The sequence below is a fragment of the Actinoplanes sp. NBRC 101535 genome, assembly GCF_030269225.1.
GTDB lineage: Bacteria > Actinomycetota > Actinomycetes > Mycobacteriales > Micromonosporaceae > Actinoplanes > Actinoplanes rectilineatus.
On record NZ_BSSY01000006.1, the window covers coordinates 111,279 to 168,108 of the forward strand.

The 56,830-nt window shown below is 69.7% G+C and carries 53 protein-coding genes, 2 tRNA genes and 5 pseudogenes (1 of these 60 running past the window's edge); 43 read left to right on the top strand and 17 right to left on the bottom strand.

All coding sequences use genetic code 11. The annotated features are described in order from the left end of the window. Positions 1-33: 33 nt before the first annotated feature. The 3 genes from QSK32_RS18295 (at position 34) to QSK32_RS18305 (ending at position 2,885) form a co-directional block, all read left to right on the top strand. On the top strand, positions 34-957 hold the full coding sequence (locus QSK32_RS18295) for a DMT family transporter (protein WP_285472607.1): 924 nt from the start codon (positions 34-36) through the stop codon (positions 955-957). Between the two features lie 206 nt (positions 958-1,163). Continuing rightward, entirely contained in the window at positions 1,164-1,814 is a 651-nt protein-coding gene (locus tag QSK32_RS18300; protein ID WP_285472608.1) for a hypothetical protein, read from the top strand. Positions 1,815-1,949: 135 nt separating this feature from the next. After that, on the top strand, positions 1,950-2,885 hold the full coding sequence (locus QSK32_RS18305; RefSeq protein WP_045740096.1) for an SDR family NAD(P)-dependent oxidoreductase: 936 nt from the start codon (positions 1,950-1,952) through the stop codon (positions 2,883-2,885). A gap of 565 nt (positions 2,886-3,450) precedes the next feature. Here QSK32_RS18305 and QSK32_RS18310 read toward each other — a convergent pair. The 3 genes and pseudogenes from QSK32_RS18310 to trxA form a co-directional block, all read right to left on the bottom strand. Next, positions 3,451-3,879, bottom strand: a complete 429-nt coding sequence (locus QSK32_RS18310) for a CoA-binding protein (protein ID WP_285472609.1) — start codon at positions 3,877-3,879, stop codon at positions 3,451-3,453. Positions 3,880-5,091: 1,212 nt separating this feature from the next. Beyond that, positions 5,092-7,416 carry an intein-containing Rv2578c family radical SAM protein gene (locus QSK32_RS18315; RefSeq protein WP_285472610.1) on the bottom strand — a complete coding sequence of 775 codons (2,325 nt, stop codon included), beginning with the start codon at positions 7,414-7,416 and terminating at the stop codon, positions 5,092-5,094. A 368-nt stretch (positions 7,417-7,784) separates the two neighbouring features. Beyond that, positions 7,785-8,132: pseudogene (trxA, locus tag QSK32_RS18320) on the bottom strand (thioredoxin); the annotation flags it as partial. A gap of 463 nt (positions 8,133-8,595) precedes the next feature. Between trxA and QSK32_RS18325 the strand changes: the two are divergent. From QSK32_RS18325 to QSK32_RS18355, 7 genes are all read left to right on the top strand, one after another. Then, entirely contained in the window at positions 8,596-9,240 is a 645-nt protein-coding gene (locus QSK32_RS18325) for a TrmH family RNA methyltransferase (protein ID WP_285472611.1), read from the top strand. Between the two features lie 78 nt (positions 9,241-9,318). Continuing rightward, positions 9,319-9,981, top strand: a complete 663-nt coding sequence (locus QSK32_RS18330) for a DUF6758 family protein (RefSeq protein WP_353050977.1) — start codon at positions 9,319-9,321, stop codon at positions 9,979-9,981. 131 nt (positions 9,982-10,112) lie between these two features. Continuing rightward, positions 10,113-10,271 (top strand): hypothetical protein, encoded by a 159-nt coding sequence (locus QSK32_RS18335; RefSeq protein WP_014447648.1) that lies wholly within the window; start codon positions 10,113-10,115, stop codon positions 10,269-10,271. 9 nt (positions 10,272-10,280) lie between these two features. Continuing rightward, on the top strand, positions 10,281-11,117 hold the full coding sequence (locus QSK32_RS18340) for a PH domain-containing protein (protein ID WP_045740093.1): 837 nt from the start codon (positions 10,281-10,283) through the stop codon (positions 11,115-11,117). Between the two features lies 1 nt (position 11,118). Then, positions 11,119-11,976: a PHP domain-containing protein gene (locus tag QSK32_RS18345; RefSeq protein ID WP_211275270.1), complete on the top strand. Its 858-nt coding sequence runs from the start codon at positions 11,119-11,121 to the stop codon at positions 11,974-11,976. Positions 11,977-12,027: 51 nt separating this feature from the next. Further along, positions 12,028-12,645 (top strand): MarC family protein, encoded by a 618-nt coding sequence (locus QSK32_RS18350; protein WP_045740091.1) that lies wholly within the window; start codon positions 12,028-12,030, stop codon positions 12,643-12,645. 96 nt (positions 12,646-12,741) lie between these two features. Continuing rightward, complete coding sequence (locus QSK32_RS18355) at positions 12,742-13,578, top strand: RecB family exonuclease (protein ID WP_285472736.1); 837 nt, start codon at positions 12,742-12,744, stop codon at positions 13,576-13,578. 55 nt (positions 13,579-13,633) lie between these two features. Here the strand turns inward: QSK32_RS18355 and QSK32_RS18360 are convergent, their stop codons facing one another. Further along, positions 13,634-14,068: a Fur family transcriptional regulator gene (locus QSK32_RS18360; RefSeq protein WP_045740089.1), complete on the bottom strand. Its 435-nt coding sequence runs from the start codon at positions 14,066-14,068 to the stop codon at positions 13,634-13,636. Between the two features lie 209 nt (positions 14,069-14,277). Between QSK32_RS18360 and QSK32_RS18365 the strand changes: the two genes are divergently transcribed. Beyond that, positions 14,278-14,727 carry a hypothetical protein gene (locus QSK32_RS18365; RefSeq protein WP_245673795.1) on the top strand — a complete coding sequence of 150 codons (450 nt, stop codon included), beginning with the start codon at positions 14,278-14,280 and terminating at the stop codon, positions 14,725-14,727. 147 nt (positions 14,728-14,874) lie between these two features. Here QSK32_RS18365 and QSK32_RS18370 read toward each other — a convergent pair whose 3' ends face one another. Continuing rightward, on the bottom strand, positions 14,875-15,207 hold the full coding sequence (locus tag QSK32_RS18370; protein WP_045740216.1) for a hypothetical protein: 333 nt from the start codon (positions 15,205-15,207) through the stop codon (positions 14,875-14,877). A gap of 64 nt (positions 15,208-15,271) precedes the next feature. Between QSK32_RS18370 and QSK32_RS18375 the strand changes: the two genes are divergently transcribed. Further along, the gene (locus QSK32_RS18375) at positions 15,272-15,451 is read left to right on the top strand and encodes a hypothetical protein (protein WP_045740087.1); all 180 of its coding nucleotides are present in this window, start codon (positions 15,272-15,274) and stop codon (positions 15,449-15,451) included. A gap of 70 nt (positions 15,452-15,521) precedes the next feature. On the opposite strand, the gene QSK32_RS18380 is transcribed toward QSK32_RS18375, so the two are convergent. After that, the gene (locus QSK32_RS18380) at positions 15,522-16,010 is read right to left on the bottom strand and encodes a hypothetical protein (protein WP_285472612.1); all 489 of its coding nucleotides are present in this window, start codon (positions 16,008-16,010) and stop codon (positions 15,522-15,524) included. A 675-nt stretch (positions 16,011-16,685) separates the two neighbouring features. Between QSK32_RS18380 and QSK32_RS18385 the strand changes: the two genes are divergently transcribed. Then, positions 16,686-16,874: a hypothetical protein gene (locus tag QSK32_RS18385; RefSeq protein ID WP_285472749.1), complete on the top strand. Its 189-nt coding sequence runs from the start codon at positions 16,686-16,688 to the stop codon at positions 16,872-16,874. Between the two features lie 62 nt (positions 16,875-16,936). Here QSK32_RS18385 and QSK32_RS18390 read toward each other — a convergent pair. From QSK32_RS18390 to QSK32_RS45735, 4 pseudogenes are all read right to left on the bottom strand, one after another. Next, positions 16,937-17,029, bottom strand: a pseudogene (locus QSK32_RS18390) (FmdB family zinc ribbon protein); the annotation flags it as partial. A gap of 107 nt (positions 17,030-17,136) precedes the next feature. Further along, a pseudogene (locus tag QSK32_RS45725) lies at positions 17,137-17,265 on the bottom strand (5-formyltetrahydrofolate cyclo-ligase); the annotation flags it as partial. Between the two features lie 210 nt (positions 17,266-17,475). Next, positions 17,476-17,646 (bottom strand): annotated as a pseudogene (locus QSK32_RS45730) (5-formyltetrahydrofolate cyclo-ligase); the annotation flags it as partial. Positions 17,647-17,817: 171 nt separating this feature from the next. Beyond that, positions 17,818-18,120: pseudogene (locus tag QSK32_RS45735) on the bottom strand (5-formyltetrahydrofolate cyclo-ligase); the annotation flags it as partial. A gap of 39 nt (positions 18,121-18,159) precedes the next feature. Here QSK32_RS45735 and QSK32_RS18400 point away from each other — a divergent pair. The 8 genes from QSK32_RS18400 (at position 18,160) to QSK32_RS18435 (ending at position 25,092) form a co-directional block, all read left to right on the top strand. Next, entirely contained in the window at positions 18,160-20,217 is a 2,058-nt protein-coding gene (locus QSK32_RS18400; protein WP_083448749.1) for a diguanylate cyclase, read from the top strand. A gap of 48 nt (positions 20,218-20,265) precedes the next feature. Continuing rightward, positions 20,266-21,162: a UTP--glucose-1-phosphate uridylyltransferase gene (locus tag QSK32_RS18405; protein ID WP_045740084.1), complete on the top strand. Its 897-nt coding sequence runs from the start codon at positions 20,266-20,268 to the stop codon at positions 21,160-21,162. Then, on the top strand, positions 21,159-22,466 hold the full coding sequence (locus QSK32_RS18410) for a molybdopterin molybdotransferase MoeA (RefSeq protein WP_045740083.1): 1,308 nt from the start codon (positions 21,159-21,161) through the stop codon (positions 22,464-22,466). Before QSK32_RS18405 ends, QSK32_RS18410 begins: the two co-directional genes overlap by 4 nt. Then, complete coding sequence (locus QSK32_RS18415; protein WP_045740082.1) at positions 22,467-23,102, top strand: GNAT family N-acetyltransferase; 636 nt, start codon at positions 22,467-22,469, stop codon at positions 23,100-23,102. Positions 23,103-23,228: 126 nt separating this feature from the next. Next, complete coding sequence (gene sepX, locus QSK32_RS18420; RefSeq protein ID WP_285472614.1) at positions 23,229-23,981, top strand: divisome protein SepX/GlpR; 753 nt, start codon at positions 23,229-23,231, stop codon at positions 23,979-23,981. A 185-nt stretch (positions 23,982-24,166) separates the two neighbouring features. After that, a tRNA-Ala gene (locus QSK32_RS18425) sits at positions 24,167-24,240 on the top strand. A 250-nt stretch (positions 24,241-24,490) separates the two neighbouring features. Beyond that, the gene (locus tag QSK32_RS18430) at positions 24,491-24,760 is read left to right on the top strand and encodes a toxin HicA (protein WP_285472615.1); all 270 of its coding nucleotides are present in this window, start codon (positions 24,491-24,493) and stop codon (positions 24,758-24,760) included. Then, complete coding sequence (locus tag QSK32_RS18435; protein WP_045740080.1) at positions 24,757-25,092, top strand: type II toxin-antitoxin system HicB family antitoxin; 336 nt, start codon at positions 24,757-24,759, stop codon at positions 25,090-25,092. The genes QSK32_RS18430 and QSK32_RS18435 overlap by 4 nt, the downstream gene beginning before the upstream one ends. 54 nt (positions 25,093-25,146) lie before the next feature. Here QSK32_RS18435 and QSK32_RS18440 read toward each other — a convergent pair whose 3' ends face one another. Beyond that, positions 25,147-25,662 (bottom strand): DUF2199 domain-containing protein, encoded by a 516-nt coding sequence (locus tag QSK32_RS18440; RefSeq protein ID WP_285472616.1) that lies wholly within the window; start codon positions 25,660-25,662, stop codon positions 25,147-25,149. 160 nt (positions 25,663-25,822) lie between these two features. Between QSK32_RS18440 and QSK32_RS18445 the strand changes: the two genes are divergently transcribed. Continuing rightward, the gene (locus QSK32_RS18445; RefSeq protein ID WP_285472617.1) at positions 25,823-27,070 is read left to right on the top strand and encodes a GAF domain-containing sensor histidine kinase; all 1,248 of its coding nucleotides are present in this window, start codon (positions 25,823-25,825) and stop codon (positions 27,068-27,070) included. 59 nt (positions 27,071-27,129) lie between these two features. Here the strand turns inward: QSK32_RS18445 and QSK32_RS18450 are convergent, their stop codons facing one another. From QSK32_RS18450 to QSK32_RS18460, 3 genes are all read right to left on the bottom strand, one after another. Then, positions 27,130-29,559 carry a bifunctional polysaccharide deacetylase/glycosyltransferase family 2 protein gene (locus QSK32_RS18450; protein WP_285472618.1) on the bottom strand — a complete coding sequence of 810 codons (2,430 nt, stop codon included), beginning with the start codon at positions 29,557-29,559 and terminating at the stop codon, positions 27,130-27,132. Continuing rightward, positions 29,556-30,131 carry a hypothetical protein gene (locus QSK32_RS18455; protein ID WP_285472619.1) on the bottom strand — a complete coding sequence of 192 codons (576 nt, stop codon included), beginning with the start codon at positions 30,129-30,131 and terminating at the stop codon, positions 29,556-29,558. Before QSK32_RS18455 ends, QSK32_RS18450 begins: the two co-directional genes overlap by 4 nt. A gap of 521 nt (positions 30,132-30,652) precedes the next feature. Further along, entirely contained in the window at positions 30,653-32,236 is a 1,584-nt protein-coding gene (locus tag QSK32_RS18460) for a dolichyl-phosphate-mannose--protein mannosyltransferase (protein ID WP_285472620.1), read from the bottom strand. Positions 32,237-32,311: 75 nt separating this feature from the next. On the opposite strand from QSK32_RS18460, the gene rsmI reads away from it, so the two are divergent. Next, positions 32,312-33,169, top strand: a complete 858-nt coding sequence (rsmI, locus tag QSK32_RS18465; protein WP_285472621.1) for a 16S rRNA (cytidine(1402)-2'-O)-methyltransferase — start codon at positions 32,312-32,314, stop codon at positions 33,167-33,169. Here rsmI and QSK32_RS18470 read toward each other — a convergent pair. Next, a complete protein-coding gene (locus tag QSK32_RS18470; RefSeq protein ID WP_157410707.1) occupies positions 33,166-34,140 on the bottom strand; it encodes a hypothetical protein in 975 nt (324 codons plus the stop codon). The genes rsmI and QSK32_RS18470 overlap by 4 nt on opposite strands. Positions 34,141-34,272: 132 nt before the next feature. Between QSK32_RS18470 and metG the strand changes: the two genes are divergently transcribed. From metG to QSK32_RS18490, 4 genes are all read left to right on the top strand, one after another. Beyond that, positions 34,273-36,075, top strand: a complete 1,803-nt coding sequence (metG, locus tag QSK32_RS18475; RefSeq protein ID WP_285472622.1) for a methionine--tRNA ligase — start codon at positions 34,273-34,275, stop codon at positions 36,073-36,075. A 247-nt stretch (positions 36,076-36,322) separates the two neighbouring features. Beyond that, positions 36,323-37,516: a hypothetical protein gene (locus QSK32_RS18480; protein ID WP_285472623.1), complete on the top strand. Its 1,194-nt coding sequence runs from the start codon at positions 36,323-36,325 to the stop codon at positions 37,514-37,516. Positions 37,517-37,758: 242 nt separating this feature from the next. Beyond that, the gene (locus QSK32_RS18485) at positions 37,759-38,649 is read left to right on the top strand and encodes a hypothetical protein (RefSeq protein ID WP_285472624.1); all 891 of its coding nucleotides are present in this window, start codon (positions 37,759-37,761) and stop codon (positions 38,647-38,649) included. A gap of 83 nt (positions 38,650-38,732) precedes the next feature. Beyond that, positions 38,733-39,029, top strand: a complete 297-nt coding sequence (locus QSK32_RS18490; protein WP_285472625.1) for a hypothetical protein — start codon at positions 38,733-38,735, stop codon at positions 39,027-39,029. A gap of 64 nt (positions 39,030-39,093) precedes the next feature. Here the strand turns inward: QSK32_RS18490 and QSK32_RS18495 are convergent, their stop codons facing one another. After that, positions 39,094-40,140, bottom strand: a complete 1,047-nt coding sequence (locus QSK32_RS18495) for a hypothetical protein (protein WP_285472626.1) — start codon at positions 40,138-40,140, stop codon at positions 39,094-39,096. A gap of 70 nt (positions 40,141-40,210) precedes the next feature. On the opposite strand from QSK32_RS18495, the gene QSK32_RS18500 reads away from it, so the two are divergent. From QSK32_RS18500 to QSK32_RS18525, 6 genes are all read left to right on the top strand, one after another. Then, the gene (locus QSK32_RS18500) at positions 40,211-41,119 is read left to right on the top strand and encodes a TatD family hydrolase (RefSeq protein ID WP_425394609.1); all 909 of its coding nucleotides are present in this window, start codon (positions 40,211-40,213) and stop codon (positions 41,117-41,119) included. A gap of 102 nt (positions 41,120-41,221) precedes the next feature. Further along, positions 41,222-42,109: a 16S rRNA (adenine(1518)-N(6)/adenine(1519)-N(6))-dimethyltransferase RsmA gene (gene rsmA, locus QSK32_RS18505; protein WP_285472627.1), complete on the top strand. Its 888-nt coding sequence runs from the start codon at positions 41,222-41,224 to the stop codon at positions 42,107-42,109. Then, entirely contained in the window at positions 42,106-42,681 is a 576-nt protein-coding gene (locus QSK32_RS18510; protein ID WP_211275266.1) for a Uma2 family endonuclease, read from the top strand. Before rsmA ends, QSK32_RS18510 begins: the two co-directional genes overlap by 4 nt. After that, positions 42,678-43,625, top strand: coding sequence for a 4-(cytidine 5'-diphospho)-2-C-methyl-D-erythritol kinase (locus QSK32_RS18515; RefSeq protein WP_045740066.1), 948 nt, complete (start codon positions 42,678-42,680; stop codon positions 43,623-43,625). Before QSK32_RS18510 ends, QSK32_RS18515 begins: the two co-directional genes overlap by 4 nt. 8 nt (positions 43,626-43,633) lie before the next feature. Beyond that, complete coding sequence (locus QSK32_RS18520) at positions 43,634-45,433, top strand: ABC-F family ATP-binding cassette domain-containing protein (protein ID WP_045740209.1); 1,800 nt, start codon at positions 43,634-43,636, stop codon at positions 45,431-45,433. A 78-nt stretch (positions 45,434-45,511) separates the two neighbouring features. Further along, complete coding sequence (locus QSK32_RS18525) at positions 45,512-45,970, top strand: DUF4383 domain-containing protein (RefSeq protein WP_045740065.1); 459 nt, start codon at positions 45,512-45,514, stop codon at positions 45,968-45,970. A 40-nt stretch (positions 45,971-46,010) separates the two neighbouring features. Here QSK32_RS18525 and QSK32_RS18530 read toward each other — a convergent pair whose 3' ends face one another. Continuing rightward, entirely contained in the window at positions 46,011-46,613 is a 603-nt protein-coding gene (locus QSK32_RS18530; protein WP_045740208.1) for a TetR/AcrR family transcriptional regulator, read from the bottom strand. Between the two features lie 130 nt (positions 46,614-46,743). Between QSK32_RS18530 and QSK32_RS18535 the strand changes: the two genes are divergently transcribed. The 10 genes from QSK32_RS18535 to cysN form a co-directional block, all read left to right on the top strand. Then, positions 46,744-47,634 carry a helix-turn-helix domain-containing protein gene (locus QSK32_RS18535; RefSeq protein WP_285472628.1) on the top strand — a complete coding sequence of 297 codons (891 nt, stop codon included), beginning with the start codon at positions 46,744-46,746 and terminating at the stop codon, positions 47,632-47,634. Between the two features lie 17 nt (positions 47,635-47,651). Continuing rightward, positions 47,652-47,726 (top strand) — tRNA-Gln (locus QSK32_RS18540). Positions 47,727-47,815: 89 nt separating this feature from the next. Continuing rightward, positions 47,816-49,267: a bifunctional UDP-N-acetylglucosamine diphosphorylase/glucosamine-1-phosphate N-acetyltransferase GlmU gene (gene glmU / locus QSK32_RS18545; RefSeq protein WP_045740063.1), complete on the top strand. Its 1,452-nt coding sequence runs from the start codon at positions 47,816-47,818 to the stop codon at positions 49,265-49,267. A 115-nt stretch (positions 49,268-49,382) separates the two neighbouring features. After that, entirely contained in the window at positions 49,383-50,363 is a 981-nt protein-coding gene (locus tag QSK32_RS18550; protein ID WP_045740062.1) for a ribose-phosphate diphosphokinase, read from the top strand. A 382-nt stretch (positions 50,364-50,745) separates the two neighbouring features. Beyond that, positions 50,746-51,351, top strand: coding sequence for a 50S ribosomal protein L25/general stress protein Ctc (locus tag QSK32_RS18555; protein ID WP_045740061.1), 606 nt, complete (start codon positions 50,746-50,748; stop codon positions 51,349-51,351). A 72-nt stretch (positions 51,352-51,423) separates the two neighbouring features. Beyond that, positions 51,424-52,035, top strand: a complete 612-nt coding sequence (pth, locus tag QSK32_RS18560; RefSeq protein WP_211275265.1) for an aminoacyl-tRNA hydrolase — start codon at positions 51,424-51,426, stop codon at positions 52,033-52,035. A 107-nt stretch (positions 52,036-52,142) separates the two neighbouring features. Next, positions 52,143-53,741, top strand: coding sequence for a sugar transferase (locus QSK32_RS18565; protein ID WP_083448746.1), 1,599 nt, complete (start codon positions 52,143-52,145; stop codon positions 53,739-53,741). Between the two features lie 18 nt (positions 53,742-53,759). Further along, on the top strand, positions 53,760-54,656 hold the full coding sequence (locus QSK32_RS18570) for a 3'(2'),5'-bisphosphate nucleotidase CysQ (RefSeq protein WP_083448745.1): 897 nt from the start codon (positions 53,760-53,762) through the stop codon (positions 54,654-54,656). 77 nt (positions 54,657-54,733) lie between these two features. Beyond that, the gene (gene cysD / locus QSK32_RS18575) at positions 54,734-55,645 is read left to right on the top strand and encodes a sulfate adenylyltransferase subunit CysD (protein WP_045740059.1); all 912 of its coding nucleotides are present in this window, start codon (positions 54,734-54,736) and stop codon (positions 55,643-55,645) included. Next, on the top strand, positions 55,645-56,830 hold the 5' portion of the coding sequence (gene cysN / locus QSK32_RS18580) for a sulfate adenylyltransferase subunit CysN (RefSeq protein ID WP_045740058.1). It continues 113 nt past the right edge of the window; 1,186 of the gene's 1,299 nt are visible here — the first part of the coding sequence; its start codon is at positions 55,645-55,647; its stop codon lies beyond the right edge, outside the window. Before cysD ends, cysN begins: the two co-directional genes overlap by 1 nt.

The window sequence follows — 56,830 nt, forward strand, 5'->3', positions numbered from 1 at the left end:
CCTGGTCACGCACGCAAGAAGCGACTGCCGGGGATGAATACGCGCTCACCTCGTCAACCGGCCACCGTCCTCGCCTTGACCGTGGCCGTCCTCGCCGTCTCCTCCTCCGGCCCACTGATCGCGTTCGCCGCCGCTCCGGCGCTGGCCGTGGCGTTCTGGCGCAACGCCATCGCGACCGCCGTGCTGACCCCCGTCGCAGCGGTCGCCCGGCGGGCCGAGATCCGGGGCATCCTCTTCGGGCCGTACCGTCGAGCAGGCCTGTTCTGCCTGCTCGCGGGCGTGACCCTGGCCGCGCACTTCGCCACCTGGATGCCGAGCGTGCAACTCGGCTCGGTCGCCACCGCCACCGCCCTGGTCGCCACCCAACCGGTCTGGCAGGGACTGATCGCGGCGGCGCAGGGCCGCCGTCCCAGCGTCCACGGCTGGATCGGCATCGGCCTCGCGGTGGCCGGCGCCGCCTGGGCCACCGGCGCCGACATCGCCGTCTCCGGACAGGCCGTGCTCGCCGACGTGCTGGCACTGTTCGGCGCGATCTTCGCCGCCGTCTACACCGCCCTCGGCGAACGGGCCCGTACGACGTTGAGCACCACCACGTACACCTGGATCTGTTATGGCACCTGCGCGGTGATCCTGCTGCCGGTCTGCCTGATCGCCGGCGCCGACCTGGGCGGTTACGACAACGGCACCTGGCTCGCGATCCTGGCCGTCGTCGTCGGCGCCCAACTGCTCGGGCACTCGATGTTCAACTACGCGCTGCAGCGCACCTCGGCCACCACGGTCAGCGTGCTGATCCTGCTCGAAGTGCCCGGCGCGGCCCTGCTCGCCTGGTTGTGGCTCGGCCAGCAACCACGCCCGGAGGCGTTGCCCGGCCTGGCGCTGCTGCTCGCCGGGGTCGCCGTGGTCATCCTTATGGCTCGTCCGCGAGCATTCCTCCGATCCGGACGTCGCCGTGGCTGAAAGTCACCATATGAGCCACTTGGTGTGACTTCCGTTCGTTGCACCGGCTGTCGGTTTCGGCGGTCGGCCCGGCGGCCGGTGCGGCTGTCGGCCCGGCTTTTGGCTCGGCTCGACCTTTGGCTCGGCTCGGCTTTGGCACGGTCCGGCTCGGCTTTGGCGCGGCTCTTGCGCGGCTTTGGACGGCTCTCGCTCGGAGGGGAATGGCGATGCACCGCGATCAGGCGGCCCGGATGCTGGCCGCCGTGACACTGACGCTGAGCGCGACCGGATGCACCGGGATCGGCAGCGCAGGCCGGCCCGACCAGGGCGGACCGCTCGGCGGATGGCGAACCGCCGGCTGCGAATTCCGGCGCGCGCCGCAGTACACCGTCGTCGGCGGCATCCGGCTGCCGACCACCCCGGCACGGCTCGGCGCCACCGTCGACCGGATCGACAAAGGCGGACGCGAGCGGTTCGGCGCCAGCTTCGCGGGCGTCGAGGTCGACGAGATGCGAGTACGGGCGATCCTGTACCGGGTTCCGTCGGCGGGCTTCGACGACTTCGTCCGGACCAACGCCGAAGACTCGTGCATCGTGGTCCGGGACGCGGCCCACGGCGTCGGCGAACTGGGCCACTGGAACGACCGGGTGGTCGCCGACCTGGCGTACTGGTCCGACCGCGGCGTACGGATAGTCACCGTGGGCAGCCGCAACGACGGCGCCGGAGTGGAGATCGGCACCCACGACCTCGCCCGGGCCCGCCGCGAACTCCCCGCCCGGTACGGCCGGTCCGCGCCCCTGGTCTTCGTCGCCGAGAATCCCGACGGACATGCCACCCCGGCCGGGGACCGCGCGGCAATCCCCGAAACCGGTGGCTGACGACGAGAATGAGAGTGAGAGAAAACCGGCGTCCTCCCCATGGTTGACGGAGGGCTCCTCCGTCGCCGGTAACGTCGGGTACGCCACAGTGAAGTGATGTTTGCCCCGGCTTCCGGGAGAAGGCAGGATCGCCGCATGGTCTTCGACGCCCGTTCGGCCGGGGGCAGTCCGTCCCGCCGTGACGCCACCCGCCCGGCCGACGGCCGGCCACCCCGATCCGGCGCGCCCGGCTCGGAGCAGGACCGACCCGCCGACATCGACGTCCCGGTCAACGCCGAAGGCCAGGTCGAAGAGGTCGGCGAAGCCCCGGTCACCCTCCGGCTGGACGGCAAGGTCGCCCTGGTCACCGGCGCCGGCAGCCCCGACGGCATCGGCTACGCGACCGCCCGGCGCCTGCGCGACCTGGGCGCCCGCGTCGCCATCGTCTCGACCACCCGGCGCATCCACGAGCGCGCCGCCGAACTCAACGTGACCGGATTCGTCGCCGACCTCACCGACGAATCCGAGGTGGGCGCCCTCGCCGACGCCATCGCCGACCAGCTCGGCGACGTCGAAGTCCTGGTCAACAACGCCGGCCTGGCGAGCCGGGCCAGCCCTGAGGTGCTCCGCCCGGTCGCCCAGCTCACCCTGGACGAGTGGAAGGCCGAGATCGACCGCAATCTGAGCACCGCGTTCCTGTGCAGCCGGGCCTTCGTCAGCGGCATGTCGGAACGGGGCTGGGGCCGCATCGTCAACCTGGCCGCCACGGCGGGCCCGGTCAACGCGCTGCCGACCGAAGCGGCGTACGCGGCGGCGAAAGCCGGAGTGGTCGGCCTGACCAGGGCGCTGGCGATGGAACTGGTGGCCGACGGGGTGAACGTGAACTGCGTGGCCCCCGGCACGATCTACACCGCGGCGTCCACGGTCACCGAGATCAAGCAGGGCCTCGGCACGCCGATCGGTCGGCCCGGCACCCCCGACGAGGTGGCGGCGGCGGTGGCGTTCCTGTGCTCGCCGGCTGCCTCGTACATCACCGGCCAGATGCTGGTGGTGGACGGCGGCAACAGCGTCCGCGAGGCCCAGTTCCGCTGATCCTCCGCCGGCCGGCCGCGACACCGCGTCCGTCGAGGCTCGCATACACGCTGGTCGTGGCTCGCATACGCGCTGGTCGTGGCTCGCATACGCGCTGGTCGAGTGGCCCACAGCGTCGCGTCCGTTGCGTCCGTCGCTTCGGTGTGTTCGTCATGTTCGTTGCGTTGGTCGCGGCGGTCCAGGTGACTTCGGATGCCGAGCGAACCCGAAGTCACCACGCCATCGAAGGGGAAGTGGTGGCGTGGTGACTTCGGGCCTCAGGCGGGCCGACGTGCGCCTGAGCCGCCCGTGCAGGATGGCCTTCGATCGCGGACCGACACGACCGGGCATCCGCGACCCGAGGGCAACTCGTCCGAACGACGCTGGTCGGTCGAGCTGCCCGAGTCCGGTGTCCCACCGAGATCGCCTCGGCCGTGTTCCACTCTTCGGTGCTGGTGCTGGTGCTGGTGCTGGTGCTGGTGCTGGTGCTGGTGCTGGTGCTGGTGCTGGTGCTGGTGCTGGTGCGTGCGGTCTGCCGGCCTGTTCCGGTCAACCACTACGTACAGGCCAACCGACCCTGGTCCGGTCAGCCGACCCGGTCGGGGCCGCCGCTGAGTTTGCTGAGCCGGCCCACGGCGCGTTCGACCGCGAGGCAGCGGTCCTCGACGTAGTCCATGCCGGCCTCCTCAGCGATCCGCCGTGCCTCGGCCGAGACGATGCCACTCTGCAGCCACACCGCCGGAGCCTTGATCACGGCAGCCTGGCGAACGATCTCCACCGCATCGTGTGCGGGCCGGAACACGTCGACCAGATCCACCGGCTCATCGATGTCAGCAAGCGTCGGCACGGTCTTCACGCCGAACACCTCATCCACGAACGGGTTGACCGGAATGATCCGCCACCCGTGCTGCAGCATCTGCAAAGGCACCGTGTGCGATGGCTTGTAGGGATCTCGAGAAGCCCCCACCACCGCGATGACCTTCGCCCCCGCCAGGATCTGCTGCGCGCTCCGCATGGCCACACTGTATCCGCGAATCCCCGATGCAACTTGCTTGATCATTTCGACCCCGAACCCGAGCGTCTTCGGCAGTCCCGGCCCGACACGATCCGGCCCGACACGATCCGGCCCGACACGATCCGGCCCGACACGATCCGGCCCGGCTCGGCCTGACCCGGCTCGGCCTGACCTGACGCGGCCTGACCTGACCCGTCGGACCCGCCCGGACCCGATGCGACCCGGCCCGGAACGTATCGCCGGGGTCTACCCGATGTCCGAGCCGGAGTCGGACTCTCCGACCCGGCCCGGAACGTGCCGTCGCGGCCTACCCGGAGTTGGCGCTACTCCGTCGATCAATGAAGACCCGACCCGTGGATCTCGATTCCGTGGATGTCGATCTCATGAGTCGGCCCCGCAGTCACCGCTGGCCACAGGCGGCCGGAAGACGGTAGAGCCGTGCGAAAGCCGCGGTGACGCGGCCGGATGAAAATTGATGAACGAATCAGCGAGTGGGCAGGACAGGTTGGGTGGCTTACCCGGCCCGTCGCCTACCGTGAAAATGTTCATGGTGATCGCTCCCCCGTGAGCGGCCCTCATAACAAGGTGGCCTGTTTGACCTGGTCGAACTGGCAGCGGTGGCGGGCTCTCCAGCCCGCTCCCTCACTCCTCAAGCTGTTTTCGATCAGGCGTTCCGATTCCTAACAAAGCACTCCAGTTCTGAACAAAAAGCTGACTCTTTCGCAAACGGTCTGGCCTTTCGTCGAGGAGGGCGGGTAGTTCTCCACCGCAGCCGCAGCCGCAGCCGCAGCCGCAGCCGCAGCCGCAGCCGCAGCCGCAGCCGCATCTGGGCATGGCGGGACCGGCCGATGTGCGCCGACGGCGCTACGACCACTTGGTGACAACAGAGAAGATCTAGTTACGGCGACGACGCTTCAGTGACGGCGATGATTCAGTGACAGCGGACAAGGTTTAGTTACGGCGAAGAAAGTGCGGTGTCCGCTGGCGGCGGCACGACCGTCCGTCGATGACGGCACTTGCCCGCTCGCCGCCCAGGGATGGCGCGAGCGTATGGCTGGCCGTTTCACGTTTCAGCTGGTGTGGCCTCACCTGCTGGCATCGAGCATGGCCGTCACCCACTTGCCGCCGCCACCTGTTTTCGATCCCGTTGGTCCGGGTCTGCCGCAGCACGAGGGCTCCCGCAACCCCACCGAGCGACCACCCGCGGAAGCCTCACAGCAGGGTGAGCTGATCGGGATGCTCCGCCTGATGGCGTTGACCGGCCGGCCGAAGCTCAGCAGCTCGACGCAGCCGAGACTCGCTGGAGCTGGAGCTGGAGCTGGAGCCGGAGCCGGAGCCGGAGCCAAGGCCGGTACCGGGGTCGTGGTTGGACGCAGTGGCAGGGCCAAGGTCAGGATCGGAGGCGGAACCGGGGCCGGCAGCGGGAACGGAACCGCCGGCGTCGGCGCGGCCAGGAACGGCGGCGGAGCTGGGCTTGGCCGCCGACGCGCTGGCTGCTGACGTGCTGGCCGCCGACCCGCTGGCCGCCGACGTGCTGGCTGCTGACGTGCTGGCCACTGACCCGCTGACTGGGGTGGACTCCGCGGCGAAGCTGAAACCGAAAGCCACGTCCGCAGCCTCCTCGCGGGCGGCCACCCGACGAGCGGCCGCCGCGTCCGGCCGGTGGAGGCCGTGGCGGCGGGCGGCCATGCGTACCCGAGCGTTGATCTCGTCCTGCCGCGTGCGGGGGAGGTAGGAGCCGTTGCCGAAGAGTTCGCGGTAGCGGGGGCGCAGGTGCGGGTGTTCGCGGGCCAGCCAGGACGCATACCACTCGCGGGCGCCGGGACGCAGGTGCAGGGGGAGTGGCGTCACGCTGGTGGCGCCGGCGGCTGCGATGGCGGCGACGGTGGCGTCGATGGACTCGTCGGTGTCGGTCAGGCCGGGGAGGATCGGGGCCATCAGGACGCTGACCGGGAAGCCGGCGTCGGTCAGGCGGCGAACCGCGTCGAGGCGGCGGCGAGGGCTGGGGGTGCCGGGTTCGACGGAGCGCCAGATCGCCTCGTCGAGGAAGCCGACGGAGAACGACAGGGCGACCCGGGTGACCTCGGCGGCCTGACGGAGCAGGTCGAGGTCGCGCAGGATCAGCGTGCCCTTGGTGAGGATCGAGAACGGGTTGGCGTGGTCGCGCAGGGCGGCCAGGATCTCCGGCATCAGGCGGTAGCGACCCTCGGCCCGCTGGTAGACGTCGACGTTGGTGCCCATCGCGATCGGGGCGCCGGTCCAGCGGGGCGCGGCGAGCTCGCGGCGGATCAGATCGCCAGCGTTGACCTTGACGATGACGCGGGTGTCGAAGTCGTGGCCGGCGTCGAGGTCGAGGTAGGTGTGGGTGTTGCGGGCGAAGCAGTTGTGGCTGACCACGCCGTCGGCGATGAAGTCGCCGGTGCCGGTGGAGATGTCGAACAGCGGGAGGGTGAGGCCGAGGTCCTCGATGTCGGCCACGGCGAGCCGGCGGTCGGTGCGCACGCCGACGCCGGAGGCGTCCAGACGGGCCTGTGCGGCGCCGGTGAGGTGGCGGAAGCGCAACGCCGCCTCCAGGTGCCTCTCGGTCTCCACACGACCGGCTGACGGCTCCTGAACGGGACCGTGCCGGTGGCCGGGACGGGCACGGACCGGGCTGCGGGCGATCAGGCCCAGACGGGTCAGGGACTCGGTGACGCGGGCCAGGTAGAACCGGTCGCCGCTCTCGAAGACGACGGCGAGCCGGTCGGTGCGTCCGACGGCACCGAACGCACCGGCGAGGAACCCCCGATGCCAGTCGGTCGTCGGTGCGCCGGGCCAGCGCAGCGCCTCGGTGAGCGAGATGTCGCCGAGGTAGCCGTCGGCGCGGATCCACGCGTCGCCCTCGTGGCTCGAGCCGTCGCTCGCGGCGTCGCCCCGGACCAGGCCGCAGAGGAATCCGGCCTGGTAGTCGGGGGACTCCTTGGGCGGCTCGGCGAAGCGGCCGACGCCTAACATCAGGTCGCCGACGGCGAGGGCGGGCCGGCCTGTCTCGGTGGGGCTGACGTGCCGCCAGCCGCGGTCGGTGAGGAAGCGGTGGTCGCCGCTGGCGACGAGGCGGGTGCCGTCGGCCAGGGTCACCCGGAAGGCCGGTTTGCTGGTGGACCAGTGGTCGAGCACGGTGGTCGGGACGTAGCGCCGGTGCGGGCCGGCGCCCATCGTGCCCATCACCGCGTCGCCCGGCCGCAGCTGCGCGAGCGGTCGGGTGGATCCGTCGGCGAGCAGGATCGGGGTGTCGCCGGCCAGGCAGTAGGTGCAGGCGTGGGAGCAGCCGCGGTAGGGATTGACGGTCCACTCGAACGGCACGCGGGAGGCGCCGGGAACGCGGTTGATCAAAGACTTGGCGCGGACCTCGTAGAACGTCATGCCCGCGAAATCCGGCGTGTCGAAGGTGCGGACGGTCGCCCCGGGCAGCGCCAGCGGCAGGGGTGGTGCCGCCGGCGCCGCCCCCGCCGGGAGCGAGCCGTCACCGGAGGAAACCGACAGGTGGGACCAGCGCATGACAGTCATTCGAACACATGTTCGAGTCTGCTGTCCATGCGGATCCCCGAGTCGTGGAGCCGCAGAATCAGAAGATCCCTCGGCGGGTACGAAAGAGGCCCGCGAACCGGAGAATCCGGTCCACGGGCCTCCCGTGATCGTCGGGGTCAGCCGGCCACGGTGGCCGGTTCCTCCCGCGCCTCGGCCGGAGCCTTGCTCTCGGCGGCCGGAGCCTTGGCCGGGGCGTCCGCCGGGGTTCCGGCGGCCGGGCTCTCGGCCTCGGAGGTCGCAGCCTCGGCTGCCGGAGCCTTGGGCGCCGGGGCCTTGGCTGCCGGGGCCTTGGCGTCCGCGGGAGCCTTGGCCGGAGCCGCGGCGCCCTTCTGCCGGGCCGCCGCGTGCGCGCGCACCTCGTCCATGTCGAGCTCCTGAACCTTCTCGATCAGGCTCTCGAGCGACGACTCGGGGATCGCGCCCGGCTGGGCGTAGACCACGACACCGTCGCGGACGGCCATGATCGTCGGGATGGAGCGGATGGCGAACTTGGCCGCCAGCTCCGCCTCGGCCTCGGTGTCGACCTTCCCGAAGGTGATCTCCGGGTGCTTCTCCGAGGAGCGTTCGTAGGTGGGTGCGAAGCGGACGCAGGGCCCGCACCAGCTGGCCCAGAAGTCGACCAGGACGATGCCGTCCTTGCCGGTGACCTCGTCGAAGTTCGCTGTGGTCAGCGCAACCGTCGCCATGATGCCTCCGTCTGCGGGAATCGCTTTCGTCCAGTGGAACCCCCGTCACCCACTCTGCATTCCCGCTCCGGCCGCGCCCAAGCGTGTCCTGGAGCACCTCGTGCGGGGAGGTTGGGGGCGACCCATGGTAACTGAAAGTAGGCATGCGGTGTCTGATTGCTGACACCCTGGGGCCGCGTGTTCGGTCCGCCATTGTGGGATGTAGGCGATTTGTCCAGCCTATGTGTGCGCTGTGGGAGCGAGCCCATCTCAGGCGACTTCATGTAAACTAAGTTTACAGTGACCTGCGTCACACCTGAAAGTCCTTCACATGGATACGGACGGTGAGGCAAACTCTTTCCCAACAGAGCGTGGGCGGCGGGTGCCGGGGAGGGCCCCGCCGCTCATTGCGTCTCCCCTTCGTCAGGGTCGACTCACGACCACCGCTGATCACTCGCGGGCCGGATGAGTAGCCTATCGCCCCATGACTACGGGCGAGGACCAGATCACCGACAGCGTTGCCGAGGTCGGCGTGGGCCCGTGGACCGGTGAACTCCCGGTCGGTGACCACTGGGATCCCGACCTGCTCGAGCAGGGTGACCGCCGCAACGTGGTGGACCGCTACCGGTACTGGCGGCGCGAGGCGGTGGTCGCGGATCTCGACTCCCGGCGGCACGGCTTCCACGTGGCGATCGAGAACTGGCAGCACGACTTCAACATCGGCACCGTGGTCCGCAACGCCAACGCCTTCCTCGCCGCGGAGGTGCACATCGTGGGCCGGCGGCGCTGGAACCGGCGGGGCGCGATGGTCACCGATCGCTACCAGCACGTGCGGCACCACGCCACGATCGAGGAGTTCGTGGACTGGGCGCGGGGTGCGGATCTGGAGATCATCGGCATCGACAACCTGCCTGGATCGCGGCCGATGGAGACCACCACGCTGCCCGAGCGCTGCGTGCTGCTCTTCGGGCAGGAGGGCCCCGGGCTCTCGGATCCCGCGCGTACGGCCTGCTCGCAGCTCTTCTCGATCGCCCAGTACGGCTCCACGAGGTCGATCAATGCCGGGGTCGCCAGCGGCATCGCCATGCATGCATGGATCAGGGCACACGCGGGTCCCCCGCCCGGCTGATCAGTAAAGGTCCGGGTTCTGCCGATTCGCTTGACGGCGGCTCGCCCGACCCGCACGGTATGGGGTGTGGTTGTCCCGGTGAGTTGCCCCAGATGTGCTGCTCAGGTTCGCAAGCCGGACCTGATGCACAGCGCCTGGCGATGCGACGACTGCGGTGACGTGCCGCCGTTCCACGTCGCCGATCACATCAGTGCGGAGATCATCGGAACGGTCCTGCGGGAGACCTCGTCGAGTGCGGCGCGGATGCCCGTCTGGTGCCTGTGGCCGTTGCCGCCGGGCTGGATGGTCACCGGCATCGGCTGGTCCGGCGACGACCGTTTCGGGGTGAGCGCCACGGCGGTCGCGTGCAGTGGCCCGGAGCCGTTCGGCGGTGGTCCCGCGGATCTCGTTCTGATCGCCGAGCAGCCCGGTGTCGGGCTGGGTACGCGCTTCGCCGGCATCTCGGGGATCGATCCCGGACATCTGATCACCGAGGCGCTCAGTGCCGAGAGTGCTCACTCGGGTCCACATGCCAAGATCAAGGCTGCTGGGCATCCCACTCCACTGTGGTGCGTCAAGTCCCCTGAGGACCGCAGCGCGTACGTGAGTGAGGCCAAAGGAATGTGGCTCTATGCGGTAGCGTGGCCGGCAAGCGCGGGCTACCTTCTCGCGGAACACGTCGTCCTGCACGACCTGTCCGAGGGAGTGCCGCCCGAGCTGGTGTTCGGAGCTCCGTCGCCATATCTGCACGGTCGTGTCTGACCCTTCCGGGGGTGACCTGCCGCTATGGACATCGGCTTTCTGGGCACTTTGTTCACACGAAGCGACGGAGCTGATACCGTCAGTACTGCCGCGGCGCTGAACGTCACCCGCACCGGAGGAGAAGGCCCGCCATGATCAAGAAGGTCCTCACCTGGCTTGGTATTGCATTCTTGATCTTCTTCATCGCCTTCAACCCGAGATCCGCCGCGGCGGTCTTCGAGTCTCTCGGAGGCACGATCGCCGACATCGCGCGCGGCTTCGGCACTTTCTTCACCGACCTCGTCGCATAGCATCACCACATGGATCCTGGTGAGCCGCGCCAACCGAGAGGCGAGGGCGCCCGGCGCCCTCGGGACGACGATGACTTCGGTTATCAAGACCCGGCATTCAACAACGATCCTCAGTACGCGACCGGTCGCGCTGACCCTTACGGGACAGATCCCTACGCGGACGAGGCCGCCTACGCCGCTCGCGGCCGCAGGCGCACGGCCGAGGATCTCTACGACGAGCCGGAAGAGTACGAGCCGCCCAGCTTCACCGAGGAGGAGCTGGAAGGCCTCGACCGCGGTGGCGGCCCCCGGCGGTTCCTCCCTCTGGAGGACGAACCGACCACACTGGTCGCCCGCTACCTCTTCCCCACCGAGCGCTACCGCGGTGAGTGGAAACGGCACTGGATCCATCTGACCGGCCCGCTCGGCATCGCCGCCGGTGCCACCCTGGTCCTCGGCTATCTCGCCGGGTTCCTGACCCGGCAGAACGTCGACGGTCTGGTCACCGTCGCGGTGCTGATCTGGCTCGGCGTGATCAGCTGGGTCGCGTGGAAGGTCTTCGACTGGTATTTCGACCGGTTCATCCTGACCAACAAGCGAGTGATGGTCGTCAACGGCATCGTCACGCGCAAGGTGGCCATGATGCCGCTCGGCCGGGTCACCGACATGAAGTACACCCAGTCCGCGCTCGGCCGCATGCTCAGCTACGGCACGTTCGTGCTGGAGTCGGCCGGTCAGGACCAGGCTCTGCGCGAGGTCAAGCACCTGCCCAACCCCAACGAGCTCTACCTCCGCGTCGTCGAGGAGATGTATGAGCCGCAGGCGGTCGAGGCACGACTCGGTAAGGAAGACGACGACGACGCCTGACCTGTCGGCCCGGATCGACCTGCACTGTCACTCGACGGCCAGCGACGGCACGCTGACCCCTGCCCAGTTGGTGCGGGCGGGGGCCGCGGCCGGTCTCACCGTGATGGCGATCACCGACCACGACACCACCGGCGGCTGGGCCGAGGCCGAAGCGGCACGGCCGACCGGGTTGACGCTGGTGCGCGGTGCCGAGCTGTCCTGCATCTGGCACGGCGCACCGGGATGGCCGATCGCCCTGCACCTGCTGGCCTACCTCTTCGACCCGGCCGAGCCGGTGTTGGCCGGGAAACTCGCACGACTGCGCGAGAATCGGGCCCGCCGCGGCGAACGGATCGTCGACAATCTCCGGGCCGACGGCGTGCCGATCTCGTGGGACGAGGTGGCGGGGTACGCGGCCGGCGGATCCGTCGGACGGCCGCACATCGCGCAGGCGCTGATCAGGGCGGGACTGGTCGCCACCACCGCGGAGGCGTTCGCGTCCGAGTGGTTGGGGGCCCGTTATCTCGTACCCAAGGAAGATCTTGATGTGTTCGATGCTCTTCGCGGGATCCGGGCGGCGGGCGGCGTCGCCGTGTTCGCCCACCCCCGGGCGAGCAAACGGGGCCGGGTGGTGTCCGACGAGCTGATCGAGGCACTGGCCGACGAGGGACTGTTCGGCCTGGAAGCCGACCACGAGGACCATTCACCCGCGGAACGCGCCCAGATCCGGGCCCTGGCGGAACGGCTCGGCCTGGCCGTCACCGGATCTTCCGACTTTCACGGTACGCACAAGACCGTCGCGTTGGGGGCCTTCCTCACCGCCCCCGAGACGTTCGAGAAGCTCGTGTCGGCGGCGACCGGAGTGCCCGTCCTGGGGTGACGATCGCCGCACCGGCCTGCGTCCAGGAGAACCTGGCCCTACCTTGATCGGGTGAATGTCAAGCTGTTCGGCGAGTTCTTTGTGACGCTGTTGGTGATCGTCGATCCGCCCGGCATGGTCCCCGTCTTCCTGGCCCTCACCGGAAACCTGCCGGCGAAGGCCCGCAACAAGGCCGGTACCCAGGCCGTCCTGCTGGCCCTCGGTGTGATCGTCGGGTTCGCGGTCGCCGGCCAAACCCTCCTCGACTACCTGCACGTCCAGCTCCCGGCCCTGCAGGCAGCCGGCGGTCTGCTGCTGGTCCTGGTCGCGTTGCAGCTGCTCACCGGCAAGACCGACGAGCCCGTCGACCAGATCGGCACCAGCAACGTCGCCCTGGTCCCGATCGGCACCCCGCTGCTCGCCGGGCCCGGCGCGATCGTCGCGACCATGCTGTACGTGCAGCGCGCCCAGAGCATCGACGAATACCTGGTCCTGGCGGCCGGGATCGTCGCCGTGATGGCCACCGTCTGGCTGGTCCTGAGGTTCTCCGGCGTGATCGTGCGGCTGCTGCGCCCGGCCGGCATCGAGGTGCTCACCCGGATCGCCGGCCTGCTCCTCGCCGCCATCGCGGTGCAGCTCATGGCGGATGCCATCTTCGCTTTCGTCGAGTTGTACGCGCCCCGCTTCTGAGGTCTTGTCGGGGGGTGCTGGCAGGATTGTCGTGTGCCCCCCAACCGTTCCACCGCCAACCGCCGGGCCATCCCCGAGCAGCTGGGTTTCGCCGGCATGCCGGAGCGGCTCTTCGTCTGCACGCCGAGCAAGCTCGGCGCCTACACGGACTGCCCGCGGCGCTATCGATATTCCTACATCGATCGGCCCACCCCACCCAAGGGCCCACCGTGGGCGCACAACTCGCTCGGCGCGAGTGTCCACACCACCCTGAAGAACTGGTATGCGCTGCCCACCGAGCGCCGCGGCACGGAGGTGCTGCCCGGGCTGCTCAAATCCACGTGGGTACGCGAGGGATACCGCGACGTCGAGCAGGAGCGGGTGGCGTACCGCAAAGCGTTGGACTGGCTGGAGACGTATGTGGCGGGCCTCGACCCGTCGGACGAGCCGCTCGGCGTCGAACGGGTGGTGGCGACGAAGACGTCGATCCTGGCGCTGAACGGGCGGGCCGACCGGATCGACGGGCGGACCGGTCCGGAGGGGCCGGAGGCGGTCATCGTCGACTACAAGACCGGGCGGGCCGGGCTGAGTGACGACGACGCCCGTGGATCGATGGCGCTCGCCCTCTATGCGTATGCCGCGTCCCGGGTCTTCCGGCGTCCCTGCCGTCGCGTCGAACTGCACCACCTGCCGACCGGGACGGTCGCCGCGCACGAGCACACCGACGAGTCGCTGGCCCGTCAGCTGCGCCGGGCGGAGGAGACGGCCACCGACATCATGGCGGCGGAGAAGGCGGTGGCGGCGGGCGCGGATCCGGACGACGAGTTCCCCACCAATCCGGGCACTCTCTGCGGCTGGTGCGATTTCCGCAAGGTGTGTCCGGCGGGGGCGGACGCCGTGGCCAAGGATCCGTGGGCGTCGGTGGAGAGGCTGACCGAGCCCGGGGCGTCCTGACCGGGCTCGGTTTCGGCGACGGTTGTTGTCGCGTCTGTGCTCGGGAGCGGGGCGGTCAGCCCGCGCTCTCCTCGTCGCGGCGGGTGCGGCAGACCGGGCACAGACCCCAGAAGGTCACCTCGGCCTCGTCGACCTCGAAACCGTGCGCGCTGCCCGGCGTCAGGCAGGGTGCTTCGCCGACGGCGCAGTCCACGTCGGCGATCCTGCCGCAGCCTCGGCAGACGATGTGGTGGTGGTTGTCGCCGACCCGGGCCTCGTAACGGGCCGGGGAGCCGGCGGGTTCGATCCGGCGGGCCAGTCCGGCTCGGGAGAACGCGCCGAGCACGTCGTAGATCGCCTGAGTGGAGACGGAGTCGAGGCGGGCCCGCACCTGCCGGGTGATGTCGTCGACCTCCAGGTGCCCGCCGGCGGTGAGGATCTCCAGCACCGCGAGGCGTGGGCGGGTGACCCGCAGACCGTGCTTGCGGAGCAGCTCTTCACCGGTGGACATCGGTCCATGACAACACGTTGTGGCCGATTCACCAATACGGGTCGTCGTCACACCGGCGACCGTCGTGTGGGGCGGTCGGACGCGCCCGCCTTCGCGACAGCCCGGTAACGGATGGGCGCCAAGGATGTTTGCCTCGTCAGACAACTCATAAGCTTGCGCTCACCCTGATCGAGGAGGAAATGGTGTTGGACCAGGTCAACGGTTTACCGGTGCACATTCTCGTGCTCCACGCGGCAGTGATCTTCGTGCCGCTGCTGGGTCTCGGCGCCGTGCTGTACGCGTTCGTCGGCCCCTGGCGGCCGAAGACCGGCTGGGCGGTGGGGCTGCTGGCGATAGCCGCCCCGGTGTCCGCGCTGATCACGATGCGTTCCGGCACCGCGTTCTACGAGCGGCTGATCGCCGAGGAACGGGTCTCGCCCGCGGGCAAGGTGATCCTCGACGAGCACATGAGTTACGGCCAGACCACGTTCCTGCTGTCCCTCGCGCTCGGCGTGCTCAGCCTGATCCTGGTCGTGCTGACCACCCGCAAGCCGGGAGCACTGCCCAAGGTGGCGGACCTGGCGTTCGGCGTGGTGCTGCTGGTTCTTGCGGGGTTCTCCGCGTACTACATCTTCCTCACCGGAGACTCCGGCGCGACGGCGGTGTGGGGCTCCTACTGATCAGTCCAGGCTCCTGCTGATCGGTTCGGTCCGGGGAAGGACCCGGCGCGGCCCGCGCGGCATCGGCCCGCGCCGAACGGCGTGATCAGAGCAGAGCAGAGCGACCTGATCAGAACAGAGCGGGCTGATCAGAACAGAGCGGGCTGATCAGAACAGGACGCGCGCGCAGAGCAGGCACATCAGGACGACGGCGACCGCACCCGTGACCAGCCCGACCCCGAAGGTCACGGTGCGCGCCGAGCCCTCGGCCTCGTCGAGGGCGTCGATGTCCTGCGACGGCATCGGGCGTGGCGGCGGCGGATGAGCGATCGTTGCCGGCCGCCACGCCGGGGTCGGATTGTCGGTCCGTGGCGGACCCGCGTAGCCGGCGGGCTCCGGCGTGGTCGGCTCGACCGGCTCCGGGCGGCCTAGCGAGGCGGCGTCCGGAGAGGGCCGCTGCCAGAACGAGTCGTCGGCCGGTTCGCTGGTGGGGGAACTCACGTTCACCGACGGTACAGCCGGAGGGGGATGATGGCCGCCGGGCCGTCCGCTTACCCTCGTAGTCGTGGACATCCTGGACGAGCCGGATCGCGACAACGACGGCGAACGCGAAGTCGACTTCGATTCCGATGAGGCTCCGGTGCTCCCCGAGCAGACTCGTGACGACACCGAGCGGGGCTGGGGCGAGCGCGACTACTCCAATGACGACCGGTTGCTCGACGACCGTCCGCCGCACTGGGGCTGAACCCGCGACGCTCGACCGCTCGATCACGGTGCGCTCCGCCGGGCCCCGATCAGGGGGTGCCGGATATCCCTCATGCGCTGGGTTTGATCAGGACGGCGAAACCTCGGCCCGGCGACGAGAGCGCCGTGCGGGCACGCTCGGGATCGAGGGCCAGCAGGAGGCCGCCGAGCACCGGATCGTCCGCTCCGGTGACGTCCAGGACCAGGACGGACTCGGCGATCGGCGTGTTCGCGCCGCCGTCGGTGTCGGACAGGCGGAGCAGATCGACGCGGTGGCCGGGGCGCACGACACTCAAGGCGGTCGGGTCGGCCAGGCGGATCGGAACGCCGACGTGGCCCTCGGGGATGACCGGCGCGGGATCCGGCCTCGTGCCCGTGGCTTCGGAGCCTGTCAGGACGGCGCCGGAACCGGTCGAGTCGTCCCCGGAGCCGGTCGACGTGCCCCCTGCGCCGTTCGAGGCAGCCGAGGCGCCCCCGGAATCGGTCGGGGCGTTCCCCGAATCGGTCGAGATGGCCCCGGCTTCGGTCGAAGTGCCATCGGCGTTGTCGGAGCCGGTCAAGGAGGTCCTGGAGCCCGTTGAGGTGCCTTCAGGGCCGATGTCGCCGGAGGCTGCCGGGGACGGGGCGTCCGGGGCTGTAGACGCACACGTGGCGGGCTGGGACCAGGCGACGGCGGCTGCGGTGCTCAACAGGACGGCAGCGGCGCCGAGACGCAGCAGAGAACCTCGGCTCGGAGCGCGCCAGCGAACCGGGTCCAGCCGTTCGTCGGAGCCCTTGGCGGAACGGGGCATGGCGACCACCTCCTGCACGGCCGGTACCGCGCCGGACAGCGCGGGGACGGGCTCAGACGCTAGGAGAAGTCGCGGCGCCGGCGCTCCGGCCCTGTGGACAGCCACGCAATGTGGATAACCGCCAGCCGGGCTCGCGGAGTGGTGGGATGGACGGGCACGGCAGCGCGAGCGCCGGTCCGTGAAGCGGTGGGATGGACGGGCACGACAGCGCGAGCGCCGGTCCGTGAAGTGGACCGGCGCTCTGGCTGAAGCATGAAACTCAAGGGCTGAACCTCAGAACAGAACTCGGAACCCCGGGCTCGAAGCGGAACTCAGAGCCCGGGCTCAGAGAGCGGAACCCTGGAGCCTCGGCTCGGGGCATGGCACTCAGAGGGGCAGGTTCAGGGTGCGAGGTTCAGAGCGCGAGGATCAGAGCGCGAGGCTCAGGACGCTGCGGCCGCGCTTGTGCTGCTCGACGAAGAAGACGACGAGGGCGAGGAGGACGACGAAGAGGTCGAGGACGACGACGTCGAAGTCGACGAGGACGAGCTCGAGGACGAATCGTCGGCCTTCTTGGGGGTCGAGGACTCCGAGGTCGATCCGCTGGACGGCTTCTCGGCGCTGACGCTGCCCGCGCGGGAGTCGTTGCGGTAGAAACCCGAACCCTTGAAGACGATGCCGACCGAGTTGAAGACCTTGCGGAGCTTGCCCTGGCAGTTCGGGCACTCGGTCAGAGCCGGGTCGGAGAACGACTGCACGGCTTCGAGCTGCTCACCACACTCGGTGCAGGCGTACTGATAGGTAGGCACGGCTCCTCCGGATCATTCGGCTGCTGGCACTCGCCAAGTCCGAGTGCCAATGTTGCGCCATCGGAGGTCAATTCGTCCACTCGGACGCGGGGTTGAGGCAGAACCGGTCACGGAGCGGGGCGTTCAGCGAAGCCCCGAGTGGGCGTGATCACACCGTGGACCGGGCGGTCGTGCGGTTCGGCGGGGACCTCGTCGACATCCTCGCCGTCGTGCAGGAGCGCCACGACGAGCGGGGTTCGGTGTGCCCGGACGGATCGCGGACTCCAGGACGGTTGGCCGGGCTGCGAGGCCCACAACGGGCGGTCGCAATGCGGCCCGGGCGGTGTCGGGTGCGGCCCGTGCGGTGTCGGGTGCGGTTCAGGTGGTGTCGGGTGCGGCTCGGGTGCGGTGGAGTGCGGCTCGGGCGCGGTGGAGAGCGGCTCGGATGACTCGGATGGCCCGGGTGGGGTAGCCAGGCGGGCCAGGACCCGGTCGTAGGAGCCGCCGCCGCGGCCCATCCGGATTCCGTTGCGGCCTACTGCGAGGGCGGGGAGCAGGACCAGGTCTGCCGAGCGGATGGCGTCCGGGCCCAGGCGAGGGCCTGTGGGCTCGAGGAGTCCTCGCGGGCCGGCCGCCAATCCGGGATTCCGCGTCGATGCGAGACCTTCCACCGGCCCGGGGCCTTCCAGCACCTGCCCGGGACCTTCCAGCACCTGCCCGGGACCTTCCACCACCGGCCAGGGGCCTTCCACCTGCCCGGGACCCTCTGGCGGCTCGGGGCCGTCCGGTCGGGCGCGGGGTGCGGTGAACTCCGCCCAGTCGAGGTCGTTGTCCGGGAGCAGCACGGGCAGGAGCAGGCGGCCGCCCGGCGGGAGAGCCCGCGCCAGCACGGTGGGGAGGTCGGGGCCGCCCGGTTCGGCGCCGAGGGGGACGTAGGCGGCGATCGTGGACGGGGCTTCGGCGCGTACGAGGGAAAGGATGTGGTTCCGCAGTGCCGCAGTGGCGTGCGCCCGGTCTGTGGGGGAGAGTGCACGACGGGCCGTGAGCAGGCGAGCGCGGAGCGTGATCTTGTTTTGTGGTGATTTTTCCGCGTCATCGGTCAAATGCGACATGCAACACCCCCTTTCGAAAAGCGGCAAACGGTGCACACTATGTCAGCATCGCTCCAAAGAGGGCCACTCCCGGGAGGATGTGTGACACTACGTGGCCGGCTCACCAGTGCGTTTTTGGTGGTCGTGCTAGGTCCGGTCCTGCTCGGATCCATCTTCGTCGCCCTCACCGTCGGCGCTGTGAGCCGGGAACGAACGGACGAGCGGCTCGACCACGCCGCGAGCACCGTCGGCGCCGCGCTGAGTTCAGTGTGCCGTCAGTTGCAGGCCGCGGCCGACGCCGTCGCGGTGGTTCCGCCCGGCGACCGTACGGCGGTCAAGGAGCAGTTGATCGTGCGCGGGCTCGCTACGGCCATTCAGGTGTCCGCTCCTGATCAGACGCTGAGCGCCCCGTCGGACAGTGTGGCCCGGGCCGCCGCGGTGCCGGAGAACGCGTACGAGGCGGGTTGGCAGGACTGTGCGGCACCGGAGACGGCGCCCGGCGCGGAGGTCACGGCGCTTTCCGCGGCCGCGTACACCGATGATGTCACCGTTGTGGCCGCCCAGCGTGTGGATCCCGCCCTGCTGGACCGGCTGGGTGAGGTCAGTGGGGTCAGCGTCGCCCTGGGCGCCGGCGTCGTGCCGCCGGAGGGCTCGGCCGGCCGGGGGCTCGCCGCCGAGCCGGGACGCCCGCTGCCGCTCACGCTGACCGTGCCGACCGGGGAACCGACCCTGAAGTACGCCGTCCTGCCCCTGATCGTGCTGGTCACCGCTGCTCTCGCGGTGCTCGCCGCCCGCTGGCTGGCGCATTCCACCACCCGGCCGCTCGGTGATCTGGCGTGGGCGGCCGACCGGGTGGCCAACGGCGACCTGGACACCCGCGTGCCGATCCCGCGGCCGGACGAGCTGGGCCGGCTCGCCGGGACGTTCAACCGGATGACCCGGGAGCTGCAGTCCTACGTGCAGGCGCTGACCGCCAGCCGGGACCAGTTGCGCCGGCATCTGGCGATCCTCGGCGACACCCTGTCCAGCACCCACGACCTGGACCGCATCCTGCCGGTGATCCTGCGGACCGCGATGACCGCGACCGGCGCCCGCGCCGGACTGATCCTGCTGGCCGATCCGGGGGACGGGCGGCTGGCCGCGCGCTGCGGTGCCGGGCTGACCGGAGAGTGGGACGTGGGCGGCACCGAACTGACCCAGCGCCGCCTGGTGCCGGGCCGGGGTGTGCTGGGGACCGTCGCGGCCACCGGGGCGCCGATGCGTGGACCGGGCGGCCCGGCCGGGGACGAACCGGCCTGTGAGTCGTATCTCGCCGTGCCGATCTGCGCGCCGCCCAGCTCCGACCCGCTGCTCGCCGAGATCGAGCCGGAACCGGGCGTGCTGGGGGTGCTGGCGCTCTACGACCGGCTGGGCGGACCGGACTTCGACGACGCCGACATGCGGACGCTGCGCACCTTCGCGGGGCAGGCGGGCGTCGCGGTCAACAACGTCCGGGTGCACGAGGAGGCCCAGCGGCTGTCGTTGACCGACCCGTTGACCGGTCTGTGGAACTACCGCTATCTGCGCGAGGTGCTGCGCCGCGAGGTGGAGCGGGCGAACCGGTTCGGGCGGATGCTGACCGTGCTGGTGCTGGACCTGGACCACTTCAAGGAGGTGAACGACACGTACGGCCACGCGGCCGGTGACCTGGTGCTGGGCGAGTTCGCGCGGCGGATCCGGGTCGGTCTGCGGGAGGTCGACGTGGCGTTCCGCCAGGGTGGCGAGGAGTTCGTGGTGCTGTTGCCGGAGACCGACGCGTACGGCGGGGTGATCGTGGCCGAGCGTCTGGGCGCGGCGGTCCGGGACTGGCCGGTGCCGGTCGATCCGCGCCGTCCCGATCTGGACGACCGGATCTCGATCACCGTCTCGATCGGCGTCGCGGTCTTCCCGGAGCACGGCAGCACCGCCCAGGAGGTCCTGGAGGTCGCCGACGAGGCGCTGTACGCGGCGAAGAACTCCGGCCGCGACACCTATCGTCTGGCGGAACGGGTTTCCCCAGGTGTGCCGGAGGGGCAATTCGATCCGGCCACGACCACGTCCGGTGGGCCACAGCCTCCGCGGCAGGCCCGCGGCCGATAGTCTCGGCGACATGTCCGGGCACGATCGGAGCAAAGGTGCGGTGACTGAATGACGACGAACAAGCGTGCGGTCAAGGCGGTGATCCCGGCTGCCGGCCTCGCGACGCGGTTCCTGCCGGCCACCAAGGCCGTGCCCAAGGAACTGCTGCCGGTCGTCGACCGGCCGGTGCTGCAGTACATCGTCGAGGAGGCGGCCGCGGCCGGCATCACCGACGTCCTGCTGGTCACCGGTCGCGGCAAGACCTCGATGGTCGACCACTTCGACCGCCGCCCCGACGTGGAGCAGCGGCTGGAGGAGAAGGGCGACAAGGAGCGCCTGGCGGCGGTACGCCGGACCAGTGAACTGGCCGACATCTACACCGTGCGGCAGGGCGAGCCGCTCGGTCTCGGTCACGCGGTCGGCACGGCGGCCTCACATGTTGGGCCCGACAACCCGTTCGCGGTCCTCCTGGGTGATGAATTCGTGGAGGAGGACAAGCCGCTCCTCCCCGACATGCTGGATCTCCAGGCGGAGACCGGTGGCATCGTCCTGGCCCTGATGGAGGTGGCGCCGTCGGAGACCTCACGCTACGGCATCGCATCCATCGAAAAAACCGACAAGACGGATATCGTGAAGATTACCGGACTTGTTGAGAAGCCCAAGCCGGAGGACTCGCCGTCCAACCTGGCGGTCCTGGGGCGCTACGTCCTGCCGGGGAAGATCTTCGCGACGATCGACGACACCAAGCCCGGCGCCGGCGGCGAGATCCAGCTGACCGATGCCATGGCGACACTCCTCGACGAGGGCGTCCCGGTGCACGGCATCGTCTACCGCGGCCACCGGTACGACACCGGCATGCCGCTGGGATACCTGCAGGCCGTCGTCCAGCTCGCGGTCCAGCGCCCCGACCTGGGGAGTGAGTTCCGTGCCTGGCTCACCGACTTCGTCGGTGGCCAGAAGGGATGACCGCCACGGCCGACCCCGAGGCGGCCGCCAACGAGCTGAAGCCTCTCGCCGAATACCTGGGCAGCGTGCTGCGCAGGTTGCGAGCGCTGCCTCCGCTCGACCTCGACCTCACCCAGGCGCACGGGAACGTGCTGGCGGCCGACGTGATCGCGCCGCACCCGTTCCCGGCGTTCGACCAGGCCGCGATCGACGGGTACGCGGCCCGATGGGAAGACCTGGCGGGGGCCGGGCGCATCGGGTCGCATCCCTCGTTCGGCCAGTTCGACAGCGGCCGCTCGGTGCGGCTCAACGTGGTCGGCGACCTGGGCGCCGCCAGCTGGCGCCCGGTACGCCTCACCCCCGGCACCTGCTTCTCGGTGGCAGCCGGGGCGCCCCTGCCGCTCGGCGCGGACGTGGTCGTCCCGGTGCACTGGACCGACCAGGGCATGGCCGCCGTGGAGATCCTGCACGCCCCGAAACGGGGTTCCGGCGTCCGCCGGGCCGGCGAGGAACTCGCCGTCGGCCAGGTGCTCGCCGGCCCCGGGACCTACGTCTCCCCGCCGATGGTCGCCACCTTCGCCGCGGCCGGCATCGGGCACGTGCTGGTCCGGCCCAGTCCCCGGGTGGTCGTGGTGGCCACCGGCGACGAACTCGTCGACGTGGGCCGGCCCAGCCAGCCCGGCCAGGTCGTCGACGCCAACTCGCACGCGCTGACCGCCGCTGCGGTGGAGGCGGGCGCGATGGCGTACCGGATCGGCATCTGCGACGACGATCCGGAGGGACTGCGCGGCCTGCTCGAGGACCAGACCCTGCGCGCCGACCTGATCATCACGACCGGAGGCAGCGGCACCGGACCGGGTGACATGCTGCGCCGGGTGCTGTCCCGTCCCGGATCGGGCCGCGGATCGGTGGAGTTCACCGACGTGGCGATCTCCCCGGGCACCTGTTTCGGTTTCGGCACGGCCGGCGGCGAGGAGGTGCCGGTGGTCTGCCTGCCCGGTGAGCCCGGCGCCGCCCTGATCGGGTTCGAGGTGCTGGCCCGCCCGGTGATCCAGCTCCTGGCGGGGGCCGAACCGGTGTTCCGTCCCGGCGTCAAGGCGCACCTGCTGGAGACCGTCTCGTCACCCGGCGGGCTGCGCGAGTTCCGCCCGGCGCACGTCGCGGAACGGCGAGGCGGTGGTTACACTGTGCAGCCACTCGCCGGTGGGCCGTACACTCTGTCCGGTTTGGCCGAAGCCAACGGTCTGCTGGTCCTCGGTGAACGGGTGACCACGGCAGCCGCCGGCTCGACCGTGGACGTGTTGCTCCTCGACCGGAGGCGATGAATGCTCGGGGCCACCCCCGGATGGCCCGCCGTCCTGGCGGATGGGCCGGTGCTGCTGAGGCCTTACCGACGTGGTGACGCCCGGGCCTGGTCCGAGGTGCGGATCGCCAACCAGGCGTGGCTCGCGCCCTGGGAGTCGTCGCCGCCCGGCCCGTGGGCGGAGATGAATTCGGCACGCGCGTTCGGCTACGTCTATCGGGACATGAAGCGGGCGGCGAACCGCGGCGACAGCATGCCGTTCGCGGTCTGCCTGCTCGACGGGGAACGGGAACGCCTGGTCGGGCACGTCAATCTGGGCAACATCGTGCGGCGGGCGTTCGCGTCGGCGTACGCGGGCTACTGGGTGGATCATCGGGTGGCCGGGCGGGGCGTGATCCCGACCGCGCTGGCGCTCGCGGTGGACCACGCGTTCGGTCCGGGCGGCCTGCACCGGATCGAGGTCAACATCCGGCCGGAGAACGGTCCGAGCCGCCGGGTGGTGGAGAAACTGGGATTCCGCGAGGAGGCCTACCACCAGCGTTACATGCACATCGACGGCGGCTGGCGCGATCATCTCGGCTATGCGATGACCAGTGAGGAGATCGCCGCCGAGGGCGGTCTGCTGTCCCGGTGGCGCCGGATCCGCACGTCTAAATGATCTTGATCGCGGGACCGTTGTCGGCGCGGCGCACGAAATTCCGCAGCTACCGCCCGTAACCTCGCAGGAGTTTGGAACTTCCGGCCCGCGACGCACGCCGCCGGGCTGCCGTGACTGACGGGAGGAGTGAGGGTGCCGACCTCGGTGCTCCTCGCCGTCCTCGCCGCTGCCGGGTTGCTCGCCCTCGCCCCGGCGCTGGTGCGCCGGTACGACGCCACCGAGCGACTGGCCGCGGAGCGGGCGTCGTCGACGGCGCGGGTGCTGCAGCGCCGACGCCGTCGCCGAACCGTGCCCGGACGACGACCGATCAACCCCGGTCGGCAGGTCACGGTTACGGTACCCGCCCCATCGAGTGATCCCGGACCCCCGCAGAGGCGTCTGCGCCTGGTCACCGGCAAACGGTCGGGGCGTCGCGTACCCGCCCGGCGCGGCACCCCCGCAGTCGTCCGCCGCCGCCGCGTCTTCGCCGCCCTGGTCCTGCTCAACGCCATCGAACTGATCGGCGTCCTCGCCGTCGGCCCCGGCTTCTGGATCAGCTTCGCGGTCACCGGCAGCCTCCTCGCGCTCTACCTCGTCCACCTGCGCAACCGCGCCGTCGCCGACCGTCGTCGCCGCCGCATCCAGGCCCGCGAGGCCGCCTGGCTGGCCGCCCGCCAGGCCGAGGTGCGCCGGGAACAGGCCCGTCGTGCGGCGGCCCGTCGTGAGGCCCAGCGCCGTCTGGCCACCCAGCGGGAAGCGGTCCGGCGCGCGGCGATGGGCCTGGACCGGGAACCCTCCGACCTTCCGGTCGCCGCCAACGGCGGCTCGGTCTCCTACCGGCGGCGAGGCGGACTGCGTGGTCGCCCTTACGAGGCCGGCGGCCGGCACCACCCGGCCTGATCTTTCTCAGGGGTACGAGCAGGAACGTCACCGCCGAGATCCGGGTCGTCCCGGCCTGCCCCAGGTATGTCCGGCTCCCGTTCCCCTGGGCCGTCCGGCCCTGGGTGGGGGGTGATTCGCGGCGGCGAGGGCGGACCTGTTAGCCTTTCATCGGTCCCGAGGTGAGGCTCTCACCGCAGGACTGGGGGGCTGTGGCGCAGTCTGGTAGCGCACCTCGTTCGCATCGAGGGGGTCTGGGGTTCAAATCCCCACAGCTCCACGTAACGTCTGGGCGTCCTATGTTCGCGGAAAGCGCGAACGTAGGACGCTTCGTCATTTCTGCTCCGGGGGCCGAGCCTCCCGGAGACCCCGCGGTGTCGTGGTCCCGCTGAGTGGTCATCTCGCGCTTCGCCGGTCGGATGGGCGCGCTTCGCGTCGGCTGTTGCGCTCTGCTTCGACGATCTGTCGTGTTTGAGGGGTGCGAAGCGGATGAGTCTCGAGGGCTGTTCGGCGAGAACATCTAGTATCACATGCGATACTATGTGATGGTGGTCAGCGTCGATAAGATTCTTGCTGAGATGCGGAGCAATCCGGCGAACATCCCGTTCAGCGACCTGCGGAAGGTCTGCGAGAGCTTCTTCGGGGCGGCGCGGCCAGGCACTGGCGGTTCTCACCGAGTATTTCGGACGCCCTGGCCGGGTGATCCTCGGGTCAATATCCAGGATGATCACGGGAAGGCCAAGGCTTATCAGGTGAGGCAGGTTCTGGCCGCGATCAAGAAGTTGGAGGACATGCCGTGACCAACCCAGCAGAGCACTACAGCTACCGTGTCCGCTGGTCCGCTGAGGATGACGAGTATGTCGGCACCGTTGCTGAGCTGCCGTCGCTGTCGTGGCTCGCGCCCACCAGGCGTGAGGCGTTCGAGGGCATCCAGGACCTGGCCACCGAGGTGATCGCCGACATGCAGGCGAACGCCGAGACTGTTCCGGTGCCGATGGGGGAGCGTGTCTTCTCCGGCAAGTTCATGGTTCGCGTCCCGGCTGAGGTGCATCGGGCGCTGGCCATCGAGGCCGCGGAGCAGAACGTGTCGCTCAACCAGCTGGCGGCCACTCGTCTCGCCCACGCCTGCTGACCGGGCTGGGTGGCCACGGGACTGACGGTAGGCGTACCCCCGTGTGGGGTTGATCTAGAGGTCTTCCAGCCGGTGGAGGTGGAAGGCGGCGATCTCCTGGACGCGGGCCATCGTCAGGCCGGCGTGTTGCTCGAGGGAGAGCGGGTGGCCGGTGGGTTCGAGCTCGATGTAGGGGAGCTGGCCCACCGGACGGGTGTGGATGTTGGTTCGCAGGTTCAGCGTGGAGGGCTCGTAGCCGGCGATCTCGTTGGAGAGCCAGCCGAAGTACGGCGGCTCGGTCTCGCGGCCGGGCTGCTCCCAGACGTCCACCGCGCGGGTGAAGTTGTCCCTGCTCAGGGAGACCCACATGCTGTACGTGAAGACGTCGCCGGTCTCCCAGACGGGCAGTTCGATCAGACCGCGGACGTAGAAGTGCTCTCCGGAGACGACACAGAGATCGGCGTCCAGCAGGCAGGCGGGGTCGTCCGCCATCTCCGGGCGCCAGTAGTCCGGCGCCGGTGCGGCGAAGCTGAGCGGCGGTCCCTCGTGCAGGGCGCCGCAGGTGCCGCAGGAGAACTGGTCGGTGCTCATGGGCGGGAAGCATACGACCGCTCGCTCATCCGTTCCGCGTTGCGCCTGGTACGTCACACGGTGGCATGGACACGGCCCGCCCGGCCCACTGCTCGGGCAAAACATGAAAATGGCTACTTTTTGGTGGTATCTCTGGAGCAAGTCTCGGAGGTGACGCCCCATGAAAGCACCACTGCCCGACAACGAGATCGAGCGGCTGGCCGCGCTCTACTCGCTCGACATCCTCGACAGCCCGCCGGAGAAGGACTTCGACGACATCGTCGCACTGGCCGCCAGCGTGTGTGACGTGCCGATATCCATGGTCAGCCTGGTCGACGCCGACCGGCAGTGGGCCAAGGCCCGGACCGGCGCGGAGATCGCGGAGAGCCCCCGGGACGTGTCGTTCTGCGCCCACGCGATCCTCAGCCGGGACCTCCTGATGGTGCCGGACACACAGCAGGACGCCCGGTTCGCCGACAACCCGGCGGTGACCACGAGCGGCGGTCTGCGGTTCTACGCCGGCGCCCCACTGATGACCACCGACGGGTACGCGCTCGGCACGCTCTGTGTGCTGGACATCCGTCCCCGGACGCTCGACGTGGAACAGCAGCAGGCGCTGCGGGCCCTGGCCCGGCAGGTGACCGCCCAGCTGGAGCTGCGCCGGTACGCGTTCGCCCTGGCCAACACCACGGCCCGGCTGCAGGAGCTGGAGCGCCGCAAGGACGACCTGGCGGGACTGGTCGGCGGGGAGCTCCGGGCCTCGCTGCGCTTGCTGACGGCGTACCTGGACCGGCTCGGCACCACCGGGGTCCACGACAGCGACCTGGCGGAACTGGTCGGGCGGGCCAGTGCGGCGCACGTGCGCGGGTTCCGCGAGCTGATCGACCACCTGACGACGATGGCCGACGCCGGGATGGGCGGGGACAGCCTGCACATGCGGCAGTGCGATCTGACCCGGGTCACCCAGCGGGCGGTCGAGGCGGTCCGGCCGATCGCGGCCAGCAAGCACATCTGGATCCTCAACCAGGCCGGCGGGCCGTCGCTGCCGATCATCGCGGATCCGGTACGCCTCGAGCAGGTACTCACCCACCTGTTGTTCGCGGCGGTGAAGTACACGCCGGCGGGCGGCCGGGTGCGGGTGGGTACCGAGATGGAGTCCGGGCCGACCGTCCGCCTCGACGACATGGACCTGCCGGACGGGATGCGGCCCGACCTGTTCCCGCACCTGTACTACGGGGCGATCGCGAACCCGGCCGACGTTCCCGGGCCGGACCGGGGGCTGGCGGTCGCCAAGCGGATCCTGGACGCGCACCACGCCACGGTGGCCCTCTCCGACCGGCCGGGGGACGGGACGTCGCTACACGTGGTGTTCCCGTACGCCGAGATGATCGATCCGGACACGCTGATCCGGGATCTCGCCCTGGCCTGAGCAGGGAGGGTCTGCCGCTCCCGCCCGGCTGCAGTGCGACCGGGAGCGGCAGACCCTCGTCACCCGGCGCGGACCGGGCCGGAACCGTTCGCCGGGGGCGAGCCGGCGGACGGCAGGTCATCGGGGCGGTGCTCGCTCCATCCGCCCTGTACCGGCACCGCCGGCGGGGCCACGGCACGACCCATCGGGGTACGCGGCAGCGGCATCTCCGGCTGCACCGGCGGCCAGGTGTCCACCACGGGCGCGACGCTGCCGCCGGGCAGGGGCGCCTCGGGGGACGGGGAACGTGGGGTCAGGCCGGCCCGGTTGAGTTTGTGCCAGCGCAGCCGGCCGCCGGTCAGGGCGGTCGTCGCCGACTGCATCAGCACCAGGTACATCAGCTGCCGGTAGGCGAACTGCTGCAGGGGCAGGCGCAGCAGCGGCTTCATCGACTCGCGGTCGAAACGGAACGCGACGGCGGCGGTGAACATCTGCAGGGCCAGCATCGCCAGCCAGGCCGTGGCGGTCTCGGACAGTTCCCAGAAGACCAGGCCGTAGACCAGCATGATGTCGACGACCGGCGCGAGCATCGGCAGGGCCACCCCGAACAGGGCCAGGAACGGCAGGCCCACCCGCCCGAACCGGCCGGACGGCCCGGAGTCGAGCAGTGCCCGGCGGTGCTTCCACATCGCCTGCATGGTCCCGTAGCTCCACCGGTACCGCTGGCGGTACAGCTGTTCCAGGGTCGCCGGGGCCTCGGTCCACGCCTTGGCGTTCTCCTCGTAGACCACCCGCCAGCCGGCCCGGCACATCGCCATGGTGACGTCGGTGTCCTCGGCGAGGGTCTCGTCGCTGACCCCGCCGACCTGGGCCAGCGCCTCCCGGCGGAACGCGCCGATCGCCCCCGGCACGGTGGGCATGCAGTTGAGGATCTCGTACAGCCGGCGGTCCAGGTTGAAGCCGATCACGTATTCGATGTGCTGCCAGGTGGCGACCATGCTGTCCCGGTTGCCGACCTTCACGTTGCCGGCGACCGCGCCGACCGACGGGTCGGCGAACGGCTGGACCAGCCGCCGGATCGAGTCCTCCTCGAAGACGGTGTCGCCGTCGACCATCACGATCAGGTCGTGCCGGGCCAGGGCGACGCCGGTGTTCAGCGCGTTCGGTTTGCCGCCGTTGGGGACGCGGACCACCCGGACGTTCGGCAGGCGCATCCGTTCCACCAGGTCGGCGGTGCCGTCGGTGGATCCGTCGTCGACCACCACCACCTCGATCTCGGGGTAGTCGCCGCCGGCCAGCGAGCGGACGGCCGCCTCGATGCCCTCCTTCTCGTTGTACGCCGGAACGATCACCGACACCGGTTCGCTGACCGGTGGCCCCCACTTCCAGCCGGGCTTTCGTCGTTTCCGGGCGTGCCCGGTCGCCAGTACCAGCAACAGGGCGGTCCGCCCGACGGTCAGCGCGCCGACGATCACGAAGAGGGTGGCGATCAGCAGGACCAGGCCGTCCGCCAGGCCGACCGTCCAGATCACCGCCAGGCCGCGCCACACGTCGCTCGAGGGTGCCGCCGCGTTGAGGGGCAGCGGGGAGATCGCCTCGGTGCTCTCGGTGCGCCCGGCCGCGGCGGCTGCCGCCTGGTCGATGCCCAGGTTGAGGCCTTCGGTGACGGTGGTGAACCGGTAGCCGCGGGCCTTCATCTCCGGGATGAAGCGGGCCAGCGCGGCCAGAGTCTGCGACCGGTCGCCGCCGGCGTCGTGGAACAGGATGATCGCGGAACCGCCGTCGGCCGGGGTGGCGTCCTTGACGATCTTGTCGACGCCGGGGCGCTGCCAGTCGTTGCTGTCCAGGTCGTTGACCACGACCAGGTAGCCCTGGTCGCCGGCCTCCTTGACGATCTTCCAGTTCACCTCGTCGATCGCGGCGTTCTTGGAGGAGTAGGGGAACCGGGCCAGGTTGGTGCGTACGCCGGTGGCACGGGCGATCGCCACCTGGGTCTGGGACAGCTCGAGTTCCCGCCGCCACGGGGCGAGCCGCTGCATGTTCGGATGGGTGAAGGTGTGCAGGCCCAGCTCGTTGCCGCCGTCCACGATCTTCTTGGTGATCTCCGGGTGCCGGGCGACCTGCGAGCCGACCACGAAGAAGGTGCCGTGCGCGTCGTTGTCGCTCAGCACCTTGAGGACCCGCTCGGTCCACACCGGGTCCGGCCCGTCGTCGAAGGTGAGCGCGATCGTGCGTTCCGGCATCCGGCTGGTGCTCTCCTGCCCGCCGGTGGTGTTGATGATCGGCCCGCCGCCGAGGATCGTCTTCGGGACGCCGGCCTGGTCGCCCACCTCGGTCTCCACGTGGTCGTTGGTGAACTCGGCGTTGATGTACGCCTGCACGACCAGCACGGCCACGAAGAAGCCGACGACGAGGGTTCCGAGCATCACCCGGGGGGCCGGGAGGATGCGGCGGCGGCTGCGGCCGCGGGCCCGGCGGCGGCGAGGGGTGCCCGGGTCTACAGCGGTCATGCCGTATCCCCCGTCGGCGGGATCGAGCTCTCCAGCACATCGGCGTTCTCCGCCGCCGAGCCGCCGAGCGGGGGCAGGCCGATGGTCTTCTCGGCCGGTGCGGGGGAGACCTCGCCGGTCGTGGGGGCGGGCGAACCGGTGGCGGACGGCTGGGGCGTCGACTCCGTCCGGGTGCTGGTGCTCTCCGGGATCTTGGTGATCGTCGGCTTGGGGGTGGCCTTCGACGGCTTGGCGCTCGGGCTGGGCGACGGCGAGGTGCTCCGCCGCGGGGTGTCGTCTCGCCGTTGGATCGATTCGGCGACGTACTTGCGGGTCGTCGGCGCGCTCGGCGGTACCGGCTCGGCGGACGGGGTGGGCTTGGCGGCCGGCGGGGTGGCCTCGGCCTTCTCCTCGTCGTCCTCGAGTCCGGGCAGCGGCAGCACGGCGCTGGACCGCACCGGGCCGCCGGCCAGGCTGACGCTGAGCAGGCCGCCGTAGGCGACGACGAGGACACCGAAGGCCAACGCGAGGCGCCTCAGCAACCGGCTGCGTCGCCCGGTGGTGTCCACGAACACCGGGGCGGGCGCCGACACGGTGATCACTTCCGTGTCAGGAGCGTGTAGGTCGGCGTTTTGCGAAGTTTTGGGTTCCTGCGAAGTCACGCGGCAACCATAAGAACATTTATCGGCGATCTTGGTACGCATCACCCACATGGGTGATGGCTGACCGATCCCCCGAAATGGGACGAAATGGGGAGTGCCGACGTTTGACCCGGTGGCCTCGGATGTGTGCCGCAACCCCCAGGATTTCGCTGAGCTGGGGCGTCAGGTGCGGCACAAAGACGTTACGCGGGAATCTCCAGCGATTTGCTGTCGCCATTCCGACCGTGGAGGCGAGACTCGCTCATGAGGGCATAAGTAACATTAGAGAGATAAGAGAATAATGTCCGAATCTCTTCCATGGTGGCAGCAACACGGGAATCTCGTGATGGCACCCGTTGTGCGCACCATCGGACCTCGTTAAGCTCCTTCTTGCACGCCCCAATCGCCCGCTTCCCCCGTGGCAGGCGATCGGGGCGTTGCCTATTGTCAGGAGCTGTCGCGAGCGGCCCGGATCAGATCCAGCGGCTGCCGAGCCACATCCGCACCGACCAATCGTCGTACGGCATGAGCGTGCCCACAAAAACCGGGTAGAAGTAGGCGAAACACAGCGCGACCAGGACGACATAGGTCACCGCCACCACCGTGCCGATCAGCTGCCGATCGGTCCGCGCCGCCCCGGCCGCCATGCCACTCGGTGGCGTCATGATCGCGCCGAGGACATAGACGACGGCCAGGATCAGGAACGGCAGCGCGGGCAGGGCGTAGAACGCGAACATCGTCCGCCCGTCCTTGATCGCGAAGTAGAACCACGGCAGCAGACCGGCCACCGCGCCGGTGAGGATGGCGTACGCCCGCCAGTCCCGCCGGGCGACACCGAACCACACCAGGGCGGCCAGCGCGGGCAGGAACGACCACCACAGGATGGGCGTGCCCACCAGCAGGATCTCCGCCGCGCAGTTGGAGGCTCCACAGTTGCCGCTGCCGCTCCAGTAGAACGCCACCGGCCGCCCGAGCAGCAGCCACTGCCACGGCCACGACTGGTAGGTGTGCTTCTCGGTCAGGCCGCTGTGGAAGTTGTACGCCTCGGAGTGGTAGTGGATCAGGTTGAGCAGGGCGCCGATCACCGGCGGCTCACTCAGGTCGTTGTCCGCCCGGTAGTGCCGGAAGTAGCCGGTGTCGGTGACGAACCAGCCGGTCCACGAGGCCAGGTAGAACAGCACCGTCAGCACGAAGCTCAGCAGCAGCCAGCCCAGGTCGCCCACGATGCCGGCCAGGAACGGTCCACGGACGCCCGCGGACCGCCGCGCCTGCACCCGCCAGGCGATCACCAGGGCGGCGAAGAACGGCGCGAAGAACAGCGCATTCCACTTGACCCCGCAGGCCAGGCCGAACATCACGCCGGAAACCAGCAGCCACCACGGCACGATGCGCGGCACGGTGGGGGTGGTCTCCGGGTCGTACCCGTCCGCGAGCGCCCGCTGCCAGGCCTGCCGGTAGTGGTCGCGGTCGAGGACCATGGCGGCGAAGGCCAGCAGGATGAACAGGCCGAGGAAGATGTCCAGCAGCGAGGTGCGGGACAGCACCATCTGGAAGCCGTCCAGGGCCATCAGCAGCCCGGCCGTGGCGGCGAGCACGATCGACCGGAACATCCGGTAGGCGACGCGGATCAGCACCAGCACCATCACCGTGCCGGCGACCGCGGTGGAGAACCGCCAGCCCAGCTCGTTGTTGCCGAAGATCTGCTCGCCGATCGCGATCAGCCACTTGCCGAGCGGCGGATGCACCACATAGGCCGGGCCGTTCGTCTTCTCGTCCCACTCCACACCGTGCTGCAGCATGTCCCAGGCGTCGGTGGGGTAGTACACCTCGTCGAAGATGTGCCCCTTGACGTCACCGACCCCGGCGAACCGCAGGATCCCGGCGACCACCACGATGACCGCCGTGACCAGCCAGGAATAGGGATCGAAACGCCGGTCCAGCGTCGACAGCCGACGCCGGACGAGCTCGGGCACGGCACGCACGCCCGTGGACGACTCCGCCGCGGCGGAGGAGTCCGGGGTGGTGATGTCACTCTGCGCTGTCGCCGCCGTTGTCACCCCGCGATCGTAGGCCGCGCGGCTGGAAGACGATGCCCGCCGTCGCCGCGTCCAGCGATGTGATGCACTTTTCCGGTGCCAGATGAACAGAACACCGGTGGCCGGGTCGTCCTCGCCGGAGCCCCGCTGGGCAATGTCGGTGATGCCTCCGCCAGGCTACGGGACGTCCTGACCTCGGCGGACGTGATCGCCGCCGAGGACACCAGGCGCCTCGCCCGGCTGGCCCGGGACCTCGGCGTGACCGTACGCGGGCGGGTGGTCTCGTATTTCGAGGGCAACGACGAACGGCGGACCCCGGAGCTCGTCGAGGCGCTCGCGTCCGGCGCGGTGGTCGCGGTCGTCACCGACGGAGGCATGCCCAGCGTCTCCGATCCCGGTTACCGTCTGGTGCGTGCCGCGCTCGACGCCGGCTACCCGGTGACCGCGGCACCCGGGCCCAGCGCGGTGACCACCGCCCTGGCACTCTCCGGCCTGCCCAGCGACCGGTTCGTCTTCGAGGGCTTCCTGCCGCGGTCCGGATCGAACCGCCGGACCCGGCTGCGCGAGCTCGCGGCCGAGCCGCGCACGCTCGTCTTCTTCGAGGCGCCGCACCGGATCGCCGGCACCATGACCGACCTGGCGGCGATCTTCGGCGCGGACCGGCCGGCCGCGGTCTGCCGGGAACTGACCAAGACCTACGAGGAGATCCGCCGCGGCGGCGCCGCCGAACTGGCCGAGTGGGCCGGGACCGGCGAGGTGCGCGGCGAGATCACCCTGGTGGTGGCGGGCGCGCCGGCCGGCCCGGCGATCCGGCCGGACGACGGCGAACTGCGCGAGGAGGTGGCCCGGCGGGAGGCGGCGGGCGCCTCACGACGGGACGCGATCCAGGCCGTCGCCGACGACTACGGCCTGCGCAAACGCGAGGTCTACACGATCGTGCACACCCCGGTCTAGTAGGCGGCGACCAGGAAACCGGCGAGCAGCAGCAGAGGACCGGCGAAACAGGCCACCACGACCCGCCGCCGGGTGCTCGGCGAGTCCAGCCGCCGGGTCCCGGTCGCCTCGGCGATGCCGTACCCGCAGATCAGCACCAGCACGAACCCGAGCGCCCAGCGCAGGTGCATGGTGGGGCCGGCCGGCGCGGCGTAGGCCTGCGTGCTGCCCGCGCTGACCATCCGGGCCGGCGAGACGGAGCCCGGTGCCCGGCTCTGCGCGTCGACGCCGAGCAGGGTCACGCTGGGGACCGCGAGCCGGCCGTCGGCGGTGGAGAACCGGCCGGTGCAGTGCTGGGTGATGCCGTCACCGCGGCAGGCGAGGGTGGTGGCGTACCCGCGGTCGCCGTGTCCGACGGCGAGCCAGAACGGTTCCGCGCTGACCCAGCCGAAGAACGCCGCGACCAGGCTGAGAGTGATCAGGGCGAGCAGCGAGGCGACCGGGTTGTGCGCCGGTGGGCGGCGCCGGCGTCCGGGGGCCGGGTCCGGGGTCCGCGCCTCGATGACGGCGCGTTCCTCCTCGCTGAGCCAGAACGGCGAGTGTTCCATCCGTTCCAGCCGGGCGGTCACCTCCGGCGATCCGTTCACCTCGGGCAGGGGCGTCACTCCGGGGACGCCGGGTGGGCGGTGCGCGGTGAGGGCCACGGTGGGTCGCTCACGCTCCTTCCGGGGTACGCCGTGAGCACCCGTACCGTCGGTTTCGAAGATCAGCATCTCGCCCGTGGTGGCCAGGCGCTCGTCGTCCGGTGGTGCGGTCCGGGTCACGGGTTCGGCCGGCGGGGCCGCCTGCGCCGGTGGCACCGGCGATGTCGGTGGCGGCGCGGGCTCCCGGTCGGTCTCCACCCGCCACCAGGTGGTGTCCGGTTCGGGGCTGGCCCACGGGTCACCCTGACTGCTGGGCGTTTCCCCTGGCTGTGGAGCTTCTCCGGTCACCCGTTCATCTAACGACGCGGGGCACCGGTGATCACGTCACTAATCGGGCGTGTCGGGACAAATCGGCGCGGCGGTGCCGGGGGTGGTTATCCGTTCGCGGTGTCGCCGGGGCGGTCATTACGCTTAGGAACCATGAGTCACGTTCTCGCCGCGGTCGCCTGGCCCTACGCCAACGGCCCGCGCCACATCGGTCATGTTTCCGGCTTCGGAGTGCCATCCGACGTTTTCAGCCGGTACATGCGGATGGCCGGCCATGACGTGCTCATGGTGTCCGGCACCGACGAGCACGGCACCCCGATCCAGGTGCAGGCGGACGCCGACGGCGTGACCCCGCGCGAGCTCGCCGACCGCTACAACCGGGTGATCGTCGAGGATCTGCACGGGCTCGGCCTGTCGTACGACCTGTTCACCCGGACCACCACCCGCAACCACTACGCGGTGGTGCAGGAGCTGTTCGAGGGGCTGCACACCAACGGCTACATCGTCGCCCGCACCACGCTCGGCGCGATCTCGCCGTCCACCGGCCGCACCCTGCCGGACCGCTACATCGAGGGCACCTGCCCGATCTGCGGCTACGACGGCGCCCGCGGCGACCAGTGCGACAACTGCGGCAACCAGCTCGACCCGGAGCAGCTGGTGAACCCGCGCTCCCGGATCAACGGCGAGACGCCGAAGTTCGTCGAGACCGAGCACTTCTTCCTCGACCTGCCGGCCTTCGCCGAGGCCATCGGCGGCTGGCTCGACCGGCGGGAGAACTGGCGGCCCAACGTCCTCAAGTTCTCCCGCAACCTGCTCGACGACCTGCAGCCCCGGGCGATCACCCGCGACCTCGAGTGGGGTGTGCCGATCCCGCTCGACGGCTGGCGCGACCGCGCCGACAAGCGCATCTACGTCTGGTTCGACGCGGTCATCGGTTACCTGTCCGCCTCGATCGAGTGGGCCCGCCGCACCGGCGACCCGGAGGCCTGGCGGCAGTGGTGGTCGGCCGATGCGCAGGGCAAGGACGCCCGTGGCTACTACTTCATGGGCAAGGACAACATCGTCTTCCACTCGGTGATCTGGCCGGCGCTGCTGCTGGGCTACTCCGGTGAGGGCGACAAGGGCGGCCAGGCCGGCGGTTACGGCAAGCTCAACCTGCCGACCGAGGTGGTCTCCAGTGAGTACCTGACGATGGAGGGCAGGAAGTTCTCCTCGTCCCGCCGGGTGGTCATCTACGTGCGTGACTTCCTGGAGCGCTACGACGCCGACGCCCTGCGCTACTTCATCGCGGCGGCCGGACCGGAGTCCAACGACACCGACTTCACCTGGGCCGAGTTCGTCCGGCGCAACAACGACGAGCTGGTGGCCGGCTGGGGCAACCTGGTCAACCGGTCGGTCTCGATGGCGGCGAAGAACTTCGGCGTCATCCCCACCCCGGGCGAGCTCACCGCCGAGGACCAGGCGCTGCTCGCGGTCGCCAGGGCCGGGTTCGACACGGTCGGCGAGCTGATCGGCAAACACCGGCAGAAGGCCGCGATCGGTGAGGCGATGCGGGTGGTCGCCGAGGCCAACAAATACCTGTCCGAGCAGGCCCCGTGGAAACTGAAGTCCGACGAGGACAAGCCCCGCCAGGGGACGATCCTGCACGTCGCGCTGCAGGTGGTCAGCGACGCGAACACGTTGCTCACCCCGTTCCTGCCGCACTCCGCGCAGAAGGTGTTCGCGCTGCTCGGCGGCGAGGGCGTGCACGCGCCGATGCCGCGGATCGAGGAGGTCGACGACCTCGACGGCGGCCCGTCGTACCCCGTTCTCACCGGTGACTACACGGTCGGCACCCGCTGGGAGTCGGTGCCGCTGGTGGCGGGCACCCCGCTGAGCACGCCGAAGCCGGTGTTCCGCAAGCTCGACCCGTCGGTGGTGGAGGAGGAGCTGGCCCGCTTGGGCGAGACGTCCTGATCTGACAGTCCACTTCCGAAAGGCCCGTCGGCGCGGTATGCGCTGGCGGGCCTTTTTGTGACATGGATAACTCTCGGCGCCTCCAAATCGGATTGAAGAGTTCGACGAACGTCGGTACCGTCTCGTTTGATCACGGGGGTACGTGGGCGTTTCGTCGCTACGATGGTGGAGCGGCGTTGCCCGTCCTTCGTGTGGATCAACCCCCCTCGGAGGAGTTCCTTTGAAGACAGGACTTTCGCGTTCCCTGATGACGGCTGTCGTCAGCGGTGCGCTGGTGGCGGGCGGTGCGGTCTACACGGCTCCGGCTCTGGCAGCAGGGCCGCTTTCGACGACCGTTCTGACCGCTGACGAGTCGGAGTCGCCGTCGCCGGACCCGAGCGCCACCGAGCCGTCGGCTGAGCCGACGACGACGGAGCCGTCGAGCGAGCCGACCACCACGCCGCCGACGACGCCGCCGACCACCACGCCGACGACGCCGCCGAAGGACACCGCCAAGCCGACCGGTGGCGCGTTCAAGCTCAGTGTCACGTCGCTGTGGATCGGTCAGGAGACCAAGTTCACGCAGAACCTGACGGACTTCGCCGACAACGTGTCGCCGGACGCGCAGATCGTGCGGAAGGTCTACTGGGGTGACGGCACGAGCAGCACGCTCGGCCCCGCCTCGACCCTGTGGAAGAAGCGGTACACCAAGAGCGGCACGTTCAAGGTGTACGAGACGCTGACCGACAAGGCCGGCAACACCCTCACCACCGCCGCCAAGACGGTCAAGGTGACCACCCCGAACGGCAAGCTCTCGCTGACCAAGTCCAAGGTCTACCAGGGTGTCGACTTCGGTGTGAAGATCGGGGCGATCCCGGCCGGGACGAAGGCGATCTTCGTCAACTGGGGCGACGGCACCGAGAACAAGGTGACCGCGATCAAGAAGCAGACGGTCTACGGCTGGATCCTGTACAAGGACGGCGACCCGAATCTGCCCAAGCTCAGCGGTAAGAAGACCGTCAGCGTGTCGTTCGCCAACGCGAACGGCCGGTCCTCGCTGCTCAAGGCCGGCGTCATCAACGTCCTCAAGGACAGCTGGAAGCCGACCGTCACGGTCAAGAAGCCGTCCAGCGCCAACCGGCTGAAGTCCTGGAAGACCGTGACCGGCACCGCCGCGGACAAGGGCGCCGGCCCCGGCTGGGCCCTGGTCGACGTGCAGTTCATGACGCCGAGCGGTGCGTACTACTGCCTGAACAAGAACAAGAAGTTCCAGAAGGTCACCGACGCGACGTTCGACTCCGTCTGCCGGGCGTTCTACGTGCCGGTCAAGAAGGGCAAGTGGTCGTTCAAGGTGCCGTCCGGCCTGAAGAAGGGCACCGTCTGGGCCTCGGCCCGGGGTGTCGACTACGCCGACAACTACGGCAAGTGGAAGACCGCCACCGCCAAGATCACCAAGAGCTGACCTGCGGATTCCTCGCGGCTGATGCCCGTCGTCCCGATCCGGGGCGGCGGGCATCGCTGTCGATGTGTCCCATTGCACGACCGGTGGACGGCCGAGGGATTGATCGAGGTCACGAAGATCCGGTACCGTCACGACCACCACGGGGGTACGTGGGCGTTTCGTCGGTTCGGCCACGTTTCAGCGTGGTGGTCCGGATGAGACGCCCGTCCTTCGTGTGGATCAAACCCCTCGAAGGAGTTCCTTTGAAGACAGGACTTTCGCGTTCCGTGCTGACCGCCGTGGTCAGCGGTGCGCTGGTCGCTGGCGGTGCGGTCTACACGGCTCCGGCTCTGGCAGCAGGGCCGCTTTCGACGACCGTTCTGACCGCTGACGAGTCGGAGTCGCCGTCGCCGGACCCGAGCGTCTCGGAGTCCGCGTCGGAGTCGCCGTCGCCCGAGCCCAGCGTCTCGGAGTCGTCGGCGTCGCCGGAGCCCTCGGAGCCGTCGGTCGAGCCGACCACGCCCAGCGCCTCACCGACGTCCTCGCCCACCTCGTCGCCGACACCCGCCCCGGACAAGGTCAAGCCGACCGGTGGCGCGTTCAAGCTGAGCCTCGGCTCGCTGTGGATCGGCCAGAGCACGGTGTTCTCGCAGACCGCCGCGGACTACGCCGACAACGTGACGCCGGACGCGCAGATCGTGCGGAAGGTGTTCTGGGGCGACGGCACCAGCAGCACGCTCGGCGCCACCTCGACCACCTGGACCAAGAAGTACACCAAGAACGGCACGTTCAAGGTGTACGAGACGCTGACCGACAAGGCCGGCAACACCCTCACCACCGCGGCCAGGACCGTCACGGTGACCATCCCGGGCACGTACAAGCTGAGCAAGACCAGCGCGTACCAGGGCACCACGTTCGCGGTGAACATGACCAGCGTGCCGGCCGGCACCACCGAGGTCCGGGTCTACTGGGGAGACGGCACCTACAGCAAGCGTGCCAACCCAAGAAGGGCGCCATCAACGGGTACATCCTGTACAAGAACGGCGACCCCCTCACCGAGAAGAAGCTCAGCGGCAAGTTCACCCCGCAGATCGAGTTCCGCAACAAGAACGGCCTCAGCAGCCGCCGCAACGTCGGCACGATCAACATCCTGAAGGACACCTCGAAGCCGTCCCTCACGATCATCAAGCCGTCCGGCGCCAACAAGGTCGGCTCCTGGAAGACGATCAAGGGAACGGTGTCCGACAAGGGCAGCGGCGTGCCGTACGTGTACGTCACCGTCATCCGGATCACCAACGGTGGCACCGCGTACTGCCTGACCCCGGCGAAGAAGTGGAAGAAGTGGACCACTAGCGACCAGTACCTCAAGTACTGCGCTCTCGACGGCGTCAAGCTCAAGCCGAGCAAGGGCAAGTGGTCGCTCAAGCTCCCGGCCGGCCTGACCAAGGGCTACATCGGTGTCGACGCCTGGACCTGGGACTGGGCCGACAACTACACCCCCAAGTACCGCGAGGCCGCGCTCACCAAGAGCTGATCCCCGACGGGACTGACGACGAAGGGCCGGCGATCCGCCGGCCCTTTCTCGTCTCCGCCCGCGGTCAGGCGGCGTCCGGCAGCGCGTACCCGATGTCGGCGATGTGGTGATCGGCCAGCTCGTCCACCGGCGCCCACGCCTCGTAGACACCGCGCTCGTAGCAGCGGGCCCCGGTCGCGCCGATCGCGTCCGCCTCCGGGCGCAGCAGCCGCAGCCGGGCCCACGTCTCGTCACGCTGCAGCACCCAGGCGGACACCCCGCGCCACCGGGCCTGCTCGGCCCGCCGGCTCAGACTCCGCACCGGATAGCGGGCGGCCCGGGTCAGCGCGCGGACCCGGAACTCGCCGGGCGGGTCGGCGACCGCCTCGTACTCCTTGTCGTCGATCCGGCCGACCAGCTTGGCGGTGCCGGACGCGGTGCACGGCACGTACTCCCGGTCCGGGCTGACCCCGGGCAGCTCATTCAGCAGGTTCCGCCATCGCGGGCCGGCCAGTCGCAGCCAGCCGTGCTGCTCCGGCTGGTACGTGTACAGCACCACCTCGTCACCGCCCGGCACATACGCCAGCAACTGGGCGTTCGCGGACAGCGGCAGATCGGCGAACCCGGCCGTCACGTACTCCGGGATCAGGTCGTCGGCGCTCGGGGTGAAACCGGTGCCCAGCACCATTGCGCCGATCCGGGAGTGGCCGGGCAGCGCGGCCAGACCGGGGTGGGCCGGGGCGGCGGGCACCTCGTAGTCGGCCGGATCGGTGGCCCGCCAGCGCAACGCGAACGCCACCGGCGAATCGGTACCGCCGTCGGTGCGCAACAACGCGAGCTGCTGCGGTTCCCGCAGGTGGGCGATGTCGCAGGACCGGTAGCAGAAGCCGTACGGCAACCAGCCGCCGAGATGGCCGGCGACCTGGGCCGGGGAGAGCACCTTGGTCATCCGGGTGCCCCGGCGGATCACCGCGGTGGCACGGATGGCCCGCAGCATCGGATCGTCCCGGTAACCCACCGACTGGCTCATCTGCTGCACCTGATGCCAGGTGAGGTCAGGACGCAGCGGGGCCATCAGCGGAGGGTCGAGCGGGTCGGAGCCGAGTTCACTGTCCTCACCGATCACGGTCACGCGGCGCAACCTAAGCCTCCTCCGTAGATGGGAGATGAACAGAGGGTTATGTCAGAGTGCGCCGTGCACAATGTCTCACATGTCATCGAACGCCTCCGAGCAGTCACCTTCCGACCGGCGACGTGCCAAGGCGGCCCGTCGTGCGGGTGAGTTCCCGCCCGCTCCGGAGCCGCTCGCCGTCCCCGTCTTCGACAGCCACACCCACCTGGACCTCACCGTGCAGGAGGCCGGACTCCCCGGCGACGGCGACCCGGTCGAGGCGCTGATCGCCGCCGCGGCCAAGAGCGGCGTCGACCGGCTGGTCCAGGTCGGCGTCGACGTCGCCTCCTCGCAGTGGGGCGCCGACCTGGCCGAACGGCACGAATCGGTGCTGGCCGCGGTGGCCCTGCACCCCAACGACGCGCCCCGCGTCGACGACCTGGACGAGTCGCTGCGGGCGATCGAGGCGCTGGCCGCCCGCCCCCGGGTCCGCGGCGTCGGCGAGACCGGGATGGACACGTTCCGCACCGGCGACGAGGGCCGGGCCGCCCAGGAGGAGAGCTTCCGGGCCCACATCGCGATCGCCAAACGGCACGGCAAAGCGCTGATCATCCACGACCGCCAGGCGCACGCCGAGGTGCTGCGGATCCTGGACGACGAGGGCGCCCCGGAGAAAGTGGTCATGCACTGCTTCTCCGGCGACGCGGAGTTCGCGGCCGAGTGCGTACGCCGCGGGTTCTTCCTCAGTTTCGCCGGCACGGTGACCTTCGCCAGTGCCGGGAACCTGCGCGAGGCCGCCGCGATCACCCCACCCGAGCAGATGATGGTGGAGACCGACGCGCCGTACCTGACACCGACACCGTTCCGCGGCCGGCCGAACGCGTCCTACCTGATCCCGATCACCATGCGGGCGCTGGCCCAGGCTCGCGGCGTGGACCTGGACACCCTCTGCGCGACCGTCTCGGCCAACGGCGAACGGGTCTTCGGGAGCTGGCGCTGACCGGGGTCCGGACACCGGCCGCGGGGCACCGGAGAGTCGCGTCCGTCGCCCGACCGACCGCCGGTGTCCGGCGCCCCGAAGCGCCCGCTTTAGGCTCTCACCATGGCTGACACACTTCTCGGCCCGGCGGAGATCCGGGAACTCGCCGCACGCCTCGGCGTCGCGCCGACCAAGAAGCTCGGCCAGAACTTCCTGCACGACCCGAACACGATCCGGCGCATCGTCGGCGTGGCCGGTCTGCGGCCGGACGACGTCGCGCTGGAGGTCGGCCCCGGCCTCGGGTCGCTGACCCTGGGCCTGGTCGGCGCGGTCCGGCACGTGCACGCGGTGGAGATCGACCCGACGCTGGCCGCGGCCCTGCCGGAGACGGTCACCGCGGCACACCTGACCGTGCACCCGGCCGACGCCCTCAAGATCACCGGCGACCGGTTCGACCCGGCGCCGACGATGCTGGTGGCGAACCTGCCGTACAACGTGGCGGTCCCCGTCGTGCTGCACCTGCTGGCCGAACTGCCCACCCTGCGCGGCGGCCTGGTCATGGTGCAGAAGGAGGTCGCCGACCGGCTGGTCGCCGGGCCCGGCTCGAAGGTGTACGGCGTGCCCTCGGTCAAGCTGGCCTGGTACGCCGAGGCCAGGTCGGCCGGCAAGGTGCCGCCCGCGGTCTTCTGGCCGGTGCCCAACGTGGATTCCGGTCTGGTCGCCTTCACCCGCAGGGAACCGCCCGCCGACACCGAACGGCGGAAGGTCTTCGCGGTCGTGGACGCGGCGTTCGCGCAGCGGCGCAAGACCCTGCGGGCGGCCCTGGCCGGCTGGGCCGGTGGCGCTGACCGGGCCGAACAGGTGCTCCGCTCGGCGGGCGTGAGCCCGCAGGCCAGGGGAGAATCGTTGACGGTGGGAGAGTTCGCCGCCATCGCGGCGGCGGCGAATTCGTCGCCCCCCGGCGGTAAACTCAGCCCGTCCGACGCAGAGCCCAAGGAGTTGAACTCATGACCGCGGAGCCGATCGGCAACGTCATGTGGTCTCCCGATCCGGTGACACAGCGTCAGGCCGGCTACTTCATCGAGGATATTCTCAATCTCCCCGACGACGCTCCCCGCGTCGAGCTTCGTGACGGAGTCATGATTGTGGTCCCCTCCCCGACGGGCGCTCATCAGTTCATCGGAAACCTGCTGTGGAGTTGGTTTCGCCAGCATGCACCCGAGTCCTTCGTCGGACTGACCGCTGTCGGGGTCGCCCTCGGGCTGAAGGACACCGCGGAGCCCGATGTCGTTCTGCTGCATCAGCCCATCGACCTCACCCACCACTACTACCTGCCCGACCAGGTGGCCATCGCGGTCGAGGTGGTCTCGCCCGGGACGAAGCGGCGTGACCGCATGGAGAAGCCGGGCCTCTACGCCGCGGCGGGCATCAAGCACTACTGGCGGATCGAGCAGAACCCGTTGCACGTCTTCGCCTACGACCTGGTCGACGGTCACTACGAGTTGGTCGCGGACTCGGAGACGGAGATCGAGCTGAGCGCGCCGTTCGAGATCAAGCTGCCGATCCGGGACATCACTCCGTGACGGAGGCGTGGGGGCCGGACGACGATCAGCCACGTCCGCACCGGGGGCCGGTGAAGGTACGTGTGCCGGCGAAGATCAATCTGCACCTGGCGGTCGGGCCGCTGCGCCCGGACGGCTACCACGAACTCAACACGATCTATCACGCGATCGGGTTGTTCGACGAGCTCACCGCCCGTCGCGGCGACACCCTGACGCTGACCATGGAGGGTGAGGGCGCCGGCGAGCTGGCGCTCGACGAGACCAACCTGATCATCCGGGCGGCCCGGGCGCTCGCCGCGCGGGCCCGCGTCCCGGCCTACGCCCGGCTGCACCTGCGCAAGAGCATCCCGCTGGCCGGCGGTCTGGCCGGTGGCAGCGCCGACGCGGCCGCCACCCTGATCGCCTGCGACCTGCTCTGGGGACTCGGCATGTCCCGCGAAGAACTGGGCGAGGTCGGTGCGGAGCTCGGCTCGGACGTGCCGTTCCTGCTGCACGGCGGCACCGCCCTCGGCACCGGCCACGGCGAGACGGTCAGCCCGATCCTGGCCCGGCCGACCGCCTGGCACTGGGTGGTGGCCATCGCCGACGGCGGCCTGTCCACCCCGGCCGTCTACCGCGAGCTCGACGCGCTGCGCGACAGCTCCGTGCCGCCCGAGGCGCTCGGCGGGCCGGACCAGCTGATGACCGCCCTGCGCCAGCGCAACCCGCGGGTGCTCGGTGCCGCCCTCGGCAACGACCTGCAGGCCGCCGCCCTCTCGCTGCGCCCGCAGCTCGCCGACGTGCTCAAAGCAGGCGAGGAGGAGGGCGCCCTGGCCGGCATCGTCTCCGGTTCCGGCCCCACCTGTGTCTTCCTGGCCCGCGACGCGGCACACGCCCAGGAGATCGCCGCCGGCCTGGAGGAGTCCGGAGTGTGCCGGGCCGCGGTCACCGCCCGCGGGCCGCAACCCGGCGCGCGGGTAATCTAGAGGGCATCGTGGCGAATATCATCAACCTGGACCGGGTCAACAAGGGTTACGGCGCCGCCGGTCAGCTGCTCACCGATGTCTCTCTCGGCTTGGACGACGACGCCCGCATCGGCATCGTCGGTCTCAACGGGGCCGGCAAATCCACCCTGCTCCGGATGCTCGCCAAGAGCGAGGAACCGGACTCCGGCCGGGTCACCCACCGGCGTGACCTCCGCGTCGCCGCCCTGCCCCAGAGCCTGGCGCTGGCCGCCGAGGCGACCGTCCGGGACGTCGTCCTCGGCACCGCCTGGCTCGAGGTGGGCATGGGCGCCGAACACGAATGGGCCGGCGACGCCGGTGTCCGGACCATCCTCGACGGCCTCGGCATGGCACACCTCGGCCTGGACACCCCGGTCGGGCCGATGTCCGGTGGCGAACGCCGCCGGGTCGCCCTCGCCGCCCTGCTGGTCCGCGAGAGCGACCTGCTGATCCTCGACGAGCCCACCAACCACCTCGACGTCGCCGGTGTCGACTGGCTCGCCAAACACCTGGTCACCCGCCGGGGCGCGCTGGTCGTGGTCACCCACGACCGGTGGTTCCTCGACGAGGTCTGCACGATGACCTGGGAGGTCGTCGACCAGGAGGTGCACACCTACGAGGGTGGCTACGCCGCCTGGATCCTGACGCGCGCCGAACGCCAGCGCGTCGCCGCCGCCGTCGAGGCCCGCCGGCAGAACCTGCTCCGCAAAGAGATCGCCTGGCTGCGCCGCGGCCCGCCGGCCCGCACCTCGAAACCGAAATTCCGGATCGACGCGGCCAACGAACTGATCGCCGACGTCCCGCCGGTGCGCGACAACGTCAGCCTGCAACGGCTGGCCACCACCCGCCTCGGCAAGCAGGTCTACGACCTGGAGGACATCACCCTCAACGCCGGCCCGAAGAGCATCTTCGCGGACCTGACCTGGCAGGTCGGCCCCGGCGACCGGATCGCGATCCTGGGCGCCAACGGCGCAGGCAAGACCACCCTGCTGCGGTTGCTGGCCGGCGTCACCAAGCCGGACGGCGGACGCCTGGTCACCGGCTCCACGGTCCGGCCGGCGTTCCTCTCCCAGGAGCTCAAGGAACTGCCCGGCCACCTGCGCCTGCTCGAGGCCGTGGAAGAGGTCGCCAAGCGGGTCAAGCTCGGCGACCGGGAACTCTCCGCCGGCCAGCTCGCCGAGGTGTTCGGCTTCACCGACAAGCGCATCTGGACCCCCGTCAGCGACCTCTCCGGTGGCGAACGCCGCCGGCTGCAGCTGCTCCGGCTGCTCGCCGCCGAACCCAACGTGCTGCTCCTCGACGAACCCACCAACGACCTGGACACCGACACGCTGGCCTCCCTGGAGGACCTGCTCGACTCCTGGCCCGGCACCATGGTCGTGGCCAGCCACGACCGGTACCTCGTCGAACGGGTCACCGACGTCGTCTACGCGATGTTCGGCGACGGCCGTCTCGTGCACCTTCCCGGCGGCATCGACGAATACCTCGACCGGATCAGCGGCGGGACGCCCGCTTCGGCCGTACCCGCGAAGGGGACGCAGCCGGCACCGAGCGCGCCCGGCCTCTCCTCGGGTGAGCTGCGCCAGGCTCGCAAGGATCTGGCGAAGTTCGAGCGTCAGCTCGACAAGCTCAACGAGAAGGAAGCGAAGATCAACGAGAAGCTGGCCCGGCACGGCAGCGACTACGACAAGCTCGTCGAACTGGAAGCCCAGCTCAAAGCGGTGAAAGACGAACGCGATCAGGTCGAGGAGTCCTGGCTCGAACTCGCCGAGCAAGTGTCCGGTAACTGATCCGGGGGGTGTGCCTGCGCCGCTTGAAGGGGATACGCGAGAATCGGGACGACTACACCTGACCTTGGAGACGGAACCATGGCGCACACCCCGGTCAACCACCCGCTTCGGCCGATCTACCGGATCGTCGGCTTCATCACCGGTGCCTACCTGGTGGTCTTCGGGGTCCTGGGCCTGATCCAGACCTCCGGCGAGGCCTTCACCGGCCCCGGCGTCCGCGTCATCGGCCAGGGCAGCAACATGCTCTGGTCGATCATCTCGATCGCCGTCGGCGGCATCGTCCTGCTCGCCACCGCGATCGGCCGCAACGCCGACGTCGAGGCCGACAAGTACCTCGGGTGGGGCCTGCTGGTCCTCGGCACCTACGCGATGGCGGTGCTGCGCACCGACGCCAACTTCTTCGGCTTCACCATGTCGACGGTGATCGTCACCTACATCGCCGGCCTGCTGCTCATCACCACGAGCCTCTACAGCAAGTCGGCGCCGCAGTCCCAGGCCGGAGCACCCCGCCAGGTCCGCGAGGGCCGCACCGCCTGAACCGCGACAGCACCACCGAAGGTGCGATGACCCGGCCGGGTCATCGCACCTTTCGCGTCAACAGGTTCGGTTTCGGCTCCAGATGCGACAGGCCGTTCCAGGCCAGATTCACCAGATGGGCGGCCACCATCTCCTTCTTCGGCTTCCGCGCGTCCCGCCACCACTGGCCCACCAGCGCCACCATGCCCACCAGCGCCTGCGAGTAGAGCTCGGCGAACTTCGGATCCAGCCCCCGGCTGCGGAACTCGGCACCCAGGATGTGTTCCACCTGATGGGCGACATCGTTCATCACACTGGAGAAATTGCCCGACGCCGCCAGCAACGGCGAATTGCGGGTCAGCACCTGGAAACCGTGCGGCTCCTCGTCGATGTAGTCCAGCAGCGCCAGCGCCGCCTGCTCCAGCAGCTCCCGCGGATGCCCGGCGGTCAGCGCGGTCGCTATCCGGTCGAGCAGCGCGCGCACCTCGCGGTCGACGACCACCGCGTAGAGGCCCTCCTTGCCGCCGAAGTGCTCGTAGACGACCGGTTTCGACACCTTGGCCCGCGACGCCACCTCCTCGACGCTGGTGGCGTCGAAACCCCGCTCGGCGAACAGCTGCCGTCCGACGGTGATGAGTTGCTCGCGGCGCTGTGCGGCTGGCATCCGGACTCGGGGGGCGGAGGTGCGGCGTGGCTCGTCGTTGGTCTCGTGGTGCTCGCTCACCTGCCCATCCTGCCAGGAATGGCACACCCGGAGTGCGGCACGTCAGGCTAGCGCCGCATAAACTAGTCGCATGACTCTTATCGATGGTGTTCCGGCAGACCTCCCCGGCCCGCGGGCCGAAGCCCGGCGCCTGCGGGTGGACCCGGGGTTGTCGCGGGCACAGCTGATGAAGCAGTTCGGGGTGAGCAACGGGACGCTGACCGACTGGCTGCGCGGGATCGAGCCACCGGAGTGGACCCGCCGGCCCAACGCCAAGGACGACGTACGCCGGGAAGCGGTCACCTTGCGGGAGGAGGGCTGGTCGATCAACGACATCGCGGCGCGGCTGGGCGTGGCGAAGTCGACGGCGTTCCGGTGGGTGGGGCATGTTCCGCTCGACCCGGACGCCGAGCGGGCGCAGGAGAAGCGCAAACTGGCCGAGAAGCGGATCGCCGGCCGCTGGGACGACTACCGGGCCGACCGCGACCAGCGTCAGGCCGAGATCTGGGGTCAGGCCGCCCGTGACGTCGGTGCCCTGTCGGACCGGGACGTCCTCCTTCTGGGCGCGGTCGCCTATTGGTGTGAGGGGTCGAAATCGAAGCCGTGGGCGCGATACGACCGGCTCACCTTCATCAACAGCGACGCCGATCTGCTGGCTCTGCACCTGCGGTTTCTCAGGTTGGGCGGATACCGCCCCGACGAGTTGGCCTATCGGCTGCAGATCCACGAGACCGCCGACGCCGATGCGGCGACCGACTGGTGGTGCCGTCGGCTGGGGGTGCCGCGGAGCCGGTTCCGTAAGCCCACGATCAAGAAGCACGTGCCGGAGACCCGCCGGGCGAACGTGGGCGATGACTACCACGGATGCCTGGTCATCGACGCCCCGAAGTCCCGGGAGTTCTACTGGCGGATGGAGGGCGTGATGCGAGCCGTCGCCGGACAGGCATCGTCCGCCTCCCACCCGGTCGAGGAAGGACGCTAGGCTGTCTCCAGCACCTTTCGGCTGTGGTGTAATTGGCAACACTGGAGATTTTGGTTCTCCTATTTCAGGTTCGAGTCCTGACAGCCGAGCCATTCTGTGGTAAGAGGGCCCGCCGCTAGGCCCGGGCGGCTGAAGTGACGCCGCGTCTGCAAGATGCCACTGCAAACGATGGAGTTGTCGCGTGAGCCAGGCCCCCAGCCGTACCGTTGTCGTCCTCGCCGCCGGTGAGGGCAAGCGGATGAAGTCCGCGACACCCAAGGTCCTGCAGCCGCTCCTCGGCCGCACCCTGCTCGGGCACGTGCTCGCCGTCGCCGCGGGCATCAAGACCGACCGCACCGTGGTCGTCGTCGGGCACAAGGCGGACCAGGTCGGCGCGTTCCTCGCCGAGGCCGCTCCGGATGCCACGCCGGTGCTGCAGGAGCAGCAGAACGGCACGGGGCACGCGGTGCGTATCGCGCTGGACTCGCTCACCGACCTGACCGGCACTGTGGTGGTGCTCAGCGGCGACGTGCCGCTGCTGCGCGCGGAGACGGTGGAGGCGCTGCTCGCCACGCACGAGCGGGCCGGTGCCGCGGCGACCGTGCTCAGCGCCGAGGTCGCCGAGCCGCGTGGTCTGGGGCGGATCGTCCGGGACGCGGCCGGCAATCTGGAGCGGATCGTCGAGCAGAAGGACGCCACCGAGGAGCAGCGCCGGATCCGCGAGATCAACTCGGGGATCTACGCGTTCGACGCCGCGCTGCTGCGGGAGTCGCTGGGCAAGCTGTCCACCGACAACGCGCAGGGCGAGGAGTACCTGACCGACGTGTTCGCCATCCTGGCGTCGCAGGGTCACCCGGTGGCGATCGAGGTGGCCGAGTTCGCGTACGAGACGCTGGGCTGCAACGACCGTGCCGAGTTGTCACGCCTGCGGGTGTTGATGCGCGATCGGGTGAACGACGCCTGGATGCGTTCCGGGGTGCTGTTGCTGGACCCGGCGACGACGTGGATCGACGTGACGGCGACGCTGGAGCCGGATGCGGTGGTGGACCAGAATTCGCAGATCTCCGGGTCCTCGACGGTGGCGACGGGTGCGGTGATCGGTCCGGACACCACGTTGGTGGACACCACGGTCGGTGCGGGCGCGTCGGTGCTGCGGACTCACTCGATCGGGGCGGTGATCGGCGTGGAGGCGACCGTCGGCCCGTTCTCGTACCTGCGTCCGGGCACGAAGCTGGGCCGTAAGGCGAAGGTCGGCGGTTTCGTCGAGACGAAGAACGCTGAGTTGGGTGACGGTGCGAAGGTGCCGCACCTGACCTATGTGGGTGACGCGTCGATCGGCGCCAAGGCGAACATCGGCGCGGGTACGATCTTTGCGAACTACGACGGGGTGAACAAGCATTTCACCACGGTGGGTGAGGCGGCGTTCGTCGGCTCGGACACGGTGTTGATCGCCCCGGTCGAGATCGGTCCCGGCGCGTACGTGGCGGCGGGCAGTGCGGTGGCCAAGGACGTGCCGGCGGGCAACCTGGGGGTGACCCGGGCCCCGCAGCGCAACGTCGAGGGGTGGACGGAGCGCCGCCGGGCCGGGACGGTGTCGGCGGACGCCGCGCAGCGGGCTCAGCGGGCCGCGGATATCACCCCTGAGCAGGAGTGATCCAGCTGGGGTGAGCCATCCCACGCGGCGGGCTCGAAACGTGGCGGTTACGTTGTCGCAAGGGATACTTCACTGCGAACCCCCCACCCCCTAATCCAACGGGAGCAGCGATCCGATGGGCAGCATCGTCGCGGAGAACCGTAAGAGTCTGATGCTCTTTTCCGGTCGGGGTTACCCCGAGCTGGCGGAGGAGATCGGTCAGGTGCTCGGCGTGGCGCCGACGCCGTCGGACTCGTACGAGTTCGCCAACGGTGAGATCTTCGTCCGGTTCAAGGATTCGGTTCGTGGCTCGGACGCGTTCGTCGTCCAGTCGATGACCGAAGGTGTGAATCGCTGGGTCATGGAGACCCTGATCATGATCGACGCGTTGAAGCGTGGGTCGGCGAAGCGGATCACCGTCGTTCTGCCGTTCTATCCGTACTCGCGTCAGGACAAGAAGCACCGTGGCCGGGAGCCGATCTCGGCTCGTCTGGTGGCGGACCTGCTGAAGACTGCGGGCGCGAACCGGATACTCACCGTGGACCTGCACACCGCGCAGATCCAGGGTTTCTTCAACGGCCCGGTGGACCACCTGTTCGCGATGGACATCCTCGCCGACTACGTGCAGCGCAAGTTCGCCGGACGTCCGATGACGGTGGTGGCGCCGGACTCCGGCCGGGTGCGTGTGGCGGAGCGGTGGACGGACCGGCTGGGTGGTTGCCCGCTGGCGTTCATCCACAAGACCCGTGACCCGATGAAGCCCAACCAGGTGGTGGCTAACCGGGTGGTCGGTGAGGTCGAGGGCCGGGTCTGTCTGATCGTCGACGACATGATCGACACCGGCGGCACGATCGCCAAGGCGGCGGACATCCTCTTCGAGGAGGGTGCGGCGGACGTGATCGTGGCGTCGACGCACGCGCTGTTGTCCGACCCGGCGACCGAGCGTCTGAAGAACAGCCGGATCAGTGAGCTGGTGGTGACGAACACGCTGCCGATCTCTCCGGAGAAGCAGCTCGACAAGATCACCGTGCTGTCGATCGCGCCGTTGCTGGCGCGGGCGATCCGTGAGGTGTTCGACGACGGTTCGGTGACCACCTTGTTCGGTGGCCTGAGCTAGTTCCGTTTACGGTTTGGGGCGCCCGTCGTCGACGGGCGCCTCATCTGTGTGGTGCAAGTTGCATCAACGAGGTCATTTTTGCCGTCAGGGCTGTCGGTCGGGCGGACCCGCTGACCGGGGCACGATCGTGGCAGGTAGGCTAGTACGGTTGCCACGGCGAGGGTGCATCGCGGGCTGCTAAGAATCCTCGGGCTGCTGGGGATCGCAGTTCGCTTGAGGCGCCGTCATCGGCGCGGTGCTCCGGGCCTGTGCCCAGCGCGCCCTCTTGCCCGGCAGCGCCGACGACGGTCTCAGCGCCGTCGGCGGCCACACCGTAGCACTGCCGGATACCGCAGCCGCAGACTTAGCCGCAGCCCGCATCGAAGAGTTTCAGGAGTTTCCCGTGTCCGAGGTAAAGATCAGCGCCGAGCCCCGTACCGAGTTCGGCAAGGGTGGTGCCCGTCGTACGCGCCGCGCGGGTCTGGTGCCTGCCGTGCTCTACGGCCACGGCGAGGCCCCGCAGCACATCGCGCTCCCGGCGCGTGAGTTCGCAGCCGCCATCCGTCACGGTGGCATCAACCAGATTTTCACCATCGACATCGCCGGCAACGCGGCCGCCACTCTGGCCCTGCCGAAGGCGATCCAGCGCGACCCGATCAAGGACACGTTCGAGCACGTGGACCTGCTGATCGTGAAGCGTGGCGAGAAGATCCAGGTCGACATCCCGGTGACGCTGACCGGTGAGGCCGCCAAGAACACCCTGATCGTGCACGAGTCGAACACCGTCGCGGTGGTCGCCGACGCGCTGCGTCTGCCGGCCGAGCTCGAGGTGTCGATCGACGGTCTCGAGGCCGGTTCGCACGTGACTGCCGGTGACGTCAAGCTCCCGAGCGGTGTCGAGCTGGCCGTCGAGGCCGACGTCGTCCTGGCGAACATCACCGCCGCGCAGTCGACTGTCGCCGCCGAGGGCGAGGGCGACGCTGCCGAGGGCGGCGACAGCGCGGAGTAAGTAGGTCTGCGCGCAGCAGCGGTAAGGCGAGTCATCAGGGAAAGTGCCGTTGGGCACTTTCCCTGATGTTGTATGCGGGTCAGAGCGGAGGCAAGGGTGAGCGACGAGGCGCCGTTCCTGGTGGTCGGCCTGGGGAACCCGGGCAAGGAGTACGCGGGTAACCGGCACAATGTGGGTTTCATGGTGGCTGATCTGCTGGCCTCCCGGGTGGGTGGCAAGTTCGGCCGGGCGAAGCGGGCGCACACGGATGTGGCGGAGGGCCGGCTGGGTTTCGGCGGTCCGAAGCTGGTCCTGTTGAAGCCGTTGACGTACATGAACCTGTCGGGTGGCCCGGTGGCGTCGCTGGCGCAGTTCTTCAAGGTGCCGGTGACCAATGTGATCGCGGTGCACGACGAGTTGGATGTCCCGTTCGGTCAGGTGCGCGTGAAGCGCGGTGGCGGCGAGGGCGGCCACAACGGTCTGCGGTCCATGTCGAAGTCGCTGGGCAGCAAGGAGTATGCGCGGGTCCGGGTCGGTATCAGCCGTCCGCCGGGCCGGCAGGATCCGGCGGATTACGTGCTTGCCGACTTCTCCTCGTCGGAGCGCAAGGAGCTGGATTTTCTGGTGGATCGCGCGGCCGATGTGGTCGAGGCGGTGATCACCGAGGGCGTCGAGTGGGCGCAGAACAAGTACCACGGAAGTTGATGGGTTTTTGTCCGGCTTGTCTGCCGTGACGTTGTTTGCTGTCCATCCGTTGGTCACACGGGCGCACTCGGACCGGGCGCCCGTTGACGGGACGGAGGGCTCGCCGGATGTCGCAGGACGTTTCCGACGACTGCGAGACGACCGTCTCCCTCCCGCCGGCCCCGCAGCGCATCCCCCGGCCCGGCAACGCCCCGCCGCAGGCCGTCCGGGGCGTCCCCGACCCGTCCCGTAATCAGGCGTCCGACCGGTACCGTCCGACCCGGAATCCGGCCGGGCGCAACCGGGGACGGCACGCCGCGATGTCGCGCCGCCAGCTGTGGGAGCGGCGGTACGTCCGGGCCCTGGTACTGACCGACCTGACCACCGGCGTGGTCGCCGGAGTGGTCACCTTCATGATCCGCTTCGGCGAGACGGTCACCGAGTACAACCGCTGGTACATGCTCTTCTCGGCGGTGCTGCCGGCCGCGCTGCTGTCGGTGCTGGCGGTGTTCCGGGCGTACGAGCGCCGCTACCTGTTCGTCGGCGCGGACGAGTACCAGCGGGTGATCCGGGGCGGCGTCGGGTTGATCGCCGGCGCGGCCATGGTGTCGTACGCCCTCAATCTGGACCTGGCCCGCTCGTACGTCCTGGTCGCCCTGCCCGCCGCGGTGGCCGCCGTGGTGCTGTTCCGGTTCGCCCTGCGCAAGCGGCTGCACCTGTCCCGGCACCGGGGCGAGAACCTGCGCCGGGTGATCGTGGTCGGTCACGAGCTGTCGGTGATCGGGATCGCCCGGCAGCTGCGCCGGGAGCGTTATCACGGGCTGGAGGTGGTCGGCGCCTGCCTGCCGTCGGACCACGACGGTGTCGGGGTGGCCGATCTGCCGGTCTACGGCACCTTCGAGGACGTCGCGAACGCGGTCGCGCTGGCCGACGCGGACACCGTGGTGGTGCTCAGCTGTCCCGAGCTGGACGGTGCGGCGGTACGGCGGCTGGCGTGGCGTCTGGAACGCGACGAGGTGGACCTGGTGGTGGCCAGTGCCCTGGTGGATGTGGCCGGGGCGCGTACCACCATTCGGCCGTTCGACGGCCTGCCCATGCTGCACGTCGAGCATCCCCGGCTGCACGGCGGATCGCGCCTGGTCAAGGAGCTGGTCGATCGTGTGGGGGCCCTGCTGCTGCTGTTCCTCGCCGGGCCGGTGCTGCTGGGCGTGGCGCTCTGCGTGGGACTCACCTCCCGGGGACCGGTACTCTTTCGCCAGGTGCGTGTGGGACGTGACGGCCGTCATTTCCGGATCTTCAAGTTCCGCAGCATGTACATCGATGCCGAGGCTCGTCTCCACGAGCTGAAACACCTCAACGAGCACGACGGTGTGCTCTTCAAAATCCGGGACGATCCGCGGGTCACTCCGGTGGGGCGATGGTTGCGCCGGTTCTCGCTCGACGAGCTCCCGCAACTTCTCAACGTCCTGCTGGGGCAGATGTCGTTGGTGGGTCCGCGACCGCCGCTTCCGCCGGAGGTGGCCGTCTACGCCGACGACGTGCGACGACGGTTGGCCGTCAAGCCGGGCATGACCGGTCTCTGGCAGGTGTCGGGCCGGTCGGATCTCTCGTGGGAAGAGGCGGTTCGGCTGGACCTGCGCTATGTGGAGAATTGGTCGCTGAGCCTGGACCTGGTGATCCTGCTCAGGACCGTCACCGCGGTGGTGCGGTCGTCCGGGGCGTACTGAAGTGAGGAGACCTCAACGATGGGCGAGCAGACGAAGACGTCAGCGCGCATTGCAGGACCGCGGGACGCCGCCTCCGACGGGGGTGCACCACCGGTCATCGACGCCGCGTTCGCCCGCTGGCTCGCGGAACGCGCCGGGCAGGCGCTTCTCGAGGTCCGTGCGGAGATGGGGTACGCGGACGGCAAGGCGCTCAAGGCCGCCGGTGACCAGGCCGCACACGAGCTGATCCGCGCCGAACTGGCCCGCTGGCGGCCCGCCGACGCCGTGCTCTCCGAGGAGGACGACCAGTCCCGGACGGCCTGGCAGGAGGAGGGCGAGGCCGTGGTGTCGCGTCCGGAGCGGCTGGGCGCCTCCCGGGTCTGGATCGTCGATCCGCTGGACGGCACCCGCGAGTTCTCCGAGGAGGGCCGCGACGACTGGGCCGTGCACGTCGCGCTCTGGACCGCCGACTGTTCCAGCCCGTCGTGCCTGGCCGCGGGCGCGGTCGCGATGCCGGCTCAGCACCGTACGATCGCCACCGACCACCCGCCGGCGTACCCGCCGTTGCCGCTGGAGGCGGCGACCGGGGGAGCGATCCGGATCGCGGCCAGCCGCACCCGGCCGCCGGCGTTCGTGACCGCGCTGGCCGAGGACATCGGTGCGGAACTCGTGCCGATGGGTTCCGCCGGGGTGAAGATCGCCGCGGTGATCAGCGGTGACGCCGACGCCTACGTGCACGCCGGTGGGCAGTACGAATGGGATTCCGCGGCGCCGGTCGCTGTGGCGTTGGCCACAGGTCTGCACGCGTCACGTATCGATGGATCTCCATTAATCTACAACCAGGCCGACCCGAAGTTACCCGACCTCGTCGTTTGTCGGAAAGATCTCGCTCCTCGGTTGCTTGCTGCGCTGCAGAAGCATCTTCCGACACAATGACGTCTCGGCCACGACCGTGCAAAATCGCAGGATGACCATGCCCGGCAGACCCGGAGAAAGGTCTGGGGACTGAACCCATGAGCCAGACGAAGCCCTATCGTGTCTCGCACCTGGATGCTCTCGAAGCCGAGAGCATCTTCGTCATGCGAGAGGTCATGGCCGAGTTCGAGCGCCCCGTGCTGCTCTTCTCCGGCGGCAAGGACTCGATCGTGATGCTGCGGCTGGCGGAGAAGGCCTTCGCCCCCGCCCGCATCCCGTTCCCGGTCATGCACGTCGACACCGGCCACAACTTCCCCGAGGTGCTCGAATACCGCGACCGCCGCGTCGCCGGCCTCGGCCTGAACCTGGTCGTCGCCAGCGTGCAGGAGGCGATCGACGCCGGACAGGTGCGCGAGCTGCCGGACGGCACCCGCAACCGGATCCAGACCCCGGTGCTCCTCAGCGCGGTCGAGAAATACCGGTTCGACGCCCTCTTCGGCGGCGCGCGCCGCGACGAGGAGAAGGCCCGGGCCAAGGAGCGGATGTTCAGCTTCCGCGACGAGTTCGGCCAGTGGGACCCGAAGAACCAGCGCCCCGAGCTGTGGTCGCTCTACAACGGCCGGCACCACCCCGGCGAGTCGATCCGGGTGTTCCCGCTCTCCAACTGGACCGAGCTGGACGTCTGGCACTACATCGCCAAGGAGCAGATCCCGCTGCCCGACATCTACTACGCGCACGACCGTGAGGTCGTCGAGCGTGGCGGGATGTTCTACGCGGTCAACGAGTTCATCCGGCTGCGTGACGGCGAGACCTCCGAGGTGCGCCGGGTGCGGTACCGCACGGTCGGCGACGCGTCGCAGACCGCGGCCGTGCTCTCCGAGGCGGACACCGTCGACAAGGTGATCGACGAGGTCGCCGCCACCCGGATCACCGAGCGCGGCGCGACCCGCGGCGACGACAAGGTCTCCGAGGCCGCGATGGAAGACCGTAAGCGAGAGGGTTACTTCTGATGAGCCAGGCAGTTCTCGAGCCGGAGGCGTCCGCCGGGCGGGGCATGGACCTGCTGCGCTTCGCGACCGCGGGCAGTGTGGACGACGGCAAGTCGACCCTCATCGGGCGCCTGCTCTACGACACCAAGACGATCTTCGAGGACCAGCTGGAGGCCGTCGAGGTCGCCAGCGCCTCCCGCGGCGACGAGTACACCAACCTCGCGCTGCTCACCGACGGCCTGCGGGCCGAGCGGGAACAGGGCATCACGATCGACGTGGCGTACCGGTACTTCGCGACCCCGCGCCGCAAGTTCATCATCGCCGACACCCCCGGGCACATCCAGTACACCCGGAACATGGTCACCGGCGCCTCCACCGCCGACCTGGCGCTGATCCTGGTCGACGCGCGCAAGGGCCTGGTCGAGCAGTCCCGCCGGCACGCCTTCCTGACCAGCCTGCTGCGGGTGCCGCACCTGGTGCTCTGCGTGAACAAGATGGACCTGGTCGACTGGGACAAGGCGGTCTACGACAAGATCGCCGACGAGTTCACCTCGTTCGCCGCGAAACTGGACGCGCCGGACCTGACGATCATCCCGATCTCGGCGCTCAACGGCGACAACATCGCCTCCCGCTCGGACAACAGCCCGTGGTACGAGGGCCCGTCCCTGCTGCACCACCTGGAGCACGTACACATCGCCAGCGACCGCAACCTGGTCGACGTGCGCTTCCCGGTGCAGTACGTGATCCGCCCGCAGTCCACCACCGTCACCGACTACCGCGGGTACGCCGGGCAGGTCGCCTCCGGCATCCTCAAGCCCGGGGACGAGGTGATGGTCCTGCCGTCCGGGATGACCAGCACCATCGCGTCGATCGATACCGCCGACGGCCCGGTCGACGAGGCCTTCCCGCCGATGTCGGTGACGGTCCGGCTGAACGACGAGATCGACATCTCGCGTGGTGACCTGATCTGCCGGCCGAACAACGCCCCCGCCGTCGCGCAGGACGTCGAGGCGATGGTCTGCTGGATGGACGAGACCGCCCCGCTGCGGGTCGGCGGCAAGTACACGATCAAGCACACCACCCGGACCGCCCGGACCGTGGTGCGTGGCGTCCAGTACCGCCTGGACGTCAACACGCTGCACCGCGACGAGGACGCCGGCGAGCTCAAGCTCAACGAGATCGGCCGGGTCAAGCTGCGCACCACGG

Bases quoted from the DNA above. Each gene is read 5' to 3' on its own strand.
- rsmA (WP_285472627.1), top strand. From the start codon at position 41,222: ATGGCTGACACACTTCTCGGCCCGGCGGAGATCCGGGAACTCGCCGCA.
- QSK32_RS18565 (WP_083448746.1), top strand. From the start codon at position 52,143: ATGTCGCAGGACGTTTCCGACGACTGCGAGACGACCGTCTCCCTCCCG.
- QSK32_RS18360 (WP_045740089.1), bottom strand. From the start codon at position 14,068: ATGTCCACCGGTGAAGAGCTGCTCCGCAAGCACGGTCTGCGGGTCACC.
- QSK32_RS18335 (WP_014447648.1), top strand. From the start codon at position 10,113: ATGATCAAGAAGGTCCTCACCTGGCTTGGTATTGCATTCTTGATCTTC.
- QSK32_RS18300 (WP_285472608.1), top strand. From the start codon at position 1,164: ATGCACCGCGATCAGGCGGCCCGGATGCTGGCCGCCGTGACACTGACG.
- QSK32_RS18295 (WP_285472607.1), top strand. From the start codon at position 34: ATGAATACGCGCTCACCTCGTCAACCGGCCACCGTCCTCGCCTTGACC.
- QSK32_RS18550 (WP_045740062.1), top strand. From the start codon at position 49,383: ATGGGCAGCATCGTCGCGGAGAACCGTAAGAGTCTGATGCTCTTTTCC.
- pth (WP_211275265.1), top strand. From the start codon at position 51,424: ATGCGGGTCAGAGCGGAGGCAAGGGTGAGCGACGAGGCGCCGTTCCTG.
- QSK32_RS18525 (WP_045740065.1), top strand. From the start codon at position 45,512: ATGGCGCACACCCCGGTCAACCACCCGCTTCGGCCGATCTACCGGATC.
- QSK32_RS18430 (WP_285472615.1), top strand. From the start codon at position 24,491: ATGCGATACTATGTGATGGTGGTCAGCGTCGATAAGATTCTTGCTGAG.
- QSK32_RS18535 (WP_285472628.1), top strand. From the start codon at position 46,744: ATGACTCTTATCGATGGTGTTCCGGCAGACCTCCCCGGCCCGCGGGCC.
- QSK32_RS18480 (WP_285472623.1), top strand. From the start codon at position 36,323: ATGACGGCTGTCGTCAGCGGTGCGCTGGTGGCGGGCGGTGCGGTCTAC.
- QSK32_RS18355 (WP_285472736.1), top strand. From the start codon at position 12,742: ATGCCGGAGCGGCTCTTCGTCTGCACGCCGAGCAAGCTCGGCGCCTAC.
- QSK32_RS18415 (WP_045740082.1), top strand. From the start codon at position 22,467: ATGCTCGGGGCCACCCCCGGATGGCCCGCCGTCCTGGCGGATGGGCCG.
- QSK32_RS18410 (WP_045740083.1), top strand. From the start codon at position 21,159: ATGACCGCCACGGCCGACCCCGAGGCGGCCGCCAACGAGCTGAAGCCT.
- QSK32_RS18325 (WP_285472611.1), top strand. From the start codon at position 8,596: ATGACTACGGGCGAGGACCAGATCACCGACAGCGTTGCCGAGGTCGGC.
- QSK32_RS18400 (WP_083448749.1), top strand. From the start codon at position 18,160: ATGTCAGCATCGCTCCAAAGAGGGCCACTCCCGGGAGGATGTGTGACA.
- QSK32_RS18530 (WP_045740208.1), bottom strand. From the start codon at position 46,613: ATGCCAGCCGCACAGCGCCGCGAGCAACTCATCACCGTCGGACGGCAG.
- QSK32_RS18440 (WP_285472616.1), bottom strand. From the start codon at position 25,662: ATGAGCACCGACCAGTTCTCCTGCGGCACCTGCGGCGCCCTGCACGAG.
- cysD (WP_045740059.1), top strand. From the start codon at position 54,734: ATGAGCCAGACGAAGCCCTATCGTGTCTCGCACCTGGATGCTCTCGAA.
- QSK32_RS18450 (WP_285472618.1), bottom strand. From the start codon at position 29,559: ATGACCGCTGTAGACCCGGGCACCCCTCGCCGCCGCCGGGCCCGCGGC.
- QSK32_RS18445 (WP_285472617.1), top strand. From the start codon at position 25,823: ATGAAAGCACCACTGCCCGACAACGAGATCGAGCGGCTGGCCGCGCTC.
- QSK32_RS18510 (WP_211275266.1), top strand. From the start codon at position 42,106: ATGACCGCGGAGCCGATCGGCAACGTCATGTGGTCTCCCGATCCGGTG.
- QSK32_RS18310 (WP_285472609.1), bottom strand. From the start codon at position 3,879: ATGCGGAGCGCGCAGCAGATCCTGGCGGGGGCGAAGGTCATCGCGGTG.
- QSK32_RS18305 (WP_045740096.1), top strand. From the start codon at position 1,950: ATGGTCTTCGACGCCCGTTCGGCCGGGGGCAGTCCGTCCCGCCGTGAC.
- QSK32_RS18315 (WP_285472610.1), bottom strand. From the start codon at position 7,416: ATGCGCTGGTCCCACCTGTCGGTTTCCTCCGGTGACGGCTCGCTCCCG.
- metG (WP_285472622.1), top strand. From the start codon at position 34,273: ATGAGTCACGTTCTCGCCGCGGTCGCCTGGCCCTACGCCAACGGCCCG.
- QSK32_RS18570 (WP_083448745.1), top strand. From the start codon at position 53,760: ATGGGCGAGCAGACGAAGACGTCAGCGCGCATTGCAGGACCGCGGGAC.
- QSK32_RS18340 (WP_045740093.1), top strand. From the start codon at position 10,281: ATGGATCCTGGTGAGCCGCGCCAACCGAGAGGCGAGGGCGCCCGGCGC.
- QSK32_RS18405 (WP_045740084.1), top strand. From the start codon at position 20,266: ATGACGACGAACAAGCGTGCGGTCAAGGCGGTGATCCCGGCTGCCGGC.
- QSK32_RS18500 (WP_425394609.1), top strand. From the start codon at position 40,211: ATGTCTCACATGTCATCGAACGCCTCCGAGCAGTCACCTTCCGACCGG.